This window comes from Nocardioidaceae bacterium SCSIO 66511 (assembly GCA_023100825.1).
Classification (GTDB): Bacteria; Actinomycetota; Actinomycetes; order Propionibacteriales; family Nocardioidaceae; genus Solicola.
On the sequence record CP095846.1, the window covers coordinates 345258 to 402364 of the forward strand.

54 protein-coding genes, 2 tRNA genes and 1 other RNA gene (2 of these 57 cut by a window edge) are annotated in these 57107 nt (G+C 66.3%); 36 read left to right on the top strand and 21 right to left on the bottom strand.

The window, feature by feature from the left end:
• Positions 1–1026 carry the 3' portion of an NAD(P)(+) transhydrogenase (Re/Si-specific) subunit beta gene (locus tag MU582_01645; GenBank protein ID UPK75364.1) on the top strand. The gene continues 354 nt to the left of window position 1, outside the view, so the window shows 1026 of its 1380 coding nt (coding positions 355–1380); the start codon falls outside the window, past its left edge; the stop codon is at positions 1024–1026.
• Positions 1027–1113: 87 nt separating this feature from the next.
• On the opposite strand, the gene MU582_01650 is transcribed toward MU582_01645, so the two are convergent.
• Together MU582_01650 and MU582_01655 are read right to left on the bottom strand one after the other, a co-directional pair.
• Positions 1114–2301, bottom strand: a complete 1188-nt coding sequence (locus MU582_01650; GenBank protein ID UPK75365.1) for an amidohydrolase family protein — start codon at positions 2299–2301, stop codon at positions 1114–1116.
• Entirely contained in the window at positions 2301–3539 is a 1239-nt protein-coding gene (locus MU582_01655) for an amidohydrolase family protein (GenBank protein ID UPK75366.1), read from the bottom strand. The genes MU582_01650 and MU582_01655 overlap by 1 nt, the downstream gene beginning before the upstream one ends.
• A 133-nt stretch (positions 3540–3672) precedes the next feature.
• Here MU582_01655 and MU582_01660 point away from each other — a divergent pair, with 133 nt between their 5' ends.
• The 4 genes from MU582_01660 (at position 3673) to MU582_01675 (ending at position 7504) form a co-directional block, all read left to right on the top strand.
• Positions 3673–4524, top strand: a complete 852-nt coding sequence (locus MU582_01660; protein ID UPK75367.1) for a MurR/RpiR family transcriptional regulator — start codon at positions 3673–3675, stop codon at positions 4522–4524.
• Positions 4525–4687: 163 nt separating this feature from the next.
• Positions 4688–5254, top strand: a complete 567-nt coding sequence (locus MU582_01665) for a molybdopterin-dependent oxidoreductase (GenBank protein UPK75368.1) — start codon at positions 4688–4690, stop codon at positions 5252–5254.
• A gap of 124 nt (positions 5255–5378) precedes the next feature.
• Positions 5379–6797 (top strand): sodium:solute symporter family protein, encoded by a 1419-nt coding sequence (locus MU582_01670; GenBank protein ID UPK75369.1) that lies wholly within the window; start codon positions 5379–5381, stop codon positions 6795–6797.
• A complete protein-coding gene (locus MU582_01675) occupies positions 6794–7504 on the top strand; it encodes an HAD-IA family hydrolase (GenBank protein UPK75370.1) in 711 nt (236 codons plus the stop codon). Before MU582_01670 ends, MU582_01675 begins: the two co-directional genes overlap by 4 nt.
• Before the next feature lie 5 nt (positions 7505–7509).
• On the opposite strand, the gene upp is transcribed toward MU582_01675, so the two are convergent.
• Positions 7510–8151, bottom strand: a complete 642-nt coding sequence (gene upp, locus MU582_01680) for a uracil phosphoribosyltransferase (protein UPK75371.1) — start codon at positions 8149–8151, stop codon at positions 7510–7512.
• Between the two features lie 263 nt (positions 8152–8414).
• On the opposite strand from upp, the gene MU582_01685 reads away from it, so the two are divergent.
• The 3 genes from MU582_01685 to MU582_01695 all read left to right on the top strand — a co-directional run bounded on the left by MU582_01685 (position 8415) and on the right by MU582_01695 (position 9503).
• On the top strand, positions 8415–8894 hold the full coding sequence (locus MU582_01685; protein UPK75372.1) for a tRNA adenosine deaminase-associated protein: 480 nt from the start codon (positions 8415–8417) through the stop codon (positions 8892–8894).
• On the top strand, positions 8891–9355 hold the full coding sequence (tadA, locus tag MU582_01690) for a tRNA adenosine(34) deaminase TadA (protein ID UPK75373.1): 465 nt from the start codon (positions 8891–8893) through the stop codon (positions 9353–9355). The genes MU582_01685 and tadA overlap by 4 nt, the downstream gene beginning before the upstream one ends.
• 60 nt (positions 9356–9415) lie before the next feature.
• Positions 9416–9503, top strand: a tRNA-Ser gene (locus MU582_01695).
• A gap of 85 nt (positions 9504–9588) precedes the next feature.
• Here the strand turns inward: MU582_01695 and MU582_01700 are convergent.
• The gene (locus MU582_01700; protein UPK75374.1) at positions 9589–9933 is read right to left on the bottom strand and encodes a hypothetical protein; all 345 of its coding nucleotides are present in this window, start codon (positions 9931–9933) and stop codon (positions 9589–9591) included.
• 168 nt (positions 9934–10101) lie between these two features.
• Between MU582_01700 and dinB the strand changes: the two genes are divergently transcribed.
• Positions 10102–11286 (top strand): DNA polymerase IV, encoded by a 1185-nt coding sequence (gene dinB / locus MU582_01705; GenBank protein ID UPK75375.1) that lies wholly within the window; start codon positions 10102–10104, stop codon positions 11284–11286.
• A gap of 56 nt (positions 11287–11342) precedes the next feature.
• Here dinB and MU582_01710 read toward each other — a convergent pair whose 3' ends face one another.
• Positions 11343–12575, bottom strand: a complete 1233-nt coding sequence (locus MU582_01710) for an MFS transporter (protein ID UPK75376.1) — start codon at positions 12573–12575, stop codon at positions 11343–11345.
• A 116-nt stretch (positions 12576–12691) separates the two neighbouring features.
• On the opposite strand from MU582_01710, the gene MU582_01715 reads away from it, so the two are divergent.
• Positions 12692–14188 carry a potassium/proton antiporter gene (locus MU582_01715; protein UPK75377.1) on the top strand — a complete coding sequence of 499 codons (1497 nt, stop codon included), beginning with the start codon at positions 12692–12694 and terminating at the stop codon, positions 14186–14188.
• Positions 14189–14202: 14 nt separating this feature from the next.
• Here MU582_01715 and MU582_01720 read toward each other — a convergent pair whose 3' ends face one another.
• Positions 14203–14745 carry a LytR C-terminal domain-containing protein gene (locus MU582_01720; protein ID UPK75378.1) on the bottom strand — a complete coding sequence of 181 codons (543 nt, stop codon included), beginning with the start codon at positions 14743–14745 and terminating at the stop codon, positions 14203–14205.
• Complete coding sequence (locus MU582_01725; protein UPK75379.1) at positions 14742–15044, bottom strand: type II toxin-antitoxin system VapB family antitoxin; 303 nt, start codon at positions 15042–15044, stop codon at positions 14742–14744. Before MU582_01725 ends, MU582_01720 begins: the two co-directional genes overlap by 4 nt.
• Positions 15045–15175: 131 nt before the next feature.
• Here MU582_01725 and MU582_01730 point away from each other — a divergent pair, with 131 nt between their 5' ends.
• Positions 15176–16738, top strand: a complete 1563-nt coding sequence (locus MU582_01730; protein ID UPK75380.1) for a hypothetical protein — start codon at positions 15176–15178, stop codon at positions 16736–16738.
• A gap of 27 nt (positions 16739–16765) precedes the next feature.
• Here the strand turns inward: MU582_01730 and MU582_01735 are convergent, their stop codons facing one another.
• Complete coding sequence (locus MU582_01735) at positions 16766–17668, bottom strand: pseudouridine synthase (protein ID UPK75381.1); 903 nt, start codon at positions 17666–17668, stop codon at positions 16766–16768.
• 206 nt (positions 17669–17874) lie between these two features.
• Between MU582_01735 and MU582_01740 the strand changes: the two genes are divergently transcribed.
• The 4 genes from MU582_01740 (at position 17875) to MU582_01755 (ending at position 20570) form a co-directional block, all read left to right on the top strand.
• Complete coding sequence (locus tag MU582_01740) at positions 17875–18201, top strand: hypothetical protein (GenBank protein ID UPK75382.1); 327 nt, start codon at positions 17875–17877, stop codon at positions 18199–18201.
• A gap of 109 nt (positions 18202–18310) precedes the next feature.
• Positions 18311–18904, top strand: a complete 594-nt coding sequence (locus tag MU582_01745; protein UPK75383.1) for a dihydrofolate reductase family protein — start codon at positions 18311–18313, stop codon at positions 18902–18904.
• A 98-nt stretch (positions 18905–19002) separates the two neighbouring features.
• Positions 19003–20319: an SPOR domain-containing protein gene (locus MU582_01750; protein ID UPK75384.1), complete on the top strand. Its 1317-nt coding sequence runs from the start codon at positions 19003–19005 to the stop codon at positions 20317–20319.
• 5 nt (positions 20320–20324) lie between these two features.
• Entirely contained in the window at positions 20325–20570 is a 246-nt protein-coding gene (locus tag MU582_01755) for a phosphodiester glycosidase family protein (GenBank protein UPK75385.1), read from the top strand.
• Positions 20571–20757: 187 nt separating this feature from the next.
• Here the strand turns inward: MU582_01755 and MU582_01760 are convergent, their stop codons facing one another.
• A complete protein-coding gene (locus tag MU582_01760; protein ID UPK75386.1) occupies positions 20758–21114 on the bottom strand; it encodes a VOC family protein in 357 nt (118 codons plus the stop codon).
• A gap of 246 nt (positions 21115–21360) precedes the next feature.
• On the opposite strand from MU582_01760, the gene MU582_01765 reads away from it, so the two are divergent.
• The gene (locus tag MU582_01765; GenBank protein ID UPK75387.1) at positions 21361–21972 is read left to right on the top strand and encodes a maleylpyruvate isomerase family mycothiol-dependent enzyme; all 612 of its coding nucleotides are present in this window, start codon (positions 21361–21363) and stop codon (positions 21970–21972) included.
• A gap of 78 nt (positions 21973–22050) precedes the next feature.
• Here the strand turns inward: MU582_01765 and MU582_01770 are convergent, their stop codons facing one another.
• From MU582_01770 to MU582_01780, 3 genes are all read right to left on the bottom strand, one after another.
• Positions 22051–22455: a hypothetical protein gene (locus tag MU582_01770; GenBank protein UPK75388.1), complete on the bottom strand. Its 405-nt coding sequence runs from the start codon at positions 22453–22455 to the stop codon at positions 22051–22053.
• Positions 22456–22532: 77 nt separating this feature from the next.
• A complete protein-coding gene (locus tag MU582_01775) occupies positions 22533–23216 on the bottom strand; it encodes a response regulator transcription factor (GenBank protein ID UPK75389.1) in 684 nt (227 codons plus the stop codon).
• The gene (locus MU582_01780) at positions 23213–24340 is read right to left on the bottom strand and encodes a histidine kinase (protein ID UPK75390.1); all 1128 of its coding nucleotides are present in this window, start codon (positions 24338–24340) and stop codon (positions 23213–23215) included. The genes MU582_01775 and MU582_01780 overlap by 4 nt, the downstream gene beginning before the upstream one ends.
• A 229-nt stretch (positions 24341–24569) precedes the next feature.
• On the opposite strand from MU582_01780, the gene MU582_01785 reads away from it, so the two are divergent.
• Positions 24570–25400: an ABC transporter ATP-binding protein gene (locus MU582_01785; GenBank protein UPK75391.1), complete on the top strand. Its 831-nt coding sequence runs from the start codon at positions 24570–24572 to the stop codon at positions 25398–25400.
• Positions 25401–25402: 2 nt separating this feature from the next.
• Positions 25403–26758 carry an FtsX-like permease family protein gene (locus tag MU582_01790; GenBank protein ID UPK77233.1) on the top strand — a complete coding sequence of 452 codons (1356 nt, stop codon included), beginning with the start codon at positions 25403–25405 and terminating at the stop codon, positions 26756–26758.
• 210 nt (positions 26759–26968) lie between these two features.
• Here MU582_01790 and MU582_01795 read toward each other — a convergent pair.
• The 3 genes from MU582_01795 to MU582_01805 all read right to left on the bottom strand — a co-directional run bounded on the left by MU582_01795 (position 26969) and on the right by MU582_01805 (position 28818).
• Positions 26969–27056, bottom strand: a tRNA-Ser gene (locus MU582_01795).
• 47 nt (positions 27057–27103) lie between these two features.
• On the bottom strand, positions 27104–27718 hold the full coding sequence (locus MU582_01800) for an MBL fold metallo-hydrolase (protein ID UPK75392.1): 615 nt from the start codon (positions 27716–27718) through the stop codon (positions 27104–27106).
• Complete coding sequence (locus tag MU582_01805) at positions 27718–28818, bottom strand: S-(hydroxymethyl)mycothiol dehydrogenase (GenBank protein ID UPK75393.1); 1101 nt, start codon at positions 28816–28818, stop codon at positions 27718–27720. Before MU582_01805 ends, MU582_01800 begins: the two co-directional genes overlap by 1 nt.
• Positions 28819–28920: 102 nt before the next feature.
• Here MU582_01805 and ffs point away from each other — a divergent pair.
• From ffs to MU582_01820, 3 genes are all read left to right on the top strand, one after another.
• An RNA gene (gene ffs / locus MU582_01810) (signal recognition particle sRNA small type) lies at positions 28921–29011 on the top strand.
• A 225-nt stretch (positions 29012–29236) separates the two neighbouring features.
• A complete protein-coding gene (locus MU582_01815) occupies positions 29237–30940 on the top strand; it encodes a sulfatase-like hydrolase/transferase (GenBank protein ID UPK75394.1) in 1704 nt (567 codons plus the stop codon).
• A gap of 44 nt (positions 30941–30984) precedes the next feature.
• Positions 30985–32865, top strand: coding sequence for a DNA polymerase III subunit gamma and tau (locus tag MU582_01820; protein UPK75395.1), 1881 nt, complete (start codon positions 30985–30987; stop codon positions 32863–32865).
• Between the two features lie 4 nt (positions 32866–32869).
• Here MU582_01820 and MU582_01825 read toward each other — a convergent pair whose 3' ends face one another.
• Together MU582_01825 and MU582_01830 are read right to left on the bottom strand one after the other, a co-directional pair.
• Positions 32870–33796: an LLM class flavin-dependent oxidoreductase gene (locus tag MU582_01825; GenBank protein UPK75396.1), complete on the bottom strand. Its 927-nt coding sequence runs from the start codon at positions 33794–33796 to the stop codon at positions 32870–32872.
• Positions 33797–33868: 72 nt separating this feature from the next.
• Positions 33869–34576 carry an ArsR family transcriptional regulator gene (locus MU582_01830; protein ID UPK75397.1) on the bottom strand — a complete coding sequence of 236 codons (708 nt, stop codon included), beginning with the start codon at positions 34574–34576 and terminating at the stop codon, positions 33869–33871.
• A 166-nt stretch (positions 34577–34742) separates the two neighbouring features.
• Here MU582_01830 and MU582_01835 point away from each other — a divergent pair, with 166 nt between their 5' ends.
• From MU582_01835 to MU582_01875, 9 genes are all read left to right on the top strand, one after another.
• Positions 34743–35657: a DMT family transporter gene (locus MU582_01835; protein UPK75398.1), complete on the top strand. Its 915-nt coding sequence runs from the start codon at positions 34743–34745 to the stop codon at positions 35655–35657.
• An 84-nt stretch (positions 35658–35741) separates the two neighbouring features.
• The gene (locus tag MU582_01840; protein ID UPK77095.1) at positions 35742–36116 is read left to right on the top strand and encodes a YbaB/EbfC family nucleoid-associated protein; all 375 of its coding nucleotides are present in this window, start codon (positions 35742–35744) and stop codon (positions 36114–36116) included.
• Between the two features lie 319 nt (positions 36117–36435).
• The gene (gene recR / locus MU582_01845) at positions 36436–37035 is read left to right on the top strand and encodes a recombination mediator RecR (GenBank protein UPK75399.1); all 600 of its coding nucleotides are present in this window, start codon (positions 36436–36438) and stop codon (positions 37033–37035) included.
• On the top strand, positions 37028–37606 hold the full coding sequence (locus MU582_01850; GenBank protein UPK75400.1) for a DUF5063 domain-containing protein: 579 nt from the start codon (positions 37028–37030) through the stop codon (positions 37604–37606). Before recR ends, MU582_01850 begins: the two co-directional genes overlap by 8 nt.
• Positions 37607–37651: 45 nt before the next feature.
• Positions 37652–41353, top strand: coding sequence for a nitrate reductase subunit alpha (locus tag MU582_01855; GenBank protein UPK75401.1), 3702 nt, complete (start codon positions 37652–37654; stop codon positions 41351–41353).
• Between the two features lie 19 nt (positions 41354–41372).
• Positions 41373–43034: a nitrate reductase subunit beta gene (gene narH / locus MU582_01860; GenBank protein ID UPK75402.1), complete on the top strand. Its 1662-nt coding sequence runs from the start codon at positions 41373–41375 to the stop codon at positions 43032–43034.
• Complete coding sequence (gene narJ / locus MU582_01865) at positions 43031–43663, top strand: nitrate reductase molybdenum cofactor assembly chaperone (protein ID UPK75403.1); 633 nt, start codon at positions 43031–43033, stop codon at positions 43661–43663. The genes narH and narJ overlap by 4 nt, the downstream gene beginning before the upstream one ends.
• Positions 43663–44409 carry a respiratory nitrate reductase subunit gamma gene (narI, locus tag MU582_01870; protein UPK75404.1) on the top strand — a complete coding sequence of 249 codons (747 nt, stop codon included), beginning with the start codon at positions 43663–43665 and terminating at the stop codon, positions 44407–44409. Before narJ ends, narI begins: the two co-directional genes overlap by 1 nt.
• A gap of 32 nt (positions 44410–44441) precedes the next feature.
• Complete coding sequence (locus MU582_01875; GenBank protein UPK75405.1) at positions 44442–45626, top strand: MFS transporter; 1185 nt, start codon at positions 44442–44444, stop codon at positions 45624–45626.
• Position 45627: 1 nt separating this feature from the next.
• On the opposite strand, the gene MU582_01880 is transcribed toward MU582_01875, so the two are convergent.
• Positions 45628–47199 (bottom strand): hypothetical protein, encoded by a 1572-nt coding sequence (locus tag MU582_01880; protein ID UPK75406.1) that lies wholly within the window; start codon positions 47197–47199, stop codon positions 45628–45630.
• 87 nt (positions 47200–47286) lie between these two features.
• Positions 47287–48660 (bottom strand): MFS transporter, encoded by a 1374-nt coding sequence (locus MU582_01885; GenBank protein UPK75407.1) that lies wholly within the window; start codon positions 48658–48660, stop codon positions 47287–47289.
• Between the two features lie 58 nt (positions 48661–48718).
• On the opposite strand from MU582_01885, the gene MU582_01890 reads away from it, so the two are divergent.
• From MU582_01890 to MU582_01905, 4 genes are all read left to right on the top strand, one after another.
• A complete protein-coding gene (locus MU582_01890) occupies positions 48719–49240 on the top strand; it encodes a helix-turn-helix transcriptional regulator (protein ID UPK75408.1) in 522 nt (173 codons plus the stop codon).
• A 115-nt stretch (positions 49241–49355) separates the two neighbouring features.
• Positions 49356–50759, top strand: coding sequence for a hypothetical protein (locus MU582_01895; protein ID UPK75409.1), 1404 nt, complete (start codon positions 49356–49358; stop codon positions 50757–50759).
• 24 nt (positions 50760–50783) lie between these two features.
• Positions 50784–51311, top strand: a complete 528-nt coding sequence (locus MU582_01900) for a hypothetical protein (protein ID UPK75410.1) — start codon at positions 50784–50786, stop codon at positions 51309–51311.
• A 46-nt stretch (positions 51312–51357) separates the two neighbouring features.
• A complete protein-coding gene (locus MU582_01905; GenBank protein ID UPK75411.1) occupies positions 51358–53397 on the top strand; it encodes a prolyl oligopeptidase family serine peptidase in 2040 nt (679 codons plus the stop codon).
• 26 nt (positions 53398–53423) lie between these two features.
• On the opposite strand, the gene MU582_01910 is transcribed toward MU582_01905, so the two are convergent.
• The gene (locus MU582_01910) at positions 53424–54185 is read right to left on the bottom strand and encodes an ABC transporter permease (GenBank protein ID UPK75412.1); all 762 of its coding nucleotides are present in this window, start codon (positions 54183–54185) and stop codon (positions 53424–53426) included.
• On the bottom strand, positions 54182–55117 hold the full coding sequence (locus tag MU582_01915) for an ATP-binding cassette domain-containing protein (protein UPK75413.1): 936 nt from the start codon (positions 55115–55117) through the stop codon (positions 54182–54184). Before MU582_01915 ends, MU582_01910 begins: the two co-directional genes overlap by 4 nt.
• A 66-nt stretch (positions 55118–55183) precedes the next feature.
• Here MU582_01915 and MU582_01920 point away from each other — a divergent pair, with 66 nt between their 5' ends.
• Positions 55184–55918, top strand: a complete 735-nt coding sequence (locus tag MU582_01920) for a TetR/AcrR family transcriptional regulator (GenBank protein ID UPK75414.1) — start codon at positions 55184–55186, stop codon at positions 55916–55918.
• 112 nt (positions 55919–56030) lie between these two features.
• Positions 56031–57107, top strand: partial view of an aspartate kinase gene (locus MU582_01925; protein UPK75415.1) — the 5' portion only. The gene runs 192 nt beyond the window's last position; only the first 1077 of its 1269 coding nucleotides appear in the window; its start codon is at positions 56031–56033; its stop codon lies beyond the right edge, outside the window.

Genomic DNA, 57107 nt, shown 5'->3' on the forward strand with positions numbered 1-57107 from the left:
ACATCGGCCGCGACGGTCTTCACCATTGCAGTCGGCGGAATCAGCTTCGCCGGCTCGATGGTGACGTTCGCGAAGCTGCAGGAGCTGATGACGACCCGCCCGGTCATCTTCCCCGGCTTGCCGTTCGTATTCGGTGGCGCCTTCGTCATCGCGCTCGTGCTGTGCGTGCTGATCGTCGCCGAACCCAGCATGTGGGTCGGCATCATCCTTGCACTGTTCGGCTTGGCGCTCGGCGTACTGCTCGTGCTTCCGGTCGGTGGAGCGGACGTACCGATCGTCATCTCGCTGCTCAACGCGTTCACCGGACTGACTGTCGCCGCAAGCGGGTACGTACTCCAGAACACCCTGCTGCTCGTCGCCGGTACGCTCGTCGGCGCCTCGGGCACACTGCTGACGATCATGATGGCGCGGGCGATGGGTCGCTCGGTGCTCAACACATTGTTCGGTGCGCTGAAGGGTGGGTCGACGCTCGGCGCGGGTTCGGCGAGCGACCGGCCCGTACGCTCGGCCAACCCCGAAGACATCGCGATCCTGCTCGCGTACGCCCATCGGGTCATCATCGTTCCCGGCTACGGACTTGCCGTCGCGCAGGCACAACACACGCTGCGCGAGCTGGTGGATCTACTCGGCGAGCGTGGGATCGACGTCGACTATGCGATCCATCCCGTTGCCGGCCGGATGCCCGGGCACATGAACGTACTGCTCGCCGAGGCACAGGTGCCGTACGAGCAGCTCGTCGAGATGGATGACATCAACGGGGAGTTCAAGCAGGCCGATGTGGTGCTCGTCGTCGGAGCCAACGATGTCGTGAACCCGGCCGCCAAGACGACTCCCGGTGCGCCGATCTACGGTATGCCGATTCTCAATGCCGACGAGGCGAAGCAGATCGTGTTCATGAAGCGGTCGATGCGTCCCGGCTTCGCGGGGATCGAGAACGAGCTGTTGTTCGATCCGAAGACGACGTTGCTGTTCGGCGATGCGAAGGACTCCATGAGCAAACTGCTGAACGGCGTCAAGGCGCTGTAGCCGGACCCCAGCCCCGCTGGGCCGCACGTTCTAGCCCCAAATCGGCGAAAATCGGGGCCGAAACGTGCGGCTCAGCGGGGCTGGGTTTCAGCGGCGGACGAGCTGACCGGAGCGGACCACCATCGCCGGCTCGCGCAGCGCACCGACCTTGTCGAACGGATCGGCGTCGGTCACGACCAGGTCGGCGCGGGCGCCGGGGCGGATGCGGCCGAGGTCGGGGCGCCCGAGCGCGTCGGCCGCCGTCGAGGTCGCCGCGCGCAGCGCCGTCGGGACGGGAACTCCGCAGTCGACGAGGGCGTCGAGCTCGGCCACCAGATTGCCGTGCGGCATACCGGGTGAGCCCGCGTCGGTGCCCGCGACGAGCGGAATGCCGGCGGCGAGCGCCATCGCGACGCTGGTGCGGTGAGCATCGACGACCCGTTCGGCCTTGCGAGCCGCGTACGCCGGTGCCGTACCGGTCTGCGCAGCGGCCGCGATCGTGCGGTAGATCGCCACCGTCGGGCAGAGGTACGTGCCGCGCTGCACCATGTCTTCGACGAGAGCGCCATCGAGGAACACACCGTGCTCGATGATGTCGATACCTGCGCGTACGGCGTCGCGGATGCCCTCCGTGCCAAGGGCGTGTGCCGCGACCTTCAGCCCGCGACGATGTGCTTCGCCCGCGAGCGCCGCCAGCTCTTCGTACGTGAGCTCTCCGTCGTGGACATCCTCGCCCTCCGGTCGCCCGTACACACCGCCGGTTGCCGCGGTCTTGATGATCTTCGCGCCCCGGTACGCCTGCCCGCGCACCGCGCGTACGACCGCGTCGACGCCGTCGCAGTGCACGCCCCAGAACGGGTCGTGGCCGCCCGTCATGATCACGGTCTGCCCAGCCGCCACAATGCTCGGGCCCTCGAGCACTCCCGAGTCGACCGCACGCGCGACCGCAATCGCGACATCCCAGTTGCTGCCGAGGTCGACGATGGTCGTCACTCCGGCGGCGAGATGCTCGCGGGCATGCGCTGCAGCGCGCAGCACGGTGAGCTGTTCACCGTCGGCCTCGACTGCCTCGGCGGGGTCCTGGCCGCTCGACCACACCAGGTGCGCATGTGCGTCGATCAGGCCCGGCAGTACGTACCGCCCCGCGAGGTCGACCTCGCGGTCATCACCAGTAGTCGTAGGCGCCGCGCCGGGTGAATGCACTGCCTGGATCTCACCGTCGGCGCACACGATGTCTGCCGGGCGAACGCCGTCGGAGTCGCCGTCCCAGTACGAGGCGTTGCAAAGTGTCAGCATCACCGGTCCGCCAGCCGGTCGACGACAACGGAGCCCGCCTTCACGACGGCAAGTACGTTGCGCTCCGGGTCGGCCAGCACATCGGTGTCGCTCAACGGGTCGCCGTCGACGACGAGCAGATCGCCATGCGCGCCAGGCGCGAGCGTACCGATCTCCCCCTCCATCCGGAGCAGCTCCGCGGCGTTCACCGTCGCCGACCTGAGTACGTCGGCGGCCGGTTGGACCTGACCGCGGATGCGAAACTCCTCGCTCTGATGTACGTGCATGTCACCGAGCAGATCGGTGCCGAAGACGACCGAAACCCCACCACGCCAAGCACGTTCGAGCGCGGCGAGGCCGGCATCGCGTACGTCCGCGACCTTCGCCTGGCTTGCGGCCGGGAGACCGGCGGCCGCTCCCTCGCGGGCAAGGAACTCGTACGTCGTGAGCGTGGGAACGAGGTACGCGTCGTGCTCCACGAGCAACGCGATCGACTCGTCGTCGATCAGGTTGCCGTGTTCGATGCAACGAACTCCCAGCCGCAGTCCGCGGTTGACGGCGCGGGCGGTGTACGCGTGACCGGTGACGTAGCGGTTCGCCGCGTCGGCCTCCTCGACGGCAGCGAGGATCTCGGCATCGCTGAACTGGGTGGAGTCGACGCGATCCGTCGGTGACGCCACACCGCCGGACAGCATGATCTTGATGTGGTGCGCACCGGTACGCAACTGGTTGCGGGCATTCCGGCGTACTGCGTCGACCCCGTCGCACACCACGCCGAGCCCGGGGCAGCAGTGGTGGTCGTCGAGCGCCGCCCGGCCAGGTCCGCGCAGGTCGGCATGGCCGCCGGTTTGCGAGAGCGCCTTGCCGCCGAATACGACGCGAGGCCCGCGTACGAGCCCCTCGTCGACCGCCGCCGCCAGGCCGTAGTCGGCCCCGCCGACGTCGCGGACGGTGGTGAACCCACGCGACAACATTCCGTCGAGGATGCGCATCGTCTTTGCGGCGACGTAGTTCGGCGACCACTCCATCATCGCGCCGAGGTCCGCGGTCGCGGCCGTGACGTGGACATGGGCGTCGACAAGACCCGGCATGACCGTACGGCCGCCCGCGTCGAGCACCTCGGCGTCGTCCGGCGCCAGCTCAGCCCCGCCCACCGCCTCGATCCGGCCGTCGGTGATGAGTACGCGCCGATCGGGTATGAGTGATCCGGCGGCGACATCGCACACGGTGGCGTCGGTGATGAGCAGGCGTTCGGGCATGGGTTCTCCCTTGACTCGCGCGCGATGAAGGTGGCTCCTGGCCGATTGCACGCCACACTGTCATTGGATCCGCTGCAGAGTCAATGTTCATTGCGTACGATACTCGTACGCACTACCTGATGCGAGGGCAATTGTGAGCGCACTTCCGGACTGGGCGCGCGAGCGACTCGACGGGGGCCGGGTCGGCCCGGGCGCTGCACGGGTCATCGAGATCCTCGAGTTGCAGCCGCAGCTCGCGTCGTACGCCTCGACCGCCGAGATCGCAGAGCGTGCGGGCGTGAACATCGCAACGGTCGTACGCACAGCACAGGCGCTCGGGTTCAGCGGCTGGTCCGAGTTGCGGCAGGAGATCCGCAGCCGCTACCTCGCGTCGCTGTCGGCCGTCCAGGTCCTCAGTGAGCATCAGGTGCCCGGAGCGAGTCGTACCCGCGACGCGGTCCGTCAAGACATCGCCAATCTCGAATCGCTCGCCAACTCGATCGACCCGCGCGAGGTGGCGGCAATCGGTCGGGCGATCGCGGATGCGAAGCGCACAGTCGTGATCGGCAGCGGCAGCTTCGTTGCGCCTGGGCTCCAGTTGTCGCATGTCGGTCAGACGATGGGGCTCGACATCCGTTTCGGGCGCGGCGGCGGCACAACCCTGTTCAACGAGGTGGGCCTGTTGGGTGAGGGCGATGTCGTCGTGGCCTTCAGTTTCTGGTGGCTCGCTCGTGAGGTGCTGGAGGCGGCACGGATCGCGGCCGAGGCTGGTGCGTCGGTCGTGTTGCTCACGGACCGGCGCTCGACGCCGTTCACCGAACTCGCCGAGCACGCCGTGATCGTCGCGAGCGAGGGTGCGAGTACGTTCCCGTCGCTGACCGCGCCGATGGCCGCAGTGCACTGCATCCTCGCCGAGATCGCCGCGTACGACGAGGATCGGGTCCGAGCCTCACTCGCTCGGGCCGAGGCGATCTGGCGGGACAACGATCTGTTCGGCCCGAACTGACCCACGGTCGCCTGCTGGCGGCAACTGCTGGGATGTGTGACCTAATCACGCCGCACGTACGGCGATATCGATACTCTTGCGCCGCATCTGCGCCCGAACGGGGGGCGGCGTAGATCCGTGCGTTGAGGTGCCGAGCACCGCCCACCGAACAGAAGGAGTCCAGATGAATCGTCGCCTGTTTGCCACCTGTGTCAGCGCCGGGGTCATATGTGCCGTGGCGGCCCCGGTCGCCGATGCCGCTCCCACGCCGAACGCGGACGCCGAGCATGATTCGTCTGCGCCGCAAGGGCTGAGCGCACCTGCGCCGAAGCGGGTCGCGATCGTCGGCGCAGTCAAGAAGCCGAAACGGCTCACCATCAAGGGCTTGAACAAGTTCAAGCAGCACCGAGTCACGGTCAAGTACGCCGCCGGCGGCAAGCCCGAGCGGCATGAGTTCCGCGGGCCGAAGCTCGTCAAGGTGATGAACGCGTCGAAGCCTCGGTTCGACCCGGACGTGAAGAACCACGCGCTCGCGTTCGCTGTCTTGGCGACGGCAACCGACAAGTACCGCGCCGTCGTTTCGTGGGGTGAGATCGATCCCGAGTTCGCGAACAAGAAGGTTCTCGTCGCGACTCGCCAGGACGGCAAGAAGCTGAAGCGGCCGCGTCTGGTCGTACCGGGAGACACTGCGGGCGGGCGCTACGTGAGCGACCTGTTGCGTCTTCGGCTCGTCGACGTCACCAAGCGCTGAGGGTTCGCCTCGCGGCTCGAATGCATTGTTCGACATTCGAGTCGCGATGCAACAATCATTGACGTACGGCGCCTGAGCAGTAACCATTGCGTACCACATCGGGACGAGTCACCCGGAGGTACGAATGCAGACGGTCCACATCGTAATCCTGATCGCGTACCTCGTCGTCATGGTCGTCGTCGGCGTGTGGTTCAGCCGGCGCCGCCACGTCAGCTCGGGCGACGACTTCATGTTCGCCGGTCGTTCGCTGCCCAAGCCGGTGCTGATCGGCACCCTGCTCGCCACCTGGGTCGGCTCCGGGACGATCATCGGCGGTGCCAACTTCGCGTACACCTATGGGCCGCTTGCGTCGATCTTCTTCCTCGCGGGCACGCCCGTCGGAATCCTGGTGCTCTACTACGTGTCGCGGAAGGTGCGCTCCGCGTCTCGGTACACCGTGCCCGAGCTGCTCGAGGCGCGCTTCGGCCTCTCCGCTCGGATGATCGCGGCCGGCATCACCTTGCTGGCGTACACGGGCATCGTCGCGTACCAGTTCACCGGCGGCGGCTACATCGTCAGTCAGATCACCTCTCTGTCGACCGGCGAAGGCACCCTGTTGGTCGCCGTGTTGGTGACCTTCCTGGCGATCGGGGGTGGGTTGTTCTCCGTTGCGTGGACAGACTTCCTGAGCGCGCTGGTGATCGTGTTCGGGCTCGTCATCGCGATCCCGATCGTCATCGGCGGAGACGTCGGCGGGTTCGGGGCGTACTGGGACGACCTGCCGGAGTCATCGACGACGCTGACGGGCGGACTGAGCGCGCTGCAGCTGCTCGGCTACTTCCTACCGTTGTTCTTGCTCATCCTCGCCGACCAGAACATGTACCAGCGGCTCACGGCTGCACAGGACGAAGGCACCGCGCGCAGCTCGACCGCGGGCTTCTTCTTCAGCAGCTTCCTGGTCACGGTGCCGGTTGCGATCCTGGGATCCGCGGCGGTGATCCTGATGCCGAGCATCAATCCCGACACTGCGATTCTGTCCTTGGCTTCCGAGCATTATCTGCCCTCGGTGATCGGCGGGCTCGTGCTCGCGGGTGCCCTGGCCTTCATCGTCACGACCGGCTCGTCGTTCCTGCTCTCGGGTGCGAGCAACGTCGTGTACGACGGCTTCGCGCGATTCTCGAAGCGTGAGCTGGCAGACGGGAGTCGCCTACGCATCCACCGCGTCACCGTGCTGGCGATCGCCGCAACGGCCTACGTACTCGGGAAGTTCTTCCCGACCGTCCTCGAACTCCAGCTGTACTCCTACACCGTCTACGGCGTCGCACTCGCTCCCCCGGTGCTTGCGGTGCTGCTGTGGAAGCGCGCGACCAAGGCCGGAGCACTCGCATGCATGGTGCTCGGCACCGTCGTGACGATCGTCTGGGAGGAGCTGGACCAGCCGATGGACGTCAACTCCGTGCTGATCTCGCTTCCCGTCGCCTTGATCGCGCTCATCGGGATCAGTCTGATCACCAAGCCCGCCGAGACGCAGATCGACGACTCCGTACGAGGAGCAAACCCGTGAACTTCGCCGACTATGACGCTCTGAGCTTCGACTGCTACGGCACGCTCATCGACTGGGAAGCCGGAATCGCAACAGTGCTTGACGCCTGGGCACAAGACGTCGGTGTCGAGTTGGACCGCGAGGCGCTGCTGACCGCGTACTCCGGCCACGAGGCGCGTACGCTCCGCGAGTCGCCGTCGATGCTCTACCCGGAGGCGTTGGCGACGAGCATGCGCGCACTCGGGGCTGAGCTCGGGGTGCCGGTCTCCGATGCGTGGGCCGCCCGTTTCGGCGCGTCGGTGCCGGACTGGCCGGCCTTTCCCGACTCACATGATGCGCTCGTCCGGCTGGGAGAACGGTTCTCGTTGATCATCCTGTCGAACGTCGACCGCGGCAGTTTCGAGGGTTCGCGCAGACGACTCGACGTCACCTTCGACCATGTGATCACCGCGCAGGACGTCGGCTCGTACAAGCCGTCGCCGCGCAACTTCGACGCCCTCGAAGAACTTCGCGTACGAGAAGGGATCGGCGACGGCCGGTTGCTCCACGTCGCGCAGAGCCTGTTCCACGACCATGTGCCGGTGAAGCGGATCGGACTCCCGTCGGTGTGGATCAACCGACGGCACGACCGGCCTGGCTGGGGTGCGACACCCGATCCGGGAACAACGGCGCATCCGGACTGGGAGTTCCCGAGCATGGCGGCGTTCGCTGCAGCAGCCGCCCCGTGAGGCGGTCAGTCGACGACGCCGTACAGCCGGTCGCCCGCGTCGCCGAGACCGGGAACGATGTAGCCGAGCTCGTTGAGCTTCTCGTCGAGTGCCGCGGTGACGAGCGTGATGGGAACGTTGGCGCTCTCGAGGTCGGTCTCGACGCGGGCGATGCCCTCGGGTGCGGCGAGTAGGCACACCGCGGTGATGTCGTTGGCGCCCCGCTCGACCAGGAAGTCGATCGACGCCGACAACGTGCCACCGGTAGCGAGCATCGGGTCGAGCAGATAGCACTGCCGGCCGGCGAGGTCGTCGGGCAGGCGCTCGGCGTACGTCGATGCCTCGAGGGTCTCCTCGTTGCGGATCATCCCGAGGAACCCGACCTCGGCGGTCGGCAACAGCCGCTGCATACCCTCCAGCATGCCGAGGCCCGCGCGCAGAATCGGCACGACCAGCGGCTTCGGATTCGTCAGTTTCACGCCGTCGGCGGGCGCAACGGGCGTCTCGACGCGCACGGGTTCGGTGCGCACGTCGCGCGTGGCTTCGTACGCGAGCAGGGTGACGAGCTCCTCGGTAAGGCGACGAAACGTCGGAGAGTCGGTGCCGACGTCACGCAGGGTCGTGAGCTTGTGCGAGATCAGCGGGTGGTCGGCCACATGAATGCGCATGCGCGAAGACTACTTCGAAATGTACTACCAACCTGCTGCCTGGTCTGTCACGATCTAGATGAGTGAGTCTGAATGGTGCCGGTGAAGTGAGCGGTGTATCCGCGCCCGGTCCGGCAAGGCGCAGGAGCGACGATGGAGCTGAATCCTCCCTCGAGCGCCTGCAACGCGGTCGGTCGGGATGCGGGACGCCGCGAATCAGGCAGCATTCCGACTCGGTCATCTAGGGTGGTGGCACCCGGCCGCGCGGATTGACGGAGGATCGCATGGCGGAGGACTCGGTCGACTACGCCGTCGTCGCATACCGCGAAGAGGGGATCTGGCAGGTCGCGCCGCTGCCGCGGGCCGTCGGCGAAGACATCGACGATCTGATCACCGCACTGCGACCGTGGCCGGGAGACGTCGGCGTACTCGGGCTGGTGTCGGTCGACGAGGACTTCTTCGTACTCGCCAGGGTTGCCGGAGAAGACGTACGCGTGTTCCTGAGCGACGTGACCGCGGTGACCGAGTGGCCGCTCGCGAGCAGCATCGCCGACTACCTCGACCTACCCGATCCCGACGACGACGAGGAACCCCAGCCGGCCGGTGACTCCGACGTGGTCGCGGAGTTCGGCATGTCCGCGGTCGACCTCGCCGTGCTGTGCGATGACGAAGAGCTCTACCCCGACGAGATGCTGTCCGATATCGCCGAGCGGCTCGGCTTCGGCCCGCAGCTCGACTCGATTCTCGATACGGCGCGCGCATGACGGGTGCTGCATGGATCGACGCCATGCGGGCCGCACTGCAGGAGGCGGCCGTGGCACGTACATCGGCCGATGTGCCTGTCGGCGCCGTCGTCGTCGACGCTGCCGGCGAAGTCGTCGGGCGTGGCCACAACACCCGCGAACGCGACCACGATCCGTTCGGTCATGCGGAGATGGTCGCCATGCGTGCGGCCGCTGCCGCGGCGAACAGCTGGCGGATGGATGAGTTCACGCTCGTCGTCACCCTCGAGCCCTGCACGATGTGTGCGGGTGCACTGGTCTCGGCCCGGGTCGGGCGGCTCGTCTTCGGCGCGTTCGATTCGAAGGCCGGGGCCGTCGGGTCATTGTGGGATGTCGTACGCGACCGCCGGCTCAACCATCGGCCAGAAGTGATCTCCGGCGTACTGGCGAGCGAGAGCAGTGACCTGCTGCGGGAATTCTTCGCCGAGCGGCGTACCGACTGACCGAGCGCGCCACCGGAGCCGAGATGCGACGCCGGCGAACGATCTAGTACCCTCGTCGGCGGTAGCGTGTCCGAGCGGCCTAAGGAGCACGCCTCGAAAGCGTGTGAGGGGTAACCCCCCTCCGTGGGTTCAAATCCCACCGCTACCGCGCATGGGTTCTGCGGCCCCCGAGCGAAGCGAGCGGGGTCCGCAGAACCCTTTTCGTTTGCCGAGGATGCCGCTGTGCCGGTGCCTCAGTAGTCGGTCTCGGCGAGGTCGTCGGCTCGTCGCGCGTTCATCACCGACCAGTTGTCGACGCGGGCCGACGCCTCGGTCAGCGAGAGCTCGGACGTGCGTTGCAGGAGCGTGACGGCCTCGGCCTTGCGGCCTTCGTCAACGAGGCGATGGACCTCGGTCATCGCCTCCTCAGTGTGCGGCTGGAGGCGTGCGGCTGGTCGTCGGCGGCGTTGGTCGACTCGTTCGATCACGTTGCCGGAGGCGTTGGGCTCTTCGCGCGAATTACGCCGTGTGGTGATGACGACGTACGCGAGTCCGAGCGCGATGCCAAGAATGATTGCTATCGCCCAGCTAGGAAACACCGGGCCGACTCTACCCGAAAATCACCGTCTGACCAGGGCAGATGCCAGTTCGGCGACTTTCGCTACTGTCCGTGATCAGGTCGGCGACCCGTCCCTACAGATGCTCACCGAGTGTGCGGCCGGACGCGTTCGAGGCCGACTGTCTCTTGGCTATGCGAACATGTGTTCGTGAGCGAGGAGGCTATCCTGCATGCCGATCTCGATGCGTTCTACGCATCGGTCGAGCAGCGCGACGATCCGAGCCTGCGCGGCAGGCCGGTCATCGTCGGCGCCGGTGTGGTCCTTGCTGCGAGCTATGAGGCCAAGGCGCGCGGCGTGCAAACGGCAATGGGCGGGCGGCAGGCATTGCAGTTGTGCCCCGACGCCGTGGTGGTCTCGCCGCGTATGTCGGCGTACGTCGAGGCGAGCCGGGCGGTCTTCGAGGTGTTCGCCGACACCAGCCCGATCGTCGAGGGTCTGTCGATCGACGAGGCGTTCATCGACGTCGGCGGTCTTCGTCGGCTCCGCGGGCACCCGGCCGACATCGCCGCGACTCTGCGCAACCAGGTACGCCGTGAGGTCGGGTTGCCGATATCGGTCGGCGTCGCGCCAACGAAGTTCCTCGCGAAGATCGCAAGCGCGGTCGCCAAACCCGACGGTTTGCTCGTCGTACCACCTGGAGGCGAGCTCGAGTTCCTGCACCCGTTACCGATCGAGCGTCTATGGGGTGTCGGCCGGGTGACGTCGGCACGGCTACGGGCGCGCGGCATCACGACGGTCGCCGACCTGGCTGCGGTCGGCGAGGACGGCCTTGCGCGCATGGTCGGACATGGCGCCGGGCGACACCTCCACGCGGTCGCCAACAACCGCGACCCGCGGCGCGTCGAGACGGGCCGCCGGCGCGGTTCGATCGGTGCTCAGCACAGTCTGGGTCGCGCGCAACCGACGGCCTCGGACCTCGACGCGGTGCTGCTCGCCCTTGTCGATCGAGTGTGCCGTCGGCTGCGCAAAGGTTCGCGTACGGCGCGTACCGTGACGCTTCGGCTGCGATTCGACGACTACACCCGGGCGACGCGCTCGCACACGATGTCCGAATCGACCGACCGCACCGAGATCGTCGTCGAGGCCGCGAGGTCGCTTCTACAACAGGCGCGGCCGGTGCTCGAATGCAGCGGTATCACGCTGCTCGGTGTTGCCGTCTCCGGATTGTCGTCCGCGCCGCCACAACTGGAGCTTCCCCTCGAAACCGGGCCGCCCCGTGAGCTCGATACGGCAATCGACGCCGTACGAAGCCGGTTCGGCTCTGCATCGCTCGACCGTGCGGTGCAGCTCGGCCGACGCGACCCGCTCGAGGTGCCGCTGCTGCCCGATTAGGGTGCGGGCGGTTTTCGTGCTTTGCCGGCGACCACCCGCCTGCCGACGACGTCGCGCTAGCGCTCGCAGCGGGGTGCGGCCGTACGCGGGGCGGTCGCGAGGAACAGCACACTGGCGAGCGCCGCAATCGACGCGAGGACGAGGAACGAACGCGACTGGCTGCCCGTGAGCCCGGCGATCAGCGTGCCCGCGAAGGGTGCGACCGCCATCGCGGTCATGATGGGGGCGGTGAGTACGCCGTTGAGTCGGCCGAAGTTCGTCGTGCCCCACCGGTCGCTGATCGCGGTCGCCTGGATCAGCGTGTACGCGCCGCGACTCACGCCGACGGCCATGGAGATGATCACCAGTGCGGCGTACGGACCGGGAAGGATCGCGAGCAGCGCGGTACTGGCGGCGACCGCAGCGAAGATGATCGTGCCGCGCGCGGTCGCGCTCGTCCTAGCGGCGAAGCGCGCGTAGCCGAGTCTGCCGCAGACCTGACCGACGCCGCCCATCCCGAGTGCCACCGCGCCCTGGGTCGCGGTGTAGCCGCGTTCGATGAACAGCGGCACCAGATTGATCACCACCGCGAAAACGGAGAACGCGGTCATGCTCATCGCAATCGCGAGCAGGATGAACGTACGTGAACCAAGCACACCGCGTACGTCCGGGGCGTCGCGCTCAGCGTCGGTCGACTGGCTGTGCCGAGAGACCCACGGCTGTGCGAGGCCGAACCAATGCGCCGGAACCGTGACGATGGTGAGGATCGCCAACAACACCAGGTACGTGTGACGCCAGCTCACCGCAGACGAGATCGAGGCGGTCAGCGGCGCGAAGACGGTGCTCGCCAGCCCGCCGACGAGGGTGAGCGCCGTCAACGCGCGTACGCGGTGCTCACCAGCCCAGTGGGTGAGTGCGGCGAATGCCGGCGGGTACAGCACCCCGGCCATTGCGGCGCCCGCGCCGATCCACCCCAACAGGAACACCGCGTACGTCGGGGAGGCGGCAACGGCCACGATCGCCGGTATCGCCAGCAGCGACCCCGAAGTCATGATCGAGCGCGGCCCGAACCGGTCGATGCGGTGTCCGACGTAGATCCCGCCGAGACCGGCGGCGATCTGCCCGGCGGAGAAGGCCGCCGTCACCGCAGCCGCCGGCCAGCCGGTGTCGTGCGCGATGCTCGGGGCGAGCACCGGGAACGCGTAGTAGAGCACGCCCCAGCTGGTGATCTGGGTGAGACACAGAACCGCGACAACGCGCCGCAGCGCGCCAGTTTCGAGTACGCCCGGAGCGGTTGCTGGCGGTCCCACTCGACCATCCTGCCTCCGATCGTCTGCGGCTCGGCGGGCGCGGTGTCGCACAGCCGCCCGCGGGACCTCAGCGGCAACGCACTAGAGTTGACCGGGCGTAGCGCGAGGGGAAGTGTGTGGATATAGGCGAGCTGGACCTGGTCCTACTCGTCGCGCCCGCAGTCCTCCTCGGTGCCATCTTGGCGGTACGCCTGTCCGTACGCGCCGGTCTGCCGACCCTGTTGATGTACCTCGGCATCGGACTGTTCCTCGGCGACGGAGTCGTCGGGATCGAGTTCTCCGACGCTGACCTCGCTCATGCTCTCGGCTTCGGCGCGCTCGTGTTGATCCTGGCCGAGGGCGGTCTTTCGACCAAGTGGTCGCAGATCCGACCGAGCATCACACTCGGCCTTCTTCTCGCCACGATCGGTGTCGTGGTCAGCGTCGCGGTCGTCGCGCTGGCGGCGCACTATCTACTCGATCTGAGCTGGGAGACGTCCGTGCTGATCGGCGCGGTGACGTCTCCGACCGATGCGGCAGCGGTGTTCTCGGTCCTGCGCAACGTACCGCTCAAATCGTCGGTGCTGGGCACGCTCGAGGCGGAGTCCGGGCTCAACGACGCACCGACTGTGCTGATCGTCGTTGCCGTCAGCTCCGGGCTCGCACAAGAACACTCGCTGGTCGTCCTCGCCTTGCTGATCGTGTTCGAGCTCGTGGCTGGTGCATTGATCGGCTTCCTGATCGCGTGGATCGGCGGGTGGCTGCTGCGCGGCGCCGCGTTGCCCGCTGCCGGTTTGTATCCACTCGCGGTGCTGGCGTTCGCGGTGCTGGCGTACGGCACCGCATCGTCGCTGCATGCAAGTGGGTTCGCAGCGGTCTACGTCGCGGCCCTCGTACTCGGCAACGTCGAGCTCCCGCACCGGGCGGCGACCCGCTCGTTCGCCGAAGGTGTCGGCTGGCTCGCCCAGATCGGGCTGTTCGTCATGTTGGGCCTGCTGGCGACGCCGGAGCGACTCGAGTGGTGGCACGCGGTGGCGGCACTCGTCGCAGGCTCGGTGCTGACCTTCTTGGCTCGTCCGATCTCCGTGGCGGCATGCGGCATCTGGCTGCGCGTGCCCTGGAACGAACAAGCGTTCCTCGGTTGGGCAGGTGTACGCGGCGCGGTCCCGATCGTGCTCGCGACGATCCCGCTCGCGCATGGCGTGGTCGACGCCGACAACATCTTCGACATCGTCTTCCTGTTCGTCATCATGTTCACGTTCCTGCAGGCGCCGACCCTCGGGTGGTCGGCGCGCAAGCTCGGCGTCAGCGCTGAGGAAGAGGCGCGCGACGTGGAGATCGATGCCGCCCCGCTCGAGCGCGTTTCGGCAGATCTGTTGGAGATCCACGTACCCAAGCAGTCGAAGATGGTTGGCGTCGAGGTCGAGGAGTTGCGGTTGCCCGGGGGAGCGAGCGTCGCGCTGGTCGTACGAAACACCGAGACGATGGCTCCGACGCGGACGATGCGCATTCGGCCCGGTGACGACCTGCTCATCGTCGCTCCGCGACGCGCTCGCGAACGCGTCGAAGCGCGGCTGCGTGGCGTTGCCAAGTACGGTCGCCTCGCGGGCTGGCGTACGAACGACTCGTTCTGAGCGGCTCGCGACCGTCAGTCGGTGTCGGGGGTCGCCTCGATCGGCACGCAGATTTCGAGCTTCTCGTCGACGGGCACGCTCGAGCGTGCCTCGCGATCCAGCCCGACGAACTGGTCGCCCACCACGACGCCGATGCTGCCCGTGTCAGTGGCTTCGCCCTTCTTGACGCGAACCTTGCCGCGGAACTGGTCCTTGAGCAGATCCGTCATCGCACCGTCGGGACGGTCGGTCACGATCGTGACGTTACGCGCTTTCACGTCGATGTCGGTGGCGTTGCCGATGACGCCGCGCTGGTAGCCGAACCGGCTCAGGCGGCGTTGCGTCTGGCTCGCGAGACCGGAGATGGATCCGGAGTTGTACACGTCGACGGTCACTTGCTCGCGGGACAACTTGCTGCCGGGCTCGAGGGTGACCTCCCGGCAGGTGGGTTCCGATTCGTCGTTCTGCAGCGAGAGCTCGGGGATCGGCGCGGTCACCAGCCGGAATCCGGCGACGATGCCGACGACGAACAGCACAGCCAGCGCGGTCAAGGTGACCGCGACGCGGGAGTGCTTCATGGCTTGTCCTTCATCGCGAAGACGCGCGCGTGCAGCACGAGCCGCTGCTGCAATGCCGCACGCAGGGCGCGATGGAGCCCGTCTTCCAGGTACAGTTCGCCCCGCCAACGTACGACATGGGCGAACAGGTCACCGAAGTAGGTGGAGTCCTGCGAGAGCAAGGTGTTCAGATCGAGCGAGGACTTGATCGTCACGAGATCGTCGAGCCGGACCTGTTGCGGCGGCAGCTTCGCCCACTCGCTCTGGGACAGACCATGGACGGGGTACGGCTGCCCGTCGCCGACTCGTTTGAAGATCATCGTCTCGTAGTGTAGGCAATCGCCGCTCAGATCCGATGGAACCACCCGGGGTGAGCGGCCATCTCACCGAATCGGTTACGCCGTTCACTCGCCCGTGGAGGTAGATCATTTCTGGAGTCAGGGTTCCGCTCGTGGCGTTGGGTGCTGCCCTCGTACTAGCGTCCGGCTGCACGTCCGGAGACGACGCCGACCCACCAGAGCAAGAGACCAGGATCGCGTACGAAAGCGGAGTCTCGACGCCGAAGGATCGCGACGAGGATGCTGTGCACGCTTCGCTGGCTCGCCTGGACCCGTGTGCGCTCATCGATCCCGCGGGCGCCTCGGTGAAAGGTTTCTCGAAGGGGAGCGAAGTCAGTGTCGACGGCCCGCACGTGTGCGAGGTCGATTCACCGCGGTCCGGCGAGGTACGTGTCGTACTCGGTGTCGAGCTGGGAGCTGAGGACCGCTACACCCGTGACCTACAGACGATCGGCGGCGCCAAGGCGTACGTCGACAACAGCGACAGTACGTTCTGCCGCGTCGCGCTGCCGGTCAGCTTCACCCACGTAATCGAGTTCGTCGGGAGCGGCAGCGCGGTCGGCTCTGACGCCTGTACGTCGACGACGGGCATCGCCGAGGTTGCGGCGACGCGACTGGAGCAAGCGGAGTCCTTCGAGCAGCCGGAAGGGCCGTCGCGTGCGAGTGCCTGCGCGATCCTGGGCGAGGCGGTCGATCTGAAGAAGAACCGAGAGTTCAGGTCGGGCGATGACTTCCTGGCCGGAATGGACAAATGTGGCGTGTGGGAGGCTCCCGACGCGGAGGCCGATGGGGCCGGACTCCAATTCGAGCCCGTCGCGCCCGAGCAATACCTCGAGATCGAGTACCGCACACCTCCGAACGACGAGTTCCCCAGGAGCTTCGGCACGGTACGTGGACGCAAGCTGAACGGCTACGACTCGGGTGGCTGCGTACTCGCCTGGAACGAATGGGACGGTCCGAAGGAGGCGGGCGAGAAGCTCGTCGCACGGTTCCAGGTCAGTGCGTCGAAATGCCCGGCCGCAAAGCGTTTGGTCTCGGCCGTGACGAAGGTCGTCGACGACGGACCCCCGGAGCCGGACGGCACGCAAGAGCCGATCCTGTACGGGCCGGACGAGGAAGACGTCGGCGCGCCAGGGGGATGCGTCGATCTGGCGGAGTACGAAACGGCCGACTGCAAGGCGTATGCCGATTCCGAGGTGGAAGACATCGACCTTCCCAGTGACGGCGAAGACCTCGTACGGGCAGGCGCTGAGGATCCGCAGGTCGGATGTGCGATCGCACTCGACGCCGTACGCGAGCACTTCGGCGACGAAATGGCTCCGATCACGGCGGTCAACGGCACTGACCTCACCGGTCAACCGGCGTACATGTGTGGGTTCACCGAGCCCACGCACAGTCGTCAGGTCTGGATCGATCTCGTACCCGAGCCGATGCCGGACGAGCCCGGCTCGCAGATCGACGGACACGACGCGCACGATGTGACGACTGCGAGTGAGGGTACGCGCGACCTCTGGATCACGATCGGCGATGACGCCGAGACTGACGGGCATGTCTACGCCAAGGCCATCGTGACGCCGGATCGGAGTGCTGGCTTGGACTCCGACGCACCGGTCGACGAGGCGCCCTTGGATGACCTCGACGATGCGATGACGGACGTCATGGCCAAGCACTTCTAATTGCTACCACCTGATGGTCGGGTACAGCTAGGTGCGCCAGGAGGCGAGCGTACGACTACTCGCGAACTCACACGACTCGCCGCTGAGTGGGTCGGTGAACGCGATCGAGCGCGCCAGCAGCTGCAGCGGGTTCGTGAAGTCGTTGTCGGCGACCTCGCGGATCTCGGGGTAGTAGTTGTCGCCGATGATCGGGATTCCGAGGGTGTTCAAATGGGCACGTAGTTGGTGCGTACGCCCGGTGTGCGGTCGCAGCCGGTAGAGACCGCGGTCGTCGCGTACGTCGAGCAGCTCGACGTACGTCTCGCTGTTCGGCTCGCCTGGGACGGTCTCGGCGCGCAGAACGCCCCGCCGCTTGATGATTCGCGTACGGACCGTACAAGGCAGGCTGAGTTTCGGATCGACTGGCGCGACTGCCTCGTACACCTTCGTGACGGTGCGATCTGCGAAAAGCTCGTGGTACGCGCGGCGTACCTCCGGTCGTACGGTGAAGATCAGCACGCCCGCGGTCAGCCGATCGAGCCGATGGGCCGGCGCAAGGTGAGGCAGGTCGAGGTCGCGGCGCAGTCGGACGAGCGCCGTCTCCATCACGTGTCGTCCGCGCGGCATCGTGGCGAGGAAGTGTGGTTTGTCGATGACGAGCAGGTTCTCGTCGCGATGGACGATCTCGACCGGGTACGGCACCGGTGTTTCGGCCGGCGGGTCGCGGTAGAGGAAGATCGAGCGGCCCGGGACGTACGCCGCCGTCAGGTCGATCGGGTGGCCGTCTGCGTCGTACACCTCGCCGGCCGCGAACAGTTCGCGTACTCGGGACGCCGCCTCGGGAAACCGGTTCAGCAGGTACGCGCCGACGGTAGGCCATTCGTCGGCTACCGGCAGGCGTATGCGGGACGCGGCCAGCCCGTTGCGCAGGGGCAGCGGCGAATCTGGCATGCCTCACGGTATCGCCGCCCACGCGTTGGTCGACCTGTGATTGATGACTCTGCGTAACCTTGTAACACCGGTGTCGTTTGATTCGGTATCACTGTTGTGGCCTCAACGGACGATCGAGGTGCCCGGGTCTCACGAGGACCCGCGGCGCAGACGCCCGCTGGCATTTGTCGGTCCGAATCCTGCGTCTCGAAGGTACAGGTGAAACGATGTCAGTCCTGGAACACAAGTCGAGCCTGCGAAGCGTGATTGAGTTCCATCGCGCTCGGCTCGTCGCGTTGGACAACTGGGGCACGGCGCAAGCGGCGCTCTCGACCTCCGACGATCCTGTCGGTTCCGTTTCGCGCGCACTCGGCATCACCGCGCTCGGTGCGCACTCTGTGATCGCGATGCTGCGCGGGCAGCGTCCCGACCGCGCCGTGATTGAGCGCGAGGTACGAAAGCTCGAGCGCCTCGAGGCTGTCGCCCGCAGGCACGAGGGCGTACGGCGTCGGCGCGCGGTTGCACGCACGGGGGTGCGACACGCACTTGTCTGAACGCTGAGGCACCAGCAGCACACGCCCGGTAGGTCCGACGTCGGACCCGCCGGGCGTTCGCGCGTACCGGGGGTGCGAGGATCTTCGCTCACAACTGGAGAGGACCAGGATGCGCAAGCTCACGTACTACGTCGCAAGCACGATCGACGGTTTCGTTGCCGGACCGGACGGAGGCGATCCGAGCGGGCCCGGCGGGTTCTGGGCACCCGGCGAGGACTACGTGGGCCATATGGTCGCGAACTACCCGGAGACGTTGCCCGGCCCGGCACATGAACCGCTCGGGATCACCGAGCCGGGCACGCGGTTCGACACAGTGGTCGAGGGGCGCGCTTCGTACCAGATCGGACTCGACGCGGGTGTGCCGGACGCATATCCGCATCTGCATCACGTCGTGTTCTCGCGCACGCTGGAGAGCGTTCCGGCGACCGATGTCGAGTTGGTGTCGACCGACCCCGTCGAGAAGGTTCGGGAGCTCAAACAGCAGGCAGGTAAGGGAATCTGGCTGGTCGGCGGAGGTACTCTCGCGGGCACGCTGTACGACGAGATCGACGAGCTCATCATCAAACTCAGCCCGATCACGGTGGGCACGGGCATCGGCCTGTTCGGGCCGAATGCGAAGTTCGAACCGGCGAACTGGGAGCTGACCGACACGGCTGCGTTGCCGTCGGGTGTGTTCTTCCTGACGTACTACCGAAAAAAATAGTCTAGACCTGAACCGCTTTGTTCATACGATGATCCCATCGTGTTGGCGGACCGTACGCCGCGGAACGTTTGCCTGACCGAATGAACAGGGATCTTCGAATGCGACTAATCGCACCAGCTGCGCTCGTCACCGCATCGGCGCTCGTCGCCGCCTTCCCCGCCGTCGCATCGGGCGAGCGGTCGGCCACCGACAAGCCGCGGTCAGCGGCCGCGAAGCCGTCGATGACTAAGCTCGCTCCGGGGGTCCGCCTGGAACGCCACAAGTTCGGCGGCGCCGACGCCAACGATCGCTGGGCCGTGCACGTGTATCTGCCTGGGACGCTTTCGGGCCCGCTCGACGAGGCCGACACTGCGCTCGGCTCGCGCAAGATCGCGGACCGCGTAGCGACGGCGTTGCGCGAGGAGGGATTCACTCCGAGGCTCGCCGCCGTTCGTACGCCGAACTTCTCCGACTACAAGGACCGGCGAATCGGCTGGACCGTACGCGCGGGGACATTTGTGACTGAAGCCGATGCGCAGGAGCGACTCGACGCGATCAGCGAGGCAGGCTTCAACGGTGGCTTGCGCTTCACTGCTCAGGACGGAAACGACGACAAGGCTCCGCAACGCGTGTATGTGGTGCGAGTGAACTTCAAGAAGTTCCGTGGGACGGTGGGCACCGGCCACGGTAAGACGGTGTTCGAGAAGGAGAAGCTGACCACCCTGCTCGACCAGTCCGGCGCGATCGCCGGCACGAACGCGCAGTGGTTCTACGAGAGCGGATCCGGTGGGCTGTACGTGAAGAACGGCAAGGTTCTGGGCACGGCGACGCGTGGCCGCGGCGGGGTGAAGATCACGAAGGGCGGGCGAAAGCTCGACGTCGGTTCGTACACTTCGAAGGTGGTGCTCGAGACGCGGCGGGATCGCGCGGTGCTCGACGCGGTCAACCGCGTGCCCGGCATCATCTGGAACTGCGGCGGGATCGGCGGTGACCAGCCGACGCAGCAGGCGCAGCACGATCTACGGTGCACCGACGACAGCGAGCTGGTGCGATTCACCTCTCGATGGGGTGAGACGCCCGCCGGCGACGGCGCCGAAGCCGTCGTGAACGGCAAGGGCAAGGTTGTCGCCGTCAACGACAGCCGTGGTGCGGCCGTCCCTCGTGGCGGGTCGACGGTTCAGGCGACCGGGGCGCGCGCGACCTGGCTGCAGCGTCATTTGCAGGTCGGTGAGAAGGTCGAGATCAAGCAGACGGTACGCAATGGGAAAGGCCGACGCGTCAAGCTACGCAAGGGATTGACGATCCTGCAGGTCGGTCCGACGCTCGTACGCAACGGCAAGATCGACGTCAACGCACGTGCGGACGGCCTGATCCGACAAGGCAGCGACAAGACGTTCACGTACAACTGGGGTTGCGGAGCAACCCGCGCTCGATGATCGGCATGGACAAGCGTGGCCGGTTGATGCTCGTCGTGGTCGACGGGCGTCAGGCCGGTTACAGCGAAGGGCTGAGCGTCATCGACACTGCCCGGATGATGAAGCGGCTCGGCGCGCGTGAGGCGTTGAACCTCGACGGCGGCGGCTCCAGCGTGATGGCGGTCAAGGGCAAGGGCATCGTCAACCGGCCTTCCGACGCGACCGGGCAGCGTTGGCTCGGCAACGCGTTCCTGGTCAAGCCGAAGTCCTAGTGCCCTGCGTTTGAAGTACCTTGACGTCTTTCGCCGCCAGGCGGCGCCCCGCGGCGTCCTCGTCGTCGGAAATAGGACCGACTATGACTGTCCTCCTCGTCCTTGCGGATGCATCCACCTGGACGACGCCTTCCGTAAAGCCACTTCAAACGCAGGACACTAGTTCGACAGCGGGCGGCGGGCGTACTCACCCGAGATGGGCGAGTACGTTGATGACCGTGCCGCCCGGGTCTTCGACGAAGAAGCGGCGCACGCCCCACGGCTCGTCGCGGATCTCGTACACGATGCGAAGTCCGCGCTCGACCGCCTGGGCGTGCGCCGCGTCGACGGCGGCGGCATTACCGACATCGACACCGAAACGCGGAGCCGGACTCTCCAGGTCGAGCGGTGGGATCAACACCTGTGCGGTCGGATTGTCCGGTGAGATCAACCCGAGGATCGGATCGTCCATTGCGACCTCGAGTCCGAGTACGTCGACGTAGAAGTCCCGCGACGCATCGGTGTTGTTCCCGTCCGCGTACGCGACGATCCTGGTGACGGGCATACATCGGCTCCTCTGCTCTGGCGTTCTTGGGTTGGCGTCCAGTGAGAGTCTGCCGCGGCCGGCGGTCGTACGTCTTGTACGAATCGGAATGCCTCCGGAAGTTCGGTGCGAGTTGCACCACGAACGCCCGATCGCGTGGTGCAATTCGCGCCAAACTCCATCGCCGCACTGTGCTGAGTGCAGCGTTGTCATCCCGGCGCAGTACGTTCCAGGGAGACGACCAGAGAGAAGGCCACGATGGATGTGATGGCGCTCGCTCGGCAGGAGCGATCGGAGCTAGCCGACTTTCTCGAAGGGCTGACTCCCGATGAGTGGGACGTGCCGAGCCTATGCACGAGGTGGCGCGTCCGCGATGTCGTCGCGCACATGATCAGCTATGAGGAGCACGGCCCGCGCGACGTACTTCGACGGATGACCAAGGCGCGGTTCAGGTTCAAGGATCTCAACGAGGTCGGATTGGCCGAGTACGCCGACTACTCGACGCATGACCTGATTGAGTTTCTGCGCTCGCATCTCGATCCGGTCGGCGCCACAGCCCGATCCGGCGGGAAAGTCGGTCTGGTCGATGCGCTGATCCATCACCAAGACATCCGCCGGCCGCTCGGCAAACCGCGAACCATCCCGACCGACCGCCTGCGTCTTGCCGTCGACTTCGCCGTCACCGCTCCGCCGCTTCGCGGGTTCTGGCACGCACGCGGCGTACGGCTGATCGCAACCGACCTCGACTGGTCGCGCGGCAGAGGTCCCGAAGCCAGCGGACCCGGCGAGGCGATCCTGATGACCCTCGCGGGCCGCGCCGGCGTCGCGCACGAGCTCACCGGGCCCGGCGCCGCCGTTCTCCAACGCCGCCTCGGCTGACCGCGCCGCCGCAGACACAGTCGCCTGCCGGCATCGTCGGCCTCCTGATCCGTAGGAGCGAGCGTCGGAGACGCTGAATCATCGGTACTGATCGGAAACGACGACGATCTGGTGCTCGTCCTCGTAGATGATCTTGCCCGGATTCTCACTCTCGACTCGTTCGCAGCAGATGCCGAGCACGCGGCACAGATCCAGGTAGCGCTCGGTTCGGTCGATCAGTTCAACGGCGTCTGCCTTGAACCACCCGGCCGCGGCCGGGTTGACACCGGGATCGTAGACGGTTCTGTCAACGGTGTTCGGGTCGGCGTAGTAGGCGTCGAACCAGTCGTTGTTCGTTCGGCGGAATGCCTCTTGCTCGCTCGTGAGCTGCCCGGACTTCGCCGCCGCGTTCACGAGCCCGAACACGCCGACGTATCTCCCTCGGGCGTCCGCATGCGGACTCTGGAACCGTACGAACCGGGTCATCCGCGCGGTATCGCTCACATGATGGTTCCTGTCCTGCCTCGGTCATAGCGACCCTGTCGGGCCACTTACACCGTTCCAGCGACAGTCCCGACAGGTCAGCGGTCCCCGTTGTTCGGCTTTGCGAGTCTGGCTCTGTGGATCAGGACGGCGAGCTGGACTCGGTTGCTGGTGTTCGTCTTCGCGAGGATGTCGCTGATGTAGCTCTTGATGGTGGGCATCGTGAGCGAGAGTCCGGCTGCGATTTCGGCGTTCGACTTGCCCTCCGAGACCGCGCTTGCGACTTGTAGTTCGCGTGCGCTGAGGGGGTGGAGTCTTTCGCGCGCCATGGTTTGGTCGGTCGTGTCGCGAGCGCTGTCGGCGACGATGGTGCGAAGTTGCGTGGCGATCTCGGGAGAGAAGCGGCTCTCTCCTCGTCGGGCTGCTCCGATCGCACGCACGATGTCTTCTGGCGGCGCGTGCTTGAGCAGGAACCCGATCGCTCCTGCTCCGATGGCATTCGTCACCAACTCGTTGTCGTCGAAGGTGGTCAACACGATGACCGCGGGGCGGTCCGGCACGTGCTGCAGCCGTCTGGTCGCGGTGATCCCATCGACGTTCTTCATCCGCAAGTCCATCAGGACGACGTGCGGTCGGCGCGCGGCGATGACACTGGGCACTTCAGCGCCGTCAGATGCTTCACCGACCACCCGGATGCCTTCCAAGCCATCAAGCATCGCTCGCAGACCCATTCGCACCAAGTCGTCATCGTCGACCAGGACGACGTGAGTTTCGTCGCTCATAGGCTCCACGGCAGCCTGCCTGTGATGACGAACTGATTTCCGACCGTCGTGGTCGTGAAGGTGCCACCCACGAGAGAGACGCGTTCTGCGAGTCCACGTAGTCCCGTGCCAGTTCCCGGGATGGGTCGGCTCGTAGCCGGGTGGGACCTGAGGAAGGTGCTCACCGTCACCATGACCTCGCCTGGGTCATCGGTCTGGACCACGACCTTGACTGGCGAACTTGGTGCGTGCTTACGCGCATTGGTCAACCCCTCCTGCACTATCCGATAGACGCTGGTCGCAGCAGCGTGATTTCTCGTGTTCGTCCTGTCCTCGCTCACTTCTTGGACGAGTTCTACCCGAGAGCCCGCGCGCCGAGCTTCGGTCACCAATTCCGGCAGATCGTCCAAGCCGGGATGTGGGTTCAGGAGGCTCGTGTTGTGGCTGGCGCTGTCGCGAAGCAACCCGATCACTTCTTGCAGATCCTCCAAGGCATGGTGACTGGTTCCGCGAATGACGCCGGCCATCGTGCGAATCTGTTCCGGTGACAGATCTGGACGTAGTTCCAGTGCGCCGGCGTGGACACTGAGCAGTGACAGGCGGTGAGCAAGAGCATCGTGCATCTCTCGGGCGATGCGACGGCGCTCCTGGTCGCGAACGTTCGCGGCAAGCAGTTCTCTGCCCGTTGCCAGGTCCCGGGCGCGTCCTTCGACGGTGCGCAGATAGTTCCGCTGCGCTCGGACCATCAGACCCCAACCCACCACCGCCAAGTTCAACAGGCCCCCGATGGTGACCTGCGCTGTGTAACTGAAGTCCGCCGCACCGGGATACAGCAGCGGAAAGCAGAACGTCGCCACCAGTTCACCGGCCGTCAACGCGATCAGGATTGCAGTCCGGACGCGAATTGCCGCGTTGAACAACGCCACCAGCGAAGCGCCCGCAGCAAACGCCGACACGGCTGATGCGGCGACCGCGAAAGCGCCGACCTGTGCGGGCAACCGCCTCCGCGCAACCAGCGCCCCGCACGCCGCGATGCCGAGGATGAGGTCGATGATTAGCGCGAGGCGACTATGCATGGCCGCGGTCGGGATGAGCATGAACAGGCCGAATGCAGCCGCACCGATGATCAGCACGACGTCGACCACCGGTTGGCGCCATGCTGTCGGATGGCCTTCGGCTCGGGCAGTGGGGTAGGTCAGCAGGTGCCAGCGTCGGCCGGTCGCCTGTGGCTCTGAACCACGCTGCTGCGTCATGTTGGTCCACGCTAACTGCACTGGGTTGTCTCCGACACTGCCGTCGGTTGGTGGCCGACCCGCCGAAAGTCGGTTCGAACCGCTGTTCCGACGGCGGTGTTGTGATGTCTTGCGTCTAACCATGCTGGAGCTGCATTCGCCTCTCGACGATGGGATCGACAAAGTGACCAGCCCAGCGCTGCCCGACACCATGCATTCGCCACTACGTTTGGTCGAACTGACCAAGACGTATGGGAACTCCGCCAATCGCGTCCTTGCACTCGACGAGGTGACGGTCTCGTTTCCCGCGGGCACCTTCACGGCGGTGATGGGCCCGTCCGGGTCGGGCAAGAGCACTCTGTTGCAGTGCGCTTCGGGGCTGGATCGACCGACGAGTGGAACGGTCTATGTCGACGGTTGCGAACTGGTCCAAGGAAACGAGGCGGACATGACCCGATTTCGACGTTCCCGGATCGGTTTCATCTTCCAGCAGTACAACCTATTGCCGACCCTGACGGCGTTGGAGAACGTTACCTTGCCGATGCGCCTTGCGGGCACCAAGATCGACCGGGCACGGTGCACCTCACTCTTGGAGCACGTCGGTCTGGGAGATCGTTTGAGGCAGCGCCCTTCGGAGCTTTCCGGAGGACAGCAGCAACGTGTCGCCATTGCACGTGCGCTCGCGGCCAGGCCGTCGATCGTGTTCGCGGATGAACCCACGGGCGCATTGGACAGGGCCAGCGCCTCCGAAGTTCTGACGATGCTCCGTGCCGCGGTTGAGGACCATCTGCAGACGGTCGTCATGGTGACGCACGATCCCGTCGCGGCTGCATACGCCGATTCGGTGATCTTCTTGGCTGATGGCCGGGTCGTGGGCACGCTGACCGATCCGACCGCAGCAGCAGTCTCCGACGAAATGCTGCGGCTCGAAGCATCACTTGCTGCGCCCAGCGCAGAAAGGAGCCAGCCGTGACCATGCTTGGAGTCGCCATCAAGTCCTTGCGGTTCCGGCTTGGCCGATTCACCGCAACCTTCATCAACGTGTTTCTCGGCGCAGTCATCCTCACCGCGTTCGCGACACTGTTCGACACCGCACACGGAAGAGGCGTCTCTTCCGCCGACAAGGAATCGCTGACCACCATCGCCGCAGCGGTTGGCGGCTGGGGGCTCATTATCGTCGCCTTCGGCGTGGCCGCCACCATGAACCTGGCAACACGGCAACGCAGAAGCGAACTGGCGCTCCTCAAAGCCGTGGGAGCCACCCCGGGTCAAATCGCACGCATGATCAGTGCTGAAGGAACCGTCATCGCCCTCCTGGCCTCCGGACTCGCCATCGCCCCGGCCGTGCTGATCGGCCGCGCGACGCTAGGCGCGCTTCAGTCCACTAACCAGATCGCCGACACGGTCGACCACAGCTTCGGCCCCCTGGCCCTGATCGCCGGACCAGCGGTGACCTTGGCCGCCACGATCGGAGCCGCAGCCATCACTGCACGACGGACTGCACATGTCAGCGCTAAGGACGCTCTCGCGCAGTCGACCTCCGACGGAGCGAGGATGACCGGCGTGCGCGTTGGCGTTGCGTCCGTGCTGATCGCTGCCAGCATGAGCTGCGCCATCCTCACCGCCACCGTCCTTAAGGACGAAGGGTTCCTGGCGCTGAGCGTTGCCGGCCAGGCAGGGATCGCCGCAGCGATCGGACTGGCACTGCTGTCGCCGCTGTTCCTGCGCGCATTCGTCCTCTCCATCGACTTGCCCACGCGACTTCTCGCCAGGGCATCCGGGTACTTGGCGTCATCCAACATTCGGCGACGTACCGATCAGACCGCCGCCATCACCATGCCCGTCATCATCTTCACTGGACTGGCCACGGTCTCGCTCTACACCCTCAAGATCCAGAACGCGGCCAATGCAGCCGACGGCATCGTTCTCAGCGCCGACGACGAAGGCGTCCAAACCCTCACCTTCATCATCGTCGGCATGATCGCGGTCTTCGCTGCCATCGTGGTCGTGAACAACTGCGTTGCCGCCATGCTCGGACGCCGAGCAGAATTCGCTCTGACCCGCAAGATCGGAGCAACACCAGCCCAACTACGTCGCTCGACGATGCTGGAATCGCTGTTCGCAGTGGCGGTGGGGGTCGTGCTCGGAACCGCGGCCGCAGCAATCGGGATCCTCGGATTCACCTACGGAAGAACCGGATCGTTCACGATCGAACCCGGTCCTTCTACCTATCTGATCACCGTCGCCACAATCGTGGCTCTCACCCTGGCCGCCAGTCTGATCAGCACAAATCGCTCCCTCGCAACACCAATCCTCGACGATCGGACCTAGCCGACGTTCAAACTGACGGTGGTGGAAGGCGTTCCTCGGGCTGGCTCGCGTTAGCCAGAGTCGGCTACACGATGCACGCCACACCGCCACGGCTGTGCTGCCGGATGGCGGCGAGGGTGATTCGGCCACCAAATGAGACGGAACTGAGACGGAGCAACAGAACGCCGGTCCCTGCCGTGTGGTGGGGACCGGCGTTTGTGCTGGTGAGGCTGGCGGAGGATAGGGGATTCGAACCCCTGAGGGCGTTAACCCAACACGCTTTCCAAGCGTGCGCACTAGGCCACTATGCGAATCCTCCGCCGAGCAGCGTACCCGGCCGATGCCGCAGAGTAGAAATCGGTCCGGTCAGTCGCGACCAAGGCCGTCGGCTTCGCCACCGATGGTGGTGTCGTCGCCGTGTCCGGTGTGTACGACCGTGTCGTCGGGGAGTACGAAGAGCTTCTCTCGGATGGACGCCTCCAGCGTCGGGAGGTCGGAGTACGACCGACCGGTCGCGCCAGGACCGCCGTTGAAGAGTGTGTCGCCGGTGAACACGCAGCCGAGGTGAGGCGCGTACAGGCACACCCCGCCCGGGGCGTGGCCCGGCGTGTGCAGCACGGTCAGGGTCGTACCGCCGACCTCGATGGTCTGGCCGTCCGAGAGGTCGGCATCCCACAGGTACTCGCTGTGTGTCAGCTCCCAGAGCGGCCGGTCGTCGGGATGCAGCAGGATCGGCGCGGCCGTACGCTCCCGCAGTTGAGGTGCGACACGCACGTGGTCGTCGTGGGCGTGCGTACACACGATCGCCTTGACCCTACGCGCACCGACGACGGCGAGGATGTCGTCGACCGAGTGCGGTGCGTCGATGACGATGCACTCCTCGTCGTCGCCGACGACCCATACGTTGTTGTCGACGTCGAAGGTCTCGCCGTCGAGGCTGAACGTGCCGGAGGTGACGGCGTGGTCGATCCGCGCGGCCATCAGAGCACGACCACCGAGCGGAGTACGTCGCCTTGGTGCATTCGATCGAAGGCCGCCTCGACACCGTCGAGGGCGATCTCCTCGGTCACGAATGCGTCGAGATCGAGGCGTCCCTGCTGGTACAGGTCGACCAGCATCGGGAAGTCGCGGCTCGGCAGGCAGTCGCCGTACCAGCTCGACTTCAGCGCACCGCCGCGGCCGAATACGTCGATCAGCGGGAGGTCCGGCAGCTTCATTTCCGGTGTCGGTACGCCGACCAGTACGAGGATGCCGGCGAGGTCGCGCGCGTAGAAGGCCTGCTTCCAGGTCTCCGGGCGTCCGACGGCCTCGACGACGACGTCCGCACCTTCGGCGCCCGGGTAGGTCTCGGCCGAGATCCGCGCGATCTCTTCGACCGGATCGCTCGAAGATGAGTCGACCGTGTGGGTCGCGCCAAGTGACTTCGCCGCTTCGAGCTTCTTCGGGTCGATGTCGACGGCGATGATCGGGTACGCGCCGGCCAGAGCCGATCCGGCGATCGCTGCGACGCCTACGCCCCCACAACCGATCACGGCGACCGACTTACCGCGCGTCACCGCGCCGGTGTTGATCGAGGCCCCGATGCCGGCCATCACGCCACAACCCAGCAGGCCGACTGCCGCGGGCCGGGCCGTCGGGTCGACCTTGGTGCACTGACCGGCCGCTACCAGGGTCTTCTCGGCGAAGGCGCCGATGCCGAGGGCGGGCGACAGCTCGCTGCCGTCTTCCAGCGTCATCTTCTGGGTCGCGTTGTGGGTGTTGAAGCAGTACTGCAGGTCACCGCGCTTGCAGGCGCGGCATTCGCCGCATACGGCTCGCCAGTTCAAGATGACGAAGTCGCCCGGAGCGACGTCAGTCACGTCCGGGCCGACGGCCTCGACCGTTCCCGCGGCCTCATGACCGAGCAGGAACGGGAACTCGTCGTTGATTCCGCCCTCGCGATAGTGCAGGTCCGTGTGGCAGACGCCGCAGGTCTGCACCGCGACGACTGCCTCGCCCGGACCCGGATCCGGAACGTTGATGGTGGTGAGCTCGACCGGAGCTCCCTTGCTTCCGGCGACGACTGCCTTGACCTGCTGCATGCCTGCTCCCTGGGGTCGGGTCACATCTGAGATCAACGTACGAGACCGGTCCTGGCGAGGGCCCGCTGGGGTTGTCGATCGAGGTGCCCGTACGATTGGGCCAGCCCCTCGCGCGGCGGCATCTTGCCCAACTCCCCCAGGGCCGGAAGGCAGCAAGGGTAAGCAGGCTCTACCGGGTGCGCGAGGGGTCTTTGCATGCGTACGCGCCGGTGATTCACACCGCGCGTAGATTCGCGCATTTCACTGTCAGGGCGCATCCGCCCAACTACGCTCTGTAGACGCCGCGATGTCGAGACCTTCGGCTCCACAGCCGCCCATGCCGAACGAAACAAGTCCAGAACGCGATTCGCTTCGGCAGATCGCGTAGGTCTTAACTACAGTAAATAAATCAACTAAGTCTATAAAATGGATGGTACCGATGGCGATCTCGCGACGACGGCTACTCGCCGGAGCAGGCTCGAGCGCGGTGGCGACCTTGGGGCAGATGTCCGGATCGGCGCCTGCCGCGGCATCGAGTGCTCCGACGCGCCCGCCGAAGCCTCCGAAGTACTTCCCGCCGCGTGAGCCGAACGTTCCGCCGCTGTACCCACGCGCGAACAAACCGAACATCGTGCTGATCCTGGCCGACGACATGGGGTTCTCGGATGCGGGCTGTTACGGGGGTGACATCGACACACCGAACATCGACTCGCTCGCCACCCGCGGGATGCTCTTCACCAACGCGACGAACGAGGCGCGCTGTGCGCCATCACGAGCCGCACTCCTCACCGGCCTGCATCCGACGCAGTCCGGTATCGGCAACATGCCGGGGACGGTTTCGACGATGCGGGAGTACCAGCAATACCTACGTAAGGACGTACTCACCGTCGGCGAGATCGTCTCGCGACGTGGGTACGCGACTGCGCACATCGGGAAATGGCACGTCGGTAACACCCACCAGTCGGCGCCCAACGATCGCGGCTTCGACTACTCGCTCGTTGCGCCGGGCGGGCGTTCGTACTGGGACGACCGGTGGCGGGTCAACGGCGAGCCGACGACCATCGCGGGCTACACGACCGACATCGTCACCCAGCGGTCGGTGGACTATCTCGCGTCACGCGAGGGCAAGCAGGCTCCGTTCTTCCTGAACGTCGCGTACAAGGCGCCGCACTGGCCGCTGCAACATCCAGACGATGCGACGGTTGCCAAGTACCGGGATCGTTTCTCGACCGGCTGGCGCGCTTCAGAGCGCCGTCGCGTACGCAAACAGCGCGAGATCGGGTTGTTTCCCGGGCGAGTCAAGTTGTCGACCCGTCGGCACCTCGATCCATGGAAGGACGTGGGCGACCAGGCGTGGGAGACGGAACGGATGGCCGTGTACGCGGCACAGATCGAGACGATGGACACCGGAATCGGGCGGATCCTCGACGAGCTCCGGCGGCAGGGCATCGACAACGACACGGTCGTCATCTTCGCCTCCGACAACGGCGGTACGCGCGAAGGAGTGCCGATCCGGACGACCCCGGAGGGCGACCAGTACGGGAACGTCGAAGGCGTCATGCCGGGCGGCCCGACGGTGTTTCAGTCGTACGGGCCGAACTGGGGCACTGTCTCCAACACGCCGTTCGCCGAGCACAAGGTCTGGCTCGGTGAGGGCGGCATCAGCAATCCGCTCATCATTTCTTGGCCGGACAGGTTCAAGCGCCCGCGCAAGTTCCATGGCAGCATCAACCTGTTCGACATCACGCCGACGATCGCATCGCTTGCCGGCGCAGACTTGCGGAAGCCCAGGTTCAGGCGTCGAAACGGTGTCCGTGTGCAATACCCGTCCGGGATGAGCCTGGTGACGATCTTCGACGGCAAGGCGGGCCGGAAGTTTCGCGATCGTGTCCTCTGCTGGGAGCACGTCGGGCACCGAGCGGTTCGTACGAAGCGATGGAAGCTGGTCCGCGACCGCAACGACAGGCGCTGGCGCCTGTACGACCTGAAGAACGACCGCAGTGAGCGCGTCGACCTCGCGAAGCAGCGACCGGACGTACGTAGGGAGCTGCTGACGGCGTGGAAACAGTGGGCGAACTGGGTCAACGTCGGCGAGTATTCGCGCCGAAACGGCAAGGATCACTACGTACCGCACCACTGGTGAGAACGGCCCTGGGCGGTGTCGGCGTCGCCCGTTAGGGTGCGAGTGTGGAACCACCCCTTGCCCTCTATCGCCGCTACCGCCCGACCACGTTCGACGAGGTCATCGGGCAGTCGCATGTCACCGAGCCGTTGAAGTACGCCCTGGCCAACAACCGGGTTCACCATGCGTACCTCTTCTCGGGCCCGCGCGGCTGCGGTAAGACGACGAGCGCGCGCATTCTCGCGCGTGAGCTCAACGGGGTGGCTCCGGACGACACCTCCGAGCAGATCGACATCATCGAGATCGACGCCGCGAGCCACGGTGGCGTCGATGATGCGCGCGATCTTCGGGAGCGGGCGTTCTTCGCGCCGGTCAACAGTCCGTACAAGATCTACATCGTCGACGAGGCCCACATGGTCTCGAGCCAGGGCTTCAATGCGCTGCTCAAGCTGGTCGAGGAGCCGCCGCCGCATCTGAAGTTCATCTTTGCGACCACCGAGCCCGATAAGGTCATCGGCACGATCCGCTCGCGTACGCACCACTACCCGTTCCGCCTGGTGCCGCCGAAGCTGCTCAGCGAGTACCTCTCCACTCTGTGCGAGAAGGAAGGCGTCACGATCGAGCCGACGGCGCTCCCGCTGATCGTTCGTGCGGGCGCCGGGTCCGTACGCGACACTCTGAGCGTTCTCGACCAGCTGCTCGGTGGAGCCGGGCCGGAGGGGGTTACGTACGACCTGGCCGTTGCGCTCCTCGGCTACACCCCCGACTCGCTGCTCGACGAGGTGATCGACGCGCTCGCTGCAGGCGACGGGGCCTCGGTGTTCGCCGCGGTCGACAAGGTGATCGAGACCGGGCAGGATCCGCGCCGCTTCGCCGAGGATCTCCTGCAACGGCTGCGCGATCTCGTCATCGTCGCGGCAGTGCCGGATGCGATCGACAAGGCGTTGCTCGACGTACCCGAAGACATGGCCGAGCGGCTCAGCGGCCAGGCTGCGCGATTCGGCCCGGCAGAGCTGACCCGCGGCGCCGACATAGTCAGCGAGGGGCTCACCGAGCTCCGCGGTGCGACTGCGCCGCGGCTGCTGCTCGAGCTGATGTGCGCGCGCATCCTGTTGCCCGCCGCCGACCATTCGACCGAGGGCGTCGGCGCGCGCCTCGATCGGCTCGAGCGGCGCATGTCCATTGTCGGAGAGCACACGGCGGCCCCGGCCGCGGCAACCACGCCTGCGGAGACGCCCGCCGCAGCCGAGGCCGCACCGGCTGCACCGGCCGCACCAGCCGCTGCCGAGCCCGCACCGTCGAGTGCTCCGGTCGAGCAGCCGCCGGCCGTACCGGCCGCGGAGTCGACCCCGCCTGCGCAGACTCCTGCCGAGTCCGTAGAGGAGACTCCCGCGCCCACGCCCGAGCCCGCCGATGCGACCCGGTTGACCGTCGTCGACGTACGCCGGTTGTGGCCCGACGTACTCGATCGCGTGATGCGCAAACGCCGGTTCACCTGGGTGATGTTGAGCCAGAATGCCCAGGTGCATTCGCTCGAAGCCAATGTGCTGACCATCTCGTTGGTCAATGCGGGTGCCCGCGACTCGTTCTCGCGGAGCGGATCTGACGCGATTCTGCGCGAGGCGCTGATCGAGGAGTTCGGCGCCGATCTTCGCATCGAGACGATCGTCGACCCATCGGCTCAGGCCGAGACGCCCGCTCCCCAGGCGGCCGCACCGGTTCCGGAGCGTACGCCCGAACCAACCCGCTCGGAGTCGAGCGCCGCTCGCGAGGCGATTCGTCCGACCCGAAGCCAGCGCGATGGTGAGGCCGCCGAGCGTACGGCCGAGTCTGACTCGATCGCCGATCGGGACGACCCCTCGGTCGGCTCCGACGACCTCGACCCTGAGGCTCTGCTCGCGAGCGAGCTCGGCGCCACCGTGATCGACGAGACGCCCAACGACTGACCGGTCACCGGCGCAGCACAGCGAGCACCTTCTCAGCGACGTCGATCGCGTCCGCGCGTACGGCCCATCGCGAGATACCCCAGCGTTCGCGCGCCGAAAGCAGTTGCTCGACCAACTGGTCGACGGTGCCGAGCAGTACGAACGGCGCAGCGCGTACGTCATCGACGGGCGCCTCTACCCGGCCTGCAACTTCGCGGACCGCTGCCTCCCGGTCGTCGGTTTCGCAAACGTACTGCACCAGCGCTTCCATCGGCGGCAATGCTTTGCCCGCTGACGTTGCCGCCGAGCGGACCCAGCCGACCTGGGTGTCGATGCGTTCGGCCGACCACTGCACCTGATGGCTGTGTCCGTCGGGGAGGGTTTGGCCCAGTCCGCTGAGCCCGACTGCGTCGGCATGTGCTCCGGCCCAGTCGAGCAGAGCCGGGTTGCCGCCGCCTACCAGGATCGGGACCCGGTCTTGTGTCGGTCGTGGTTCCTCGAGTTGCACATCGGTGAGCGCGCCGATGGATGCGGCGGCGACGGTCTCTCCGTTCAACAGGGCGCGTACCGCTGCAGCGGTCTGGATGGCCTCGCGTATCCGCTGCCCGCGTTCGGGTCGTTCACGACCCGTCATCCGCCACTCGGCCGGCGTGTGACCGGCGCCGATCGCCAGTTCAGCGCGACCGTCCGACACGACATCGAGCGTTGCGACGTCGCCGGCGAGGAGAAGCGGATGGCGCACACCCGCGTTGGATACGTAGCTCGACAGCCGCAACATCGACGTCGCGGCTGCGGCTGCCGCGAGCGCGACGTACGGGGACGGGCCGACGCCCGGATGGTCGGGTACGAGCAGCGCCCGTGCGCCGATGGCCTCGGCGCGCTGCGCGAGCGCTGTCCAGCTTCGCTGATCGGAGGGCTCAGCGATGATGGACAGCTCGATCGGCTCGCTCATGAGAAGAGCGTGGAGGGACTCCGGTCCAGCTGCAAGCCCCGTCCGCTCAACGCGAAACGCCGCCGCGCTATTTCACGCGGCGGAGTCGAGCGCCGCCGGATCGATGCCGAAGAGGTCTGCGATCGCCGCCCGGCCCGCGTCGCTCACCTTCAACGAGCGGTCGCTGCGCGAGCGGGATACCCACCTCTGGTCCTCGAGGTACGCGAGCACCGTCGCGCCGAGTCGACCTGCGAGATGCGGGCGGCGCTGTGTCCAGTCGAGGCATCCGCGTACGTCCGGTCGACGGATCTGCGGGTCGGCTGAGAATCCGATCGTGACGAGCAGCGGGGTCTCGGGTGTCAAGATGCGGCCGACCTCGCCGGGTGCCAGCGGTGCCACGACACCGCGTGCGACGAACGCTTCAGCGATCGCAACGCCCAGATGACCGGCTGCATGGTCGTAGCACGTCCGCGCGTACGCGACCGCACGTCCGGTGCGAGCGGCGCGTAATGAGTTCACACGCTTGACCGGTGCGATCGCCGCCAGCGCCTCGACCGCGGCGGCGACGTCTCGGTCACGGAGCCGGAAGTAGCGGTGTCTGCCTGCCCGGCGTACGTCGACCAGGCCGCCCACCGTCAGTCGTTGCAGGTGCTCGCTCGCGGTGGACGCCGACACACCGGCGACTCGGGCGAGTTCGGACGCCGGGCGCTCCGAGCCGTCGATCAGGGTCAGCAGCATCGCGGCGCGGGCGGGCTCCGCCATCAACGCGGCCGGCCTCGCCAGATCTGCTTCTCCGCTCATACCGAACGAGCGTACGCACCGGACGTTTCGGCCGCCGACGAAGTGTCGTGGACCTAGCGTGGTCTCGCAATGGCCGGATGTCACGCCGCGATGGCCGAAATCCGCGCGACCACTGTCACCACCAGGTGCGAGGATGCCTCGTGCCAGTTCGAACGCAGGACATCAGATGAACGAAACGACTACCGCGCCGCCCGAGACGGTCGAGCGGCCGTATTTGGCGTGGGCAGCCGCGGGTACGACGGTTTTGATGTGGGCGTCGGCATTCGTCGCCATCCGCGCCATCGGTGACTCGTTCGATCCCGGCGAGCTCGCATTCGGCCGGATCCTCGTTGCGACGCTCGCCCTCGGAGTCATCGTCGCGATTCGCGGCGTCGAGATGCCGCGAGGCAAACGCGAGCTTGGGTTGATCGCCATCTACGGTGTCATCTGGTTCGGCGCGTACAACGTCGCGCTGAATGCCGGCGAGTTGCACGTCGACGCCGGCACAGCGGCGCTGCTCATCAACGTCGGCCCGGTGCTGCTCGCCCTGAGTGCCGGGTTGTTCCTGGGCGAGGGCTTCTCCCGGCAGTTGATCGTCGGCGGCGGTATCGCCTTCGCCGGTGTCACCGTCATCTCCGTCGGCGCTGGCGGCAATCACGAGGTCGAGGGCATCGGCGTGGTCCTGTGTCTGGCGGCGGCGGTCTGCTACGCCGCCGCGGTCACCATGCAGAAGCCCGTGCTGCGTACGGTCGGTGCGCTTCCTGCGACGTGGCTCGGCTGCCTCGCGGGTACGATCGCGTGCCTGCCGTTCGCGCCCGGCCTCTGGGAGCAGACCGCCGATGCTTCCGCGGCGTCGATCGCCGGTCTGGTGTACCTCGGTATCGGCCCGACCGCGGTCGCGTTCACAACCTGGGCGTACGCGCTCGCGCGTACCGACGCCGGCAAGATGGGCGCCACCACCTACCTCGTACCGGCGCTCGTGATCGCGATGTCGGCAGTCGCGCTCGGTGAGCTGCCGCCGCCACTGGCGTTCGTCGGGGGCGCATTGTGTCTCGTCGGCGTCGCGGTCACCAGGCTCAAGCCGCGGGCTCCGCGGTACTGACGGCCCTCACGGCCTACGCCGTAGGCTGGCCGCACACGGCCCCAACCGCTGAAGGAGTAGACCGTGTTCGGTGAAGGACAGGGCATGCCCGATATGTCGCAGCTGCTTGCGCAGGCTCAGCAGATGCAGGAGCAACTCGTTGCCGCTAAGGACCAGCTGGCCGAGGAACGCGTGACCGGCTCGGCCGCGAACGGGCTCGTCAGCGCGACCGTCACCGGCACCGGCGATCTCGTGGCCGTCGACATCAAGCCCGCGGCGATCGACCCCGACGATACGGAGACGCTCGGAGACATGGTGGTCGCCGCTGTACGCGACGCCGGCGAGAAGGCCAACGAACTCGCCGCCGACCGGCTCGGCCCCCTCGCGGGCTTCGGCGAGGGCGGTCCCGACCTTCCCGGCGGGTTCGGCCAAGGCGGTCCCGAGCTCCCCGGCGGAGGGAACCCACCCGGCTTCCACTGAACACCGGATCGCGTCGCGTCGCGTCGCGTCGCGTCGCGTCGCGGCGGTCGGGCGTGGTCGGCCGTTCTGGAATGGCCGTTGACGGTGTGAGCGCGTACGAGAACTGCGTGAAAGCTGTACGGGCGGTTCTGGAAAGTGTGAGCACGTACGGGTACGGCGTGGAAAGTGTGCTGTGATATCTACGGGGTCCCGTTCCAGAGCAGCAACCGGCGGGGGCGGGGATTTCGACTCCCATGGCAGCCGGAGCTCAACAGAGTAGCCAGATTGAAGCGCAACCTCGGTTCGCCTCCCAAAAAGACCAAGGAGCAAGTACAGAAGCATGTACGAGGGCATTGTCCAGGACCTCATCGACGAGCTCGGACGGCTGCCGGGCATCGGTCCGAAGAGCGCCCAACGCATTGCGTTCTACGTTCTCGACGCCGACCCCGCCGACGTACGCAGGCTCGCCGACGTGTTGATCGAGGTCAAGGACAAGGTGCGGTTCTGCGTTGTCTGCGGCAATGTCGCGGAGGCGGAGAAATGCCGCATCTGCGCCGACCCGCGGCGCAACGAGGCGGTGATCTGCGTCGTCGAGGAGTCCAAAGACGTCGTCGCGATCGAGCGTACGCGCGAGTTCCGCGGGCGCTACCACGTGCTCGGCGGCGCGATCTCGCCGATCGAGGGCATCGGCCCCGATGAGCTGCGGATCAAGGATCTGATGAAGCGACTCGCCGACGGGACGGTCCAGGAGGTCATCATCGCGACCGATCCGAACCTCGAGGGCGAGGCGACCGCGACCTATCTCACGCGCCTCCTCAAGCCGTTAGGGTTGCGCGTAACCCGGCTGGCGAGTGGACTGCCGGTAGGAGGCGACCTCGAGTACGCAGACGAGGTCACGTTAGGGCGAGCGTTCGAGGGGAGGAGATCCGTCGATGACTAGCGACAGCACGTCGGTCGAGGACTCCGCGTTGGGTGACGATGTGGCGAGTAGCGATCTCGAGGACCTCGGTCAGTCGGTGGCCGACCAGACGAAGAGCTTTCTGATCGCGGTGCGCGCGATGGCGTCGACCCAGGATCCCGGTAAGACGATCCCGTTGTTGTTGCTCGAGGTGAGTCAGCTGCTGCTCGCGGGCGCCCGGCTCGCTGCGCAGGTCGATTTCGTACCCGAGGAGAAGTACGAGACCGACGTCGGTCCCGACCCCGATCTGGATGCGATCCGGGGTTCGCTCGCCGAGACGCTGGAGGGCTTCGATGAGTACACTGAGGTTTTCGACCCGTACTTCCAGCCGCCGGAGCTCGTGACTTCTCGCATCTCCGACGACATCGCCTCGATCGCGGGCAGCGTTGCGCACGGGCTGAAACACCACGAGGCCGGTCGGGTCGGCGAGGCTCTGTGGTGGTGGCAGTTCTCGTACGTCTCGTCGTGGGGCGGCGAGGCCAGCGCCGCGCTGCGGGCGCTGCAGTCGATCATCTCCCACGATCGTCTCGACACGGAGCCCGAGCCCGCTTGAGCCAGTGCCCGTGCAGAGGTGCGCTTTTGCGCCTACCGTATTCCCATGGCCGAGGGAGCACGGGCTGGAATCGACGGTGAAGCCTCCGACGCTCTGCTGAAGGTCGGGCGGTACTTCACGAAGTGGGACGAAACCGCTGACGGGCGGGCCGTGTTCCGCAAGGGCGGCCGTCAGGGCGACGTCTTCTATCGAGACCGTTGGAGCCACGACAAGGTCGTCCGGTCCACCCACGGGGTCAACTGCACCGGCTCGTGCTCGTGGAAGGTGTACGTCAAGGACGGCATCATCACCTGGGAGTCGCAGCAGACGGATTACCCGTCCGTCGGGCCCGATCGACCCGAGTACGAACCCCGCGGCTGCCCGAGAGGCGCCGCGTTCTCTTGGTACACCTACTCGCCCACCAGAGTCCGCTACCCGTACGCGCGCGGGGTGCTGATCGAGATGTACCGGGAGGCCAAGCAGCGCCTCGGCGATCCGGTCGAGGCGTGGGCGGATGTCGTCGGTGACGTGGAGCGTCGGCGCACGTACCAACGCGCGCGAGGCAAGGGCGGCCTGGTGCGCATCTCGTGGGACGAAGCCACCGAGATCACCGCGGCCGCGCACGTACACACGATCAAGCGGTACGGGCCGGACCGCTGTGCCGGGTTCTCGCCGATTCCGGCGATGTCGATCGTCTCGCACTGCGTCGGCACCCGCTTCATCCAGCTCATCGGCGGCGCGATGACGTCGTTCTACGACTGGTACGCCGACCTTCCGGTGGCGAGCCCGCAGGTGTTCGGCGACCAGACCGACGTACCAGAGTCCGGCGACTGGTGGGACTCCACGTACTTGATGATGTGGGGCTCAAACGTTCCCGTCACCCGTACACCCGATGCGCACTGGATGGCCGAGGTCCGCTACCGGGGTACGAAGGTCGTCGCCATCAGTCCCGACTACGCCGACAACACGAAGTTCGCGGACGAGTGGCTGCCTGCACAGGCCGGCACCGACGCCGCGCTCGCCATGGCGATGGGCCATGTGATGCTGCGGGAGTTCTTCGTCGACCGCGAGGTCGGGTTCTTCTCCGACTACGTACGCACGTACACCGATCTTCCGTTCCTGATCCGTCTGCGCAAGCACGGCGACGACTTGGTGCCGGGCAAGTTCCTCACGGCATCCGACCTCGGCGAGAGCAGTGAGGAGGACGCCTGGAAGACCGTCGTCCTGGACGAGGCGACTGGTGCTCCCGTCGTGCCGAACGGTTCGATGGGTTTCCGGTATGCGGCGAGTGGCGAGGGCCGCTGGAATCTCGACCTCGACGGCGTCACGCCGCGACTGTCGATGTACGGCGACGAGGCGGAGGTCGCCGAGGTGCTGATGCCGTCGTTCGGCAGCGCCGACGGCACCGGTGAGACGCTGCGTCGAGGCGTGCCGGTACGCGAGGTCGGTGGCGAGCTGGTCACGACGGTCTTCGATCTGATGCTCGCCCAGTACGGCGTGCACCGTGACGGGCTACCCGGCGAGTGGCCGAGTGGGTACGAGGACCCGAGCACGCCGTACACCCCCGCCTGGCAGGAGGAGATCACCAGCGTGCCTGCGCAGGCCTGCATCCGGATCGCGCGGGAGTTCGCAACGAACGCCGAGGAGTCCGGCGGTCGGTCGATGATCATCATGGGCGCCGGCATCTGCCAGTGGTTCCACGGCGATGCCACGTACCGCGCGGTTCTGACGCTGCTGCTGTTGACGGGGTGCATGGGCCGCAACGGCGGTGGCTGGGCACATTACGTCGGTCAGGAGAAGTGCCGGCCGATCACCGGGTGGATCTCCCTCGCGAACGCACTCGACTGGTCGCGTCCGCCGCGTACGGTGCCGGGCACGTCGTACTGGTACATGCACACCGACCAGTGGCGCACCGACGGCTACCCGGCAGATGCGCTCGCCTCCCCGCTCGCCGACGGGCACCTCGCGGGAATGCACACGGCTGACACGATCGCGGCGTCGGCGCGGATGGGTTGGATGCCGTTCTATCCGCAGTTCGACCGTAATCCGCTCGACCTCGCCGACGATGCGACCGCCGCCGTCGATGCGGGAGACAGCCCCGATGCGGGGGCGTACGTGGCCGAGCGGCTCGTCGACGGAGAGCTCAAACCGGCAATCGAAGATGTCGATGCGCCCGAGAACTGGCCGCGCACGCTGGTGCTCTGGCGATCCAACCTGATGGGGTCGTCGGCCAAGGGGAGTGAGTACTTCCAGCGCCATCTCCTCGGCACGATCTCCAACACCACTGCCGATCAGGCAGATGAGGGCGATCGACCCCGCGATGTGCGCTGGCGCGACGAGGCGCCCGAAGGAAAGCTCGACCTGCTCGTCTCCGCCGACTTCCGGATGACCTCGACGACGTTGCTGTCCGACATCGTGTTCCCGGCTGCAACGTGGTACGAGAAGAACGATCTCTCGTCGACCGACATGCACCCGTTTGTGCATGCGTTCAGCCCGGCGATCGACCCGCCGTGGGAGGCGAAAACCGACTTCGAGACGTTCCATGCGATCGCCCGCAAGCTGTCCGAGATGGCGAAGACACATCTCGGGGTGCGCCGCGACCTGGTCAGCGTCCCGATGCAGCATGACACTCCGGGTCAGACCGCGCAGCCGGGCGGAGCGGTACGCGACTGGCGGGCCGGCGACGCGAATGCGCAACCAGGTAAGACGATGCCGAACTTCGCGGTGGTCGAGCGCGACTACACCGCGATCGCCGACAAGCTCGGCGCGGTCGGGCCGCTCGCAGATGAGCTCGGATTCACCGTCAAGAATGTCACGTACGACCTGACCGATGAGGTGGCGAGACTCGGCAAGCAGCACGGCGTGATGAGTCACGGTGCGGCTGCCGGTCGCCCGGCACTCGACACCGACGCGAAGCTCGCCGACGCGATCCTCGCGTTCTCCGGCACGACGAACGGATCCCTTGCACTGCAAGGCTTTCGTACGCTCGAACGCCGAGTCGGCAAGCCGCTCGCTGATCTCGCCGAGGGTTCCGAGGAGCGGCGCATCACGTTCGCCGACACGCAACGCGGACCGGTACCGGTCATCACCTCGCCGGAGTGGTCCGGCTCCGAGACCGGTGGGCGTCGGTACGCGCCGTTCACCGTCAACATCGAGCGCCTCAAGCCGTTTCACACCCTCACCGGCAGGATGCATTTCTACCTCGATCACGACTGGCTGAGTGATCTCGGCGAGCAGCTGCCGACGTACCGGCCGCCGGTCGACCTGCAGGCGTTGTTCGGTGCGCCACCATTCGGTCCCAACGGCGGTAACCAGGTGACGGTCCGCTACCTGACTCCGCACTCGAAGTGGTCGATCCACTCCGAGTATCAAGACAACCTGTTCATGCTGTCACTGTCGCGCGGCGGTCCGACGGTCTGGATGAGTCCCGCCGACGCCGAGTCGATCGAGGTCTCCGACAACGACTGGGTCGAGTGCGTCAACCCCAACGGCGTTCTGGTCGGCCGCGCGATCGTCAGCCACCGGATGCCGACCGGCGTCGTGTACGTGTATCACGCGCAGGAACGCACCATCGACGTGCCGAAGTCGGAAGCGACGGGCCGACGCGGCGGCATCCACAACTCGGTGACCCGGCTGCTGGTCAAGCCGACGCATCTGATCGGCGCGTACGCCCAGCTCTCGTACGCGTTCAACTACCTCGGACCCACCGGAAATCAACGCGACATGGTGTCGACGGTTCGCAAACGATCGCAGGACGTCACGTACTGACCTAGGGAGGCGTACAGGCATGAGGGTCATGGCCCAGATGGGCATGGTGATGAACCTCGACAAATGCATCGGGTGCCATACCTGCTCGGTGACGTGCAAGCAGGCCTGGACGAACCGAGCCGGCACCGAGTACGTGTGGTTCAACAACGTCGAGACTCGGCCGGGACAGGGCTACCCGCGTCGGTACGAAGACCAGGATCGCTGGCGTGGAGGCTGGGAGCTCAACAGACGTGGACGGTTGCGCCTCAAGACAGGTAGCCGCGTCAAGCGACTGTTGAGCATCTTCGCCAGCCCGGTGCAACCTGAGCTCGACGACTACTACGAGCCGTGGACGTACGACTACCAGGCGCTCGTCGAGGCGCCGCTCGGAGACGACTTCCCGGTAGCACGGCCGAAGTCGCTGATCACGGGTTCGGATACGAAGGTCAAATGGTCGGCCAACTGGGACGACGATCTCGGTGGTGCACCCGAGATGGGCCATCTCGATCCGATGGTCGAGCAGGTGCGACGTACGTCCGAGGACAAGATCAAGTTCGAGTACGAGCAGACGTTCATGTTCTTCCTACCGCGCATCTGCGAGCACTGCCTCAACCCGTCGTGCATGGCGTCCTGCCCCTCCGGCGCGATCTACAAGCGGGCAGAAGACGGCATCGTGCTGGTGGACCAGGACCGTTGCCGAGGCTGGCGACAGTGCATCACCGGTTGTCCGTACAAGAAGATCTACTTCAACCACAAGTCAGGCAAGGCGGAGAAGTGCACGTTCTGCTACCCGCGCATCGAAGTCGGACTGCCGACCGTCTGCTCCGAGACCTGCGTCGGCCGGCTGCGCTACCTGGGGCTCTTCCTGTACGACGCCGACCGCGTGACCGAGGCGGCGGCAACGCCGGAAGACAAGGATCTGTACGAGGCCCAACTCGACCTGCTGTTGGATCCGTCCGACCCGGAGGTGATCGAGGCGGCCCGTCGCGACGGCATCCCCGACGACTGGATGGACGCGGCCCGGCGATCTCCGGTGTATGCACTCGCGAAGAAGTACCGCGTGGCGCTGCCGTTGCATCCGGAGTACCGCACGATGCCGATGGTCTGGTACGTGCCTCCGTTGTCACCGATCGTCGATCTCCTGCAGGAGCAGGGCCACGACGCGGAGAGTCGCGACAACTTGTTCGGCGCGATCGACGCGCTGCGCATACCACTGGAATACCTCGCGGGCCTGTTCACCGCAGGCGACACAGAAGTCGTCGGGGGCGTACTGGAGAAGCTCGCCGCCATGCGTGCGTACATGCGAGACGTGACTCTCGGACGCGAGACCGACCCCACGATCCCGAACTCCGTCGGGATGTCCGAGGAGTCGATGTACGAGATGTACCGGCTGATGGCGATCGCGAAGTACGACGAGCGTTACGTGATCCCCAAAGCCCATGTGGAGCAGGCACATGAGCTGGAGGAGATCGGCTGCTCACTCGACTTCGACGGTGGTCCGGGAATGTACGAGTCCGGCCCGTTCGGTGAGGCGAGCGGGCAACCCGCACCGGTCGCTGTCGAGACGTTCGAGGCGCTCCGCCGACGGCAGACCTCCGATCACCCGGCGAGTTCGGAGGGACTCCAAGGTCGCGTCAACCTGCTGAACTGGGACGGCAACGGCACTCCAGACGGCCTGTTCCCTCCAGAGGATCGATCGTGACCGCCCGCGTCGTCTACCAAGTCGCGTCGTGGTGTCTCGGTTACCCCGACATCGAGCTCGTAGAGCGGATTCCGCTGCTACGCGCTGCGCTTGCCGAGCAAGCTGATTCCGAGCGAATCCGCTTGCTACGTGGCGTTCTCGACCACCTGGAGAGTACGCCGCTCGACACGCTGTCGCGGCAGTACGTCGAGGTCTTCGACCTGTCGCGTAAGCATGCGCTGTACCTCTCGTATTGGACCGACGGTGATACTCGCCGCCGCGGCGAGGTGCTCGGTTCGTTCAAACAGCGGTATCGCGACAGCGGTTATCTGGTCCAGACCGGCGGCGAGCTGCCCGACTTCCTCCCGATGGTGCTCGAGTACGCAGCACTCGTCGACCCCGAGGACGGTCACGAGTTGTTGCAGTCGTACCGACCGAGTCTCGAGCTGCTGCGAATCGCCTTGCAGGAAAGGGAAACCCCGTACGCGGACGTACTCGTCGCGGTGTGTGCGACTCTGCCGGGTGCGTCGCCCGCCGACCGCGCTGCCGTGATGCGGATGGCAGGAGCCGGTCCGCCGACCGAGACGGTCGGCCTCGAACCGTACGACCCGCGGCTACTGCCGATCCACGAATCGGGAGGGCTGCGCTGATGGACACCTTGCTGTGGGGCGTTCTGCCGTACGTGATGCTCGCGGTCCTTATCGGCGGCAGCATCTGGCGCTATCGGTACGACAAGTTCGGCTGGACCACCCGGTCGTCGCAGCTCTACGAGTCACGGTTACTGCGCATCGGGTCGCCCCTGTTCCACTTCGGCATCCTGCTCGTTGTCGTCGGCCACATCGGCGGCCTCGTCATCCCCGAGTCCTGGACCGAGGCACTCGGAATCTCCGAAGACCTCTACCACTTCAATGCATTGTTCTTCGGCTCGATCGCGGGTCTGTGCACGCTCGCGGGCATCGTGATCCTGATCTACCGACGGCGACGTACCGGCCCCGTGTTCATGGCGACGACCTGGAACGACAAGACGATGTACGTGGTGCTCGTCGCTGCGATCGTTCTTGGCCTGTGGACGACGCTCGTGAGCGTGGGTGCCGGGCACGACGCCCACAACTACCGCGAGACCGTGTCCCCGTGGTTCCGTTCGGTCTTCTATCTGCAACCGGACGTCGACTCGATGGCGGCAGCGCCGATCCAGTTTCACATCCACGCGCTCGTCGGGATGCTGTTGTTCACCATCTGGCCGTTCACTCGGCTCGTGCACGCATTCACCGCGCCGGTGCACTACCTGTTCCGTCCGTACATCGTCTACCGGAGTCGTGACCGTGCATCGACCTCCGGTTCGCGTACCCCGCCTCGCGGCTGGTCGCCCGTAGGTACCCGAGACCGAGAACGCTGATCCGACCCAGCCCGAGAGGCCGAGGAGCCGCCATGCAGCAGCTACAGACTCGCAATCTGATCCTTGCGACGGCCCTGTTCACGGTCAGCTTCTGGGCCTGGAACGTCATCGCTCCGCTCGGGACGTATTACACCGAAGACCTCGACCTGTCCGCCAACCAGAAGTCACTGCTGGTGGCGATGCCGGTGCTGGTCGGTTCGGTCGGGCGAATCCCTGCGGGCGCACTCGCCGACCGGTTCGGCGGTCGGGTGATGATGCCCGTTTTGATGGTGATTGCGACGCCTTTCGTCATCCTCGTCGCCGTCGCCGGCCACGCCGAGTCGTACGCGCTGCTCGTCGTTTTCGGCTTCTTCCTCGGCATCGCGGGAACCACCTTCGCGGTAGGTATCCCGTTCCTCAACGCCTGGTACGAGAAGTCGCGTCGCGGTTTCGCGACCGGCGTGTTCGGCGCCGGCATGGGTGGCACCGCCCTTTCGGCATTCTTCACGCCGCGCTTCGTCGACTGGTTCGGCTACACCGCCACACACGTCATCGTGGCCGCGGCGATGCTGGTCGCAGCGGCGCTCGGCTGGATGCTGATGACCGACTCGCCCGAGTGGACGCCCAACGCCGAGCCGCTGTTGCCGAAACTCGCAGGTGCGCTGAAGCTCGGCGTCACCTGGCAGCTGTCGCTGCTGTACGCCGTCACGTTCGGCGGCTTCGTGGCGTTCTCCACCTACCTGCCGACCTACCTCAACGACATCTACGACTTCGACCTCACCGGCGCAGGTACCCGAACAGCCGGGTTCGCGATCGCGGCCGTCATCGCCCGCCCGGTCGGCGGGGTGCTTTCCGACCACGTCGGACCGAAGCTGGTCTCGATGGTCTCCCTTGCCGGCGCGGCAGTGCTCGCAGTCGTCGTTGCCTTCCAGCCCGAGCCAGAAGTACCGGCTGGTACGGCTTTCGTACTGCTTGCAATGTTCCTGGGGCTCGGCTCGGGCGGTGTGTTTGCCTGGGTCGCGGCCAGTGCGCCACCTGCAAAGGTCGGAAGCGTCACGGGCGTCGTCGGCGCGGCAGGCGGTCTCGGCGGCTACTTCCCACCGCTGGTGATGGGCGCTACGTACGACTCGATCGGCCAGGACTACACGGTCGGGCTCGCGCTGCTGACCATCGTTGCGCTGCTGACCCTGGCGTACACGTGGTTCGGCTTGCGCGGCCCCGCTCGTACGAAAACCTGAGTCAACGGTCGTAGTACGTCTTGCCGATCATCAGGCCGGTGTCCCAAGGATTGGGTCGCCGACTGCCGTTGGTGAGTACGCCGAGCGAGCGGTGCACGACCTTGCCGCTGCGGTACTTCAGCACCAGGTGGCCGTGCTTCTTGATTCGGTACGTACCGCGGCCCTCGGGGAGGTCACCGCCAGCACGAGTGCTCGGGCCGGAGCGAGCGAACACTGTCCGGTAGGTCGCGAACCTGCCATTGCCGTTCAGCAAGATATCGAGGTACTCGAGCGTCCCGGACGTTGTCGCGTTCACGTGCCGGTGCGACACGGTCCATCGAGATCCGGCCTTCGGGACGGAGAGTGGTCGGTAACTGCGCCCCCGCCAGCTGATCCGGCCGTTCTTGACCTTCGCGCGTTTGCCCGCGATCGTCAGCTTGTTCTTGCCCGGGCGGAACTTGTAGCGGACGCAGCCTCGCTTCTCGCCACCCGAGGTCACCTTCTTGCACGTGGGCTTGCCCTTTGGCGGGAAGCCGACATATGCGAATTTGCGATTCACGAACCAGATGCCGTACGCCCGCCACTGCAGGTTCTTATGCGGCGCCCAGAACCTCTTTCCAGCCAGGGACTTGCCGATCTTGAGGGGTTTGGCGAGCGGGTGGAGCCGGTACGAGCCGGACGCGATGCCGTAGTCGCCCACGGCCGTCCACTTGACGGTGCCGGCCTTGCGCTTCTTCGGCCGGATCTTGAACGTCGCGGTCTTCTCGTCGTAGAAGTCGAGCATCCCGAGACTGGTCGACCGCGACGCGGCGGCGATCCCCTTTGCCGGCCTGATGAACACGCGTACTCCGCGGACCGGTGTCGGGGTGACGGTGTCGGGGTTGTTCTTGATTCGGACCTTCAGCGACTTCTTGCTGCCGACGACGAAGCCAGTGTGCAGACTGGTGCCTCCGTCGTAGCGCAGCATCGGGTCCCACTGGTCGAGGCGGACGTACCCGGTCCGGTCGTAGACCGGTTGGCCGCTGTGTGCGGACGCGACCGCGTACGCGCAGCCGGCGGGGACGCCCTTCAGGCCCGCTGCCGATGCGGTCGCGATCACTCGCTTGGTGTCGCGGTCGGAACGTGCGGTGCCGCCCTTGCCCGGCGTGCCGTTGGCCTTCAGATGCGCCCAGAACCCTTTGCCGCCGCGGGTCGGTACGACGACGACGGTGCGCGCCAGGCACATACCGTTCTCATCGACGGCGCCGACGTATAACGCGATGGCCGTCCCCTTCTTGGTCGGAGCGGCCTGGAACGTCGTGATTGCCTTGACCACGCCGGTCTTGCGGTTGACGTACGCGTCGACTTTTCGGATGTCTCGTGCATTCGCCGCGGCTTCGCCGGGATCGGTCCATGCCGCTCCGCGCCATGGTGTCGACGCACGAGCACGGTCGCCGGGCACTGCCGTCACAGGCTTCGCTCGCTCACGCATGGTCCCCTGCGGGGCGTACGGATCGGTGTCGGCGAATCCGGGCTCGGCGCTCGACGTATTCGCCATGCCCGCCATCACGACCGAAGCGCATGCGACCGCGGACCCCACCAGATACCTGCGCACGATTGCCTCCCTCTGGCTCCACTCCGGATGGAGCCTAACGAGCAACCCACGGGCTCGTACGGGTTTCGGTGAGATCGTGCTGAACGTTCACCGTCGGGCGACGGCGTGGGTACCCAAGGCGCCGAGCACTGCGACGGCGGACGTGGCAATGATCGCGATGTCCATGCCGTGCGCGAGACCACTAGCGGTGCCGGGCCCGACGTTCGTCACGATAGCGATGACGATCGCCACACCGATCGACGATCCGACATAACGTGCTGTGTTGTTCGCCCCCGAGCCCATCGCCGTACGTGCCGTAGTCACGCTTTCGACCGCTAGACGGGGGAGCGCTGCGTTGACGAGGCCGCTGCCGATTCCGGCGAGCACCAGGCCAGGAACGAGTCGTACCCAGTCGCCGGAGTCGAGGCCGCCCAGCCAGCTGAGCGGGCCGAGCGCTGCGAGGGCGAACCCGATGCTCAGCTGGCGCACCGATGTCAGTCCGAGCCGGCGCGAGTGGTACGCAACGAGCGCTGCCGTACCCGACCAGAACACGAACAGCCAGGCCGTGGTGAGGGCTGCGAACCCACCGCTGAGTTGGAGCACGGTCGGTAGGTAGCTCATCAGCCCGATGATCGCCACGCCTGTGACGAGCGCGCCGATCGTAGAGGCCAGGAACGGTGGATGTCTGAAGAGCGTGGGGTCGACGAGCGGTCGACCCACCTTGGTCTGCATCACCGCGAAGCCGGCCACCAGCAGGAATGCCGCCGCCAGCAAGCCGAGTACGAGCGGAGATCCCCAGCCCGACCGTCCCTCGGTCAGTGCCGCGAGGAGTGCCGTCAGACCACCGCCGAACGTCACCGCGCCGATCACATCCGGTCTTGCGGCCGCGGGCGTACGCGACTCACTGAGGGTGCCTCGTGCAATGACGGCGATGACGGCTGTGACCGCCGCGAAGAGCCAGTACGGCCCGGCCCAATGGTCGGCGCCGAATGCTCCCGAAACGAGCGGTCCGGAAGCGATCCCCGCACCGACGGCGGCGCCCCAGACTCCCAACGCATGAAGTCGAGCGGCTCCGTCGTACGCCTCCGCGAGCAGGGCGAGGCTGGTTGCGAGCACAGCCGCGCCGGCGGCGCCCTGCACGATGCGAGCGAGGATGAACGTCAGGGCATCTGGTGCCACGGCGGAGAGACCGAGCGCAATCGCAAGCGCGACGGTGCCTGCAACGAACACGCGGCGTCGGCCGAAATCGTCGGCGAGTGCACCGGACACCAGCAGTAGCGCTGCCAACCCGAGGGGCAGGGAGTTGACCAGCCAGGTCTGCTCGGACTGGCTCGCGTCGAGTGCGGAGGTGAGATCGGGGACCGCCGTGAGTGGCGCGGCATAGTCCATCAACACGACGAACGTCGCGACGACGGTGATTGCCAGCGTCGCTCGGGGATGTGGCGCGCCGGGCGTACGCACGACGGGAGTAAGTTCAGTCACCGAACTGACGGTATCAGACAAGGTTCGGTCAGTGAACTGACCGAGTTAAGATCGTCTCATGGCACTCGGCAAGGACTACGCCGCACAGAACTGCGCGCTGGCGCGGGCACTCGAGTTGGTCGGTGAGCGATGGACGATGCTCATCCTGCGCGATGCGTTCTTCGGCGTACGCCGCTTCAGTGACTTCCACTCCCATGTCGGGGTGCCGCGAGCCGTGCTGACCGAGCGGCTGCAGACGCTCACAGCGGCCGGCGTACTCGAGAAGCGCCAGTATCAGGACGCGCCTCCGCGCTACGAGTACGTACTGACGGAGGCCGGTGAGCGGCTGTGGCCGGCGGTACACACGCTCGGTCGATGGGGCGACGAGTTCATTCCGCACGACGGCGGAGTACGCCGCGTGTTCGCGCACGCCGAGTGCGGCGACGTGCTCGACTCGGTCAGCAACTGCCCGACCTGTCGGTACGCCGTCCCGCCGCGCGAGATCGAAATGCGTCCGGGCCCGGGCGCCGAGAGTGACACCGACCGGATCGGCCGCCTGCTTCTCGAGCCACGGATGCTACTGACGCCGGTCGTGTCTTAGGGGTCCGGTTCGACAGTTGTCGGAACCACTGCCGACATCTGTCGGTTGCAGGATTCACCGATCAGCAGAAGGCTGGGACGAGTCAGGCGAGCCCCGCCGACGCGAAAGGTGCGAGATGTCACGTCGTAGCGTTGTGTCCCGTCCGTCCCGTCCGCTCACTCGTGCGTTGGCCGCAGTGGGCGCCTCGCTCGGGCTTGTGCTCGCCCCGGTTGCGGCATGGGCATGCGAAGACCACGATGCGAACGAAACTGCTGCGGCGGCCACCAGCGCCGAAACGGTGCGAGCCGGACAGATCGTGCGCGACGCACCCGAGGGGGAGTACGACGGCGTCGAGTTCGTGGGCAATCTGCCCGAGGTTGCCGGTGCCACGGCGATCAACTTCCTCGACTACGGGCATCACCGGCGAGCCATGTTCGTCACCGGAACCTTCGGCCTCAAGTCGTACGACGTGACGAACCCCGAGAACCCGCGTTTGCTCGACTCCGTCGACATGCCTGGGTTCTGGGAGAACGAGGACATGGACGTCGATCCGAAGCGCAAGCTCGTGTTCATGTCGCAGGACCCGCGTGCCTTCGACCAACCGCAGGACAGCGGCGAGTCCGGCGTGTACATCGTGTCAGCGCGCAAGCCGGCCGACCTGAAGATCCTCAGTTTTACGAAGGTTCCCGCCGGCCACACGTCGAGTTGCATCAACGACTGCAAGTACCTCTGGACGGGCGGCCCGATGAAGGACGCCGACCAGCCGGACGACTGGGAGGGACGGCCGGTCTTCGTCACCGACATCCGCAACCCCAGGAAGCCGTCGGTCTATCCCGATCCGGTCGACCTCGGCCGTAACGACGGAGTCACCGACTATGCGCACGACGTGCAGGTCGACAAGTCCGGGGTTGCCTGGGTGTCCGGGCGCGGCGGGCTGCGCGGCTACTGGACGAAGGGACGTCACTGGGACCCGGTCGAGAAGCGCTTCCACGTCGCCAGCGCCGCGAAGCCGATCCCGTACGCTGGCGGCAAATTCGTCCAGCAGCCCGATGTGGGCTTCCCCGGTGGTTCGTTCGCGCACAATGCACTGCGTCCGATGCGATCGCTCGGCGGCCATGAGCCGGGTGATCTTGCGCTGGTGACGATCGAGAACTTCAGCGACTCGTGTGAGACCGACGGACGGCTCTTGTTCGTCTCGATTGGCGACAGTAAGGACGGCCAGGGTTGGCATTCGACACCGGACGACCCGTACCGGCTGCCGATCGTCGGCGAGTTCACGCCGTGGGGCAAGCCGGGCACTGATCCGAACCAGGGCTGCTCCGCCCACTACTTCCAGCTGCGCGACGACCTCGTTGTGCAGTCCTTCTACGGCAACGGCACGCGGTTCGTCGACGTCTCGGATCCGACGAACCCAACCCAGGTGGGCTACTACCGTCCGGAGGGTGGATCGTCTGCGGCACCGTACTGGAACAAGGACGTCATCTACGTGGCCGACGGTCGCCGAGGCGTCGACATCATCCGCCCAGCACTGGATGACTGATCGGTGCACCCTGGTTGTCGTCGGTTGTCTCGCCGTACGCCGCTCGCAGCCGTTGCGATCGTCGGGCTGTTCCTGAGCGGATGCGCGGATGGCGGTGCGAGCGGCGAGTCGGAGCCGCACTCCGAAGATGAGCACCACAGCTCGGCGGTCGAATGCGGCGCCAGCACGTACGAGGACGGCCATCAGGTGATCCGCTACTGCGGCGACGGCGCTGCCCACGTACGTGTCGCCGGAGGCGAAGCGGCGCCGGTGCGTGGTGCGACGTGCGAGGCGCACGGCAACTTCATCACCGCAAACTTCGGTACGAACTACTCCAACCCGAAGGCGGCCGAGGGCGGCTACGTCGGTGTCGTCCTCGGCGACGTACGCCGCGGTCAGGAGCTGAAGCCTGCAACTCTCACGGGAGTCGAGCTCGTCGAGGACGGTCGCCGCGTCGCGGTATCCGGCGTCGAGGCGACCGCTGCGCTTGTCGATGACACGCTCCGCGCCACCATCAGCGGGCGTACCGCGAAGGGTCGCATCGCCATCGAGACCTCCTGCCCCGTCGCGTAACGGTGCGTCCGCGGAGGCGGACGCGCGAGCCCGTACGCTGATGCGCATGGCGATCACCGAGGACACCGACCCGTACCTCTGGCTCGAGGATGTCGAGGGTGATGACGCACTCGCCTGGGTACGCGAGCGCAACACCCACGCAGAGGCGAGTATCTGTTCGGATGAGGATTTCGCCCAGCTGAGCAAGAAGATCCTCGAAGTGCTCGACTCCGATGAGCGCATCCCCGACCTCGTCAAGGCCGGCGACTGGTACTACAACTTCTGGCGAGACGCGGAGCACGAGCGGGGCATCTGGCGACGTACGACGCTCGATTCGTACCGCACCGACAGCCCCGAGTGGGATGTACTGCTCGACCTCGATGCGCTGAACGAGCAGGAGGGCACCAACTGGGTCTGGCACGGCGCGAAGGTTCTGCGCACCGGCCCACGGGCGTACAAGCTGGCACTCGTCAACCTGTCGCGCGGCGGGTCGGATGCCGATGTCACCCGCGAGTTCGATCTGGTCGAGCGGGCCTTCGTCGGCGACGGGTTCTACCGGCCCGAAGGCAAGGGCGACGTCTACTGGATCGACGCAGACACGGTCTTCCTCGCGACCGACACCGGGCCCGGCAGCATGACCGAGTCGGGCTTGCCGCGAGTTGCGCGCCGCTGGAGACGCGGGCAGGCGTACGCCGACTCGCAGGTCGTGTACGAAGGCCGCAGCGACGATCTGATGGTCGTTGCGCACCATGATCGAACGCCGGGCTACGAGCGCGACTGGGTGAGCAGAGCGATCACGTTCTACACCGGCGAAGACTGGCTGCTCGGCGCCGACGGATCACTCACCCGGGTCGATGTCCCCGACTCGGCGGAGCTGAGCGTGAAGCGCGACTCGATGCTGGTCGAATTGCGCGACGCCTGGGAGGTCGGTGGGCGTACGCACTCTGCCGGCTCGCTGCTTGCCATCGGCTTCGATGCCTTCCTGGCCGGCGATCGCGACTTCACCACCGTCTTCGAGCCGACGTCGTCGATGTCGTTGGCCGGGTACTCGTGGACCGCCAACCGCCTCGTGCTCACGATCCTGGAAGACGTGCGCCATCGGGTCGAGGTGGTCGATCCCGCGGGCTGGTCACGCCACACTCTGACCGGCGTACCCGATCTGGCGAGTGTGCACGTACGCCCGGTCGACGCCGATGAGTCCGACGTCGTTTGGCTGACGACGACGAGCTTCCTCAGTCCGCCCGCGTTGTCACTGGCCGACCTGAGCGATCCCAGCGCCGAACTCGAGCCGCTCAAGTCGACCCCGGAGCTCTTCGACGCTTCGTCGGTGGTGGCGGAGCAGCACTTCGCAACCTCCGACGACGGCACCCGGATCCCGTACTTCGTCGTACGCCCACGTGGCCTCGCGTACGACGGCACAGCGCCGACCTTGCTCAGTGGCTACGGCGGCTTCGAGATCTCTCGAACGCCGGAGTACTCCGCGGCGATCGGGCGAGCCTGGATCGAGCGTGGCGGTGTGTACGTGGTGGCGAACATCCGCGGTGGTGGCGAGTACGGTCCCGCGTGGCATCAAGCTGCGCTGCGCGAGAAGCGCCATCGGGCGTACGAAGACTTCGCCGCGGTCGCGCGCGACCTCGCGGCCCGCGAAATCACCTCGCCCGCGCATCTCGGAGCGATGGGCGGCTCGAACGGCGGCCTGCTGATGGGCAATATGCTCACGGGCTATCCCGAGCTGTTCGGCGCGATCGTCATCCGCGTGCCACTGCTGGACATGCGGCGGTATCACCGGCTGCTTGCCGGAGCGTTGTGGGTGGCGGAGTACGGCGATCCCGACTCTGCCGACTGGGAGTACCTTGCGACGTACTCGCCCTATCACCGGTTCGACCCCGACGGCACGTATCCGCCGGTACTCCTCACGACTTCGACCCGCGACGACCGAGTGCATCCGGGTCATGCACGCAAGATGGCCGCCCTGATGCTCCAGCACGACAAGGACGTCACGTACTGGGAGAACACCGAGGGCGGCCACGGTGGTGCTGCCACGAACGCGCAGGTCGCGCACATGACCGCGATGGCGTACCGCTTCCTGTGGCAGCGGTTGACCTGAGAGGTTCCACCGGTAGGGAGGTCTGATCAGCTGGTCTGGCGTCGGAACAACCACGCCGCCCAGAGGTACGAAGCGATGAGGATGCCCGCGCACCAGGCGAGAGCGAGCCATGCGTCGTTGCCGATCGGCGTACCCATCCACAACCCGCGCAGGGTCTCGATGATCGGTGTCACGGGCTGATGCTCCGCGAAGCCATGCAAAGCCGACGGCATCGTTTCGGTCGGTACGAACGCGCTGCTCACGTACGGCAGGAACATCAGTACGAAGGTGAACGCGTTCGCCGCCTCGACACTCTTGACGAGTAGGCCGAAACCCGCCGCCAGCCAGGAGATCGCGAGTACGAACAGCACGACCATTCCGATTGCCGCGACCCATTCGACGAGCGAGGCTTGAGGGCGCCAGCCGACTGCGAAGGCGACACCGACGACGAGGGTTGTCGCGACGAGGTTGCGCACGACGCTCGCGACGACGTGGCCGACAAGCACCGACGAGCTGGCGATGGGCATCGAACGGAAGCGGGCGATGATGCCGTTCTCCATGTCTCCGGCGACGCTGGTTGCCGTGCTCGAGGCGCCGAAGCCCGCACAGAGCAAGATGATGCCGGGTACGACGTAGTTGACGTACTCGGTGCCGGTGTTCATCGCGCCGCCGAACACGTACACGAACAGCAGCATCAGCACGACCGGCAGCATCACGGCGGTCAGCATCATGTCGAGATTTCGCGCGGTGTGGCGCAGACTGCGCACGATCATCACGCGGGAGTCGGTCAGGGCGTACGCGACGCTCATCGCGATACCTCCTTGGCGGTTTCGGTGAGGGACAGGAAGACGTCGTCGAGCGTCGGCCGGTGCGTCGTCACCCGGCGTACGGGGATCCGTGCGGCATCGAGGCCCACGAGGAGCTCGCGCAGCTGAGTCGCGGAGCCATCGGTTGCTACTTCGACGGTTCGGCGGGCGGGATCGGCCGTTGTCGCGGCGAGGGTGCCGACTGCTCGGTTGAAGGTCTCGAGGTCGGTGAACTCGAAGCGGGCGACCTCGCCCTCGAGGCTGCTCTTCAGCTCGTCGGCCGTGCCTTCGGCGGCGATCCGCCCGCCGTTGAGCATGGCGATGCGATCCGCCAGCTGGTCGGCCTCTTCGAGGTACTGCGTGGTCAGCAGGATCGTCACGCCATCGGCCACCAGCCGGCGAACGGTCTCCCAGGTCTGCTCGCGGCTGCGTGGGTCGAGGCCGGTAGTCGGCTCGTCGAGGAAGAGCAGCGGTGGACGCGTGATCACGCTCGCGGCGATGTCGACCCGTCGGCGCATGCCGCCGGACAGGGCCTTCACCCGGCGGGTGCGTACGTGCTCGAGATCGAACTCCTCGAGTAGGTCACCGACCCGCTCGCGTGCGGTCTTGGCATCGAGACGCAGCAGCTGCGCCATCATCAGCAGGTTCTCCTCGGTAGTGAGTACGTCGTCGATCGCGGCGTACTGCCCGGTGAGGCTGATCGAGCGGCGTACGCCGTCGGGGTCGGTGAGCAGATCGTGGCCGGCGATGCTCGCCGATCCGCCGTCCGGGCGTACGAGCGTGGACAAGATGTTGACCGTCGTGGTCTTGCCGGCGCCGTTCGGGCCGAGAAGTGCGAACACCGTGCCGCGCTCGACGGAGAGGTCGATCCCGTCGAGGACGACCTGCTCCCCGTACGCCTTCCGGAGCCCGGTGACTGTTACTGTGTATGTCATACACGGAACTGTATATGGCATACACAGATTTGCGCAAGTGTGTACGCGGGAGATAGAAGGTGAGCCATGGATTCCGATCCCGAGACGGTGTTGCCGCCCGGTCTCGACCTGCTGTGGGGCAAGCGCGAGCGCGGTCGCAAGGGGCCGAAGCCCGGACTGACGCTGGATGCGATCGTCGAGCAGGCCATCGCGATCGCAGATGCCGAGGGCCTCTCCGCCGTGTCGATGGCACGGGTCGCCAAAGACCTCGGGTTCACGACGATGTCCCTCTACCGCTACGTCGACAACAAGGAGGAGCTGCTCCAGCTGATGTGGAACGCCAGCTCATCCGGCGCTCCCGCGATCGAGGGCGACGACTGGCGTACGAAGCTGCGCTCGTGGGCGGTCGGGCAATGGCAGATGCTCGAGAACCGGCGCTGGGTCCTCGAACTGCCGATCGTGACGCCTCCCGCAGGCCCGCACGCGCTTGCCTGGGTCGAACAGGCAATGAGTGCGCTCGACGGCACCGGACTCAGCGACGCCGAGAGTATGGGTGTCATCGGGCTACTCAGTTCGTACACGCTGGGTGAGGGTCGCATGGCTCACGACGCCGCTGTGTCAGCCGAGCGTGGGGGCCAGAGGTACGACTACGCCGCGACGCTTCGAGCGGTGGTCGACGAGCACGCCTACCCGTCGATCCACCGCGCTGCGTGGTCCGGTGCGATCGACGATCCGGACGGCAACGGCGACGTGGAGAGCTACCTCTACGGGCTTGAGGTCATCCTCGACGGGATCGCCGCGCGGATAGCCGCAGCGTCCTGACCTGCCGCGCGGTCCGGCACGCGGACAACCCACAAGGCGCCGTCGGGCGACCCGTAGAATGGCCGGGCGCAATGTGGCGCGCCCCCAAACTCATCGATCAAGGAAACTTCTTGTGGGCATTGTCGTGCAGAAGTACGGCGGCTCCTCCGTCGCCGACGCCCAGAGCATCAAACGTGTAGCACAGCGGATCGTCGCTGCCCGTAAGGCCGGCAACGACGTCGTTGTGATCGTGTCGGCGATGGGCGACACGACCGACGAGTTGCTGGAGCTCGCGCATCAGGTCTCGCCGCTGCCGACCGGCCGCGAGCTCGACATGCTGCTCACCGCGGGTGAGCGGATCAGCATGGCGTTGCTCGCGATGGCCATCGGCAACCTGGGCCAGGAGGCCCGGTCGTTCACCGGCTCCCAGGCGGGTGTCATCACCGACTCGACGCACGGCAAGGCGAAGATCATCGACGTCACGCCGGGCCGCATCCAGGTTGCACTCGACGAGGGTGCGATCGCTATCGTCGCGGGCTTCCAGGGCGTGTCGCAGACCAGCAAGGACATCACGACGCTCGGTCGCGGAGGCTCGGACACGACGGCTGTGGCCCTGGCCGCCGCACTCGACGCCGATGTGTGCGAGATCTACACCGACGTCGACGGCATCTTCACCGCCGACCCGCGCATCGTGCCGACCGCCCGCCGCATCCCCGAGCTGTCGTACGAGGAGACGCTCGAGATGGCCGCCGCGGGCGCGAAGATCCTGCATCTGCGCTGCGTCGAGTACGCCCGCCGACACAACATGCCGATCCACGTACGGTCGTCGTTCTCCAACAAGACCGGCACCTGGGTCACCGAGGCACCCGAGGAGAAGCCCATGGAACAGGCCATCATTTCCGGCGTCGCACACGACCGCAGCGAGGCCAAGATCACCGTCGTCGGCGTACCCGACAAGGTCGGTGAGGCCGCGGCCATCTTCGAGGTGCTCGCCGACTCCCAGATCAACATCGACATGATCGTGCAGAACGTTTCAGCGGCGGCGACCGCGCTGACCGACATCTCGTTCACGCTGCCGCTCGCCGACGGCCAGACGGCGATGACCGCCCTTGCCCGGCTGAAGGATCAGGTCGGCTACGACCAGTTGCTGTACAACGACGGGGTCGGCAAGGTGTCGCTGATCGGAGCGGGCATGCGGTCGCATCCCGGC

Coding starts and splice junctions, on each gene's coding strand:
- MU582_01650 (UPK75365.1), bottom strand. CDS start 2,301: ATGCTGACACTTTGCAACGCCTCGTACTGGGACGGCGACTCCGACGGC.
- MU582_01655 (UPK75366.1), bottom strand. CDS start 3,539: ATGCCCGAACGCCTGCTCATCACCGACGCCACCGTGTGCGATGTCGCC.
- MU582_01665 (UPK75368.1), top strand. CDS start 4,688: ATGAATCGTCGCCTGTTTGCCACCTGTGTCAGCGCCGGGGTCATATGT.
- MU582_01670 (UPK75369.1), top strand. CDS start 5,379: ATGCAGACGGTCCACATCGTAATCCTGATCGCGTACCTCGTCGTCATG.
- upp (UPK75371.1), bottom strand. CDS start 8,151: ATGCGCATTCATGTGGCCGACCACCCGCTGATCTCGCACAAGCTCACG.
- MU582_01685 (UPK75372.1), top strand. CDS start 8,415: ATGGCGGAGGACTCGGTCGACTACGCCGTCGTCGCATACCGCGAAGAG.
- tadA (UPK75373.1), top strand. CDS start 8,891: ATGACGGGTGCTGCATGGATCGACGCCATGCGGGCCGCACTGCAGGAG.
- MU582_01720 (UPK75378.1), bottom strand. CDS start 14,745: ATGAAGCACTCCCGCGTCGCGGTCACCTTGACCGCGCTGGCTGTGCTG.
- MU582_01725 (UPK75379.1), bottom strand. CDS start 15,044: ATGATCTTCAAACGAGTCGGCGACGGGCAGCCGTACCCCGTCCATGGT.
- MU582_01735 (UPK75381.1), bottom strand. CDS start 17,668: ATGCCAGATTCGCCGCTGCCCCTGCGCAACGGGCTGGCCGCGTCCCGC.
- MU582_01740 (UPK75382.1), top strand. CDS start 17,875: ATGTCAGTCCTGGAACACAAGTCGAGCCTGCGAAGCGTGATTGAGTTC.
- MU582_01745 (UPK75383.1), top strand. CDS start 18,311: ATGCGCAAGCTCACGTACTACGTCGCAAGCACGATCGACGGTTTCGTT.
- MU582_01750 (UPK75384.1), top strand. CDS start 19,003: ATGCGACTAATCGCACCAGCTGCGCTCGTCACCGCATCGGCGCTCGTC.
- MU582_01755 (UPK75385.1), top strand. CDS start 20,325: ATGGACAAGCGTGGCCGGTTGATGCTCGTCGTGGTCGACGGGCGTCAG.
- MU582_01760 (UPK75386.1), bottom strand. CDS start 21,114: ATGCCCGTCACCAGGATCGTCGCGTACGCGGACGGGAACAACACCGAT.
- MU582_01765 (UPK75387.1), top strand. CDS start 21,361: ATGGCGCTCGCTCGGCAGGAGCGATCGGAGCTAGCCGACTTTCTCGAA.
- MU582_01775 (UPK75389.1), bottom strand. CDS start 23,216: ATGAGCGACGAAACTCACGTCGTCCTGGTCGACGATGACGACTTGGTG.
- MU582_01785 (UPK75391.1), top strand. CDS start 24,570: ATGCTGGAGCTGCATTCGCCTCTCGACGATGGGATCGACAAAGTGACC.
- MU582_01790 (UPK77233.1), top strand. CDS start 25,403: ATGCTTGGAGTCGCCATCAAGTCCTTGCGGTTCCGGCTTGGCCGATTC.
- MU582_01800 (UPK75392.1), bottom strand. CDS start 27,718: ATGGCCGCGCGGATCGACCACGCCGTCACCTCCGGCACGTTCAGCCTC.
- MU582_01805 (UPK75393.1), bottom strand. CDS start 28,818: ATGCAGCAGGTCAAGGCAGTCGTCGCCGGAAGCAAGGGAGCTCCGGTC.
- MU582_01815 (UPK75394.1), top strand. CDS start 29,237: ATGGCGATCTCGCGACGACGGCTACTCGCCGGAGCAGGCTCGAGCGCG.
- MU582_01825 (UPK75396.1), bottom strand. CDS start 33,796: ATGAGCGAGCCGATCGAGCTGTCCATCATCGCTGAGCCCTCCGATCAG.
- MU582_01830 (UPK75397.1), bottom strand. CDS start 34,576: ATGAGCGGAGAAGCAGATCTGGCGAGGCCGGCCGCGTTGATGGCGGAG.
- MU582_01835 (UPK75398.1), top strand. CDS start 34,743: ATGAACGAAACGACTACCGCGCCGCCCGAGACGGTCGAGCGGCCGTAT.
- MU582_01840 (UPK77095.1), top strand. CDS start 35,742: ATGCCCGATATGTCGCAGCTGCTTGCGCAGGCTCAGCAGATGCAGGAG.
- recR (UPK75399.1), top strand. CDS start 36,436: ATGTACGAGGGCATTGTCCAGGACCTCATCGACGAGCTCGGACGGCTG.
- MU582_01850 (UPK75400.1), top strand. CDS start 37,028: ATGACTAGCGACAGCACGTCGGTCGAGGACTCCGCGTTGGGTGACGAT.
- MU582_01855 (UPK75401.1), top strand. CDS start 37,652: ATGGCCGAGGGAGCACGGGCTGGAATCGACGGTGAAGCCTCCGACGCT.
- narH (UPK75402.1), top strand. CDS start 41,373: ATGAGGGTCATGGCCCAGATGGGCATGGTGATGAACCTCGACAAATGC.
- narI (UPK75404.1), top strand. CDS start 43,663: ATGGACACCTTGCTGTGGGGCGTTCTGCCGTACGTGATGCTCGCGGTC.
- MU582_01875 (UPK75405.1), top strand. CDS start 44,442: ATGCAGCAGCTACAGACTCGCAATCTGATCCTTGCGACGGCCCTGTTC.
- MU582_01890 (UPK75408.1), top strand. CDS start 48,719: ATGGCACTCGGCAAGGACTACGCCGCACAGAACTGCGCGCTGGCGCGG.
- MU582_01895 (UPK75409.1), top strand. CDS start 49,356: ATGTCACGTCGTAGCGTTGTGTCCCGTCCGTCCCGTCCGCTCACTCGT.
- MU582_01905 (UPK75411.1), top strand. CDS start 51,358: ATGGCGATCACCGAGGACACCGACCCGTACCTCTGGCTCGAGGATGTC.
- MU582_01910 (UPK75412.1), bottom strand. CDS start 54,185: ATGAGCGTCGCGTACGCCCTGACCGACTCCCGCGTGATGATCGTGCGC.
- MU582_01915 (UPK75413.1), bottom strand. CDS start 55,117: ATGACATACACAGTAACAGTCACCGGGCTCCGGAAGGCGTACGGGGAG.
- MU582_01920 (UPK75414.1), top strand. CDS start 55,184: ATGGATTCCGATCCCGAGACGGTGTTGCCGCCCGGTCTCGACCTGCTG.